This window comes from Escherichia sp. WS1451, from assembly GCF_046487365.1.
Classification (GTDB): domain Bacteria; phylum Pseudomonadota; class Gammaproteobacteria; order Enterobacterales; family Enterobacteriaceae; genus Escherichia; species Escherichia coli.
In genome coordinates this window covers 115344-173014 of sequence record NZ_JBJQJP010000010.1, presented here as the reverse complement: position 1 = coordinate 173014, position 57671 = coordinate 115344, and the positions used below count along the sequence as shown (strand labels likewise).

Annotated in this window: 51 protein-coding genes (2 of these 51 cut by a window edge); 22 read left to right on the top strand and 29 right to left on the bottom strand. The window is 51.2% G+C overall.

The window, feature by feature from the left end; translation table 11 throughout:
* From dnaE to rpsB, 16 genes are all read right to left on the bottom strand, one after another.
* Window positions 1-2902: the 5' portion of a DNA polymerase III subunit alpha gene (gene dnaE / locus ACJHX7_RS14695; RefSeq protein WP_032172724.1), read on the bottom strand. 581 nt of this gene lie to the left of the window's left edge; only the first 2902 of its 3483 coding nucleotides appear in the window; its start codon is at window positions 2900-2902; its stop codon lies beyond the left edge, outside the window.
* 36 nt (window positions 2903-2938) lie between these two features.
* On the bottom strand, window positions 2939-3535 hold the full coding sequence (gene rnhB, locus ACJHX7_RS14690) for a ribonuclease HII (protein ID WP_022645197.1): 597 nt from the start codon (window positions 3533-3535) through the stop codon (window positions 2939-2941).
* Complete coding sequence (gene lpxB, locus ACJHX7_RS14685; RefSeq protein WP_032172721.1) at window positions 3532-4680, bottom strand: lipid-A-disaccharide synthase; 1149 nt, start codon at window positions 4678-4680, stop codon at window positions 3532-3534. The genes rnhB and lpxB overlap by 4 nt, the downstream gene beginning before the upstream one ends.
* Entirely contained in the window at window positions 4680-5468 is a 789-nt protein-coding gene (lpxA, locus tag ACJHX7_RS14680; protein WP_000565966.1) for an acyl-ACP--UDP-N-acetylglucosamine O-acyltransferase, read from the bottom strand. Before lpxA ends, lpxB begins: the two co-directional genes overlap by 1 nt.
* 3 nt (window positions 5469-5471) lie before the next feature.
* A complete protein-coding gene (fabZ, locus tag ACJHX7_RS14675) occupies window positions 5472-5927 on the bottom strand; it encodes a 3-hydroxyacyl-ACP dehydratase FabZ (RefSeq protein WP_000210739.1) in 456 nt (151 codons plus the stop codon).
* Between the two features lie 104 nt (window positions 5928-6031).
* A complete protein-coding gene (gene lpxD, locus ACJHX7_RS14670) occupies window positions 6032-7057 on the bottom strand; it encodes a UDP-3-O-(3-hydroxymyristoyl)glucosamine N-acyltransferase (RefSeq protein WP_001139282.1) in 1026 nt (341 codons plus the stop codon).
* A 3-nt stretch (window positions 7058-7060) separates the two neighbouring features.
* Window positions 7061-7546 (bottom strand): molecular chaperone Skp, encoded by a 486-nt coding sequence (gene skp / locus ACJHX7_RS14665; RefSeq protein ID WP_000758956.1) that lies wholly within the window; start codon window positions 7544-7546, stop codon window positions 7061-7063.
* A 121-nt stretch (window positions 7547-7667) separates the two neighbouring features.
* On the bottom strand, window positions 7668-10100 hold the full coding sequence (gene bamA, locus ACJHX7_RS14660) for an outer membrane protein assembly factor BamA (RefSeq protein ID WP_001240896.1): 2433 nt from the start codon (window positions 10098-10100) through the stop codon (window positions 7668-7670).
* A gap of 29 nt (window positions 10101-10129) precedes the next feature.
* On the bottom strand, window positions 10130-11482 hold the full coding sequence (rseP, locus tag ACJHX7_RS14655; RefSeq protein ID WP_024223346.1) for a sigma E protease regulator RseP: 1353 nt from the start codon (window positions 11480-11482) through the stop codon (window positions 10130-10132).
* A gap of 11 nt (window positions 11483-11493) precedes the next feature.
* Window positions 11494-12351 carry a phosphatidate cytidylyltransferase gene (gene cdsA / locus ACJHX7_RS14650; protein ID WP_000922440.1) on the bottom strand — a complete coding sequence of 286 codons (858 nt, stop codon included), beginning with the start codon at window positions 12349-12351 and terminating at the stop codon, window positions 11494-11496.
* Window positions 12352-12363: 12 nt separating this feature from the next.
* A complete protein-coding gene (ispU, locus tag ACJHX7_RS14645; protein ID WP_001295562.1) occupies window positions 12364-13122 on the bottom strand; it encodes a (2E,6E)-farnesyl-diphosphate-specific ditrans,polycis-undecaprenyl-diphosphate synthase in 759 nt (252 codons plus the stop codon).
* Window positions 13123-13310: 188 nt separating this feature from the next.
* Window positions 13311-14507, bottom strand: a complete 1197-nt coding sequence (ispC, locus tag ACJHX7_RS14640) for a 1-deoxy-D-xylulose-5-phosphate reductoisomerase (protein ID WP_000811936.1) — start codon at window positions 14505-14507, stop codon at window positions 13311-13313.
* 91 nt (window positions 14508-14598) lie between these two features.
* On the bottom strand, window positions 14599-15156 hold the full coding sequence (frr, locus tag ACJHX7_RS14635) for a ribosome recycling factor (protein WP_000622418.1): 558 nt from the start codon (window positions 15154-15156) through the stop codon (window positions 14599-14601).
* A gap of 149 nt (window positions 15157-15305) precedes the next feature.
* Window positions 15306-16031 carry a UMP kinase gene (pyrH, locus tag ACJHX7_RS14630; protein WP_000224573.1) on the bottom strand — a complete coding sequence of 242 codons (726 nt, stop codon included), beginning with the start codon at window positions 16029-16031 and terminating at the stop codon, window positions 15306-15308.
* Window positions 16032-16177: 146 nt separating this feature from the next.
* Complete coding sequence (gene tsf, locus ACJHX7_RS14625; protein WP_000818114.1) at window positions 16178-17029, bottom strand: translation elongation factor Ts; 852 nt, start codon at window positions 17027-17029, stop codon at window positions 16178-16180.
* Window positions 17030-17163: 134 nt separating this feature from the next.
* The gene (gene rpsB / locus ACJHX7_RS14620; protein ID WP_000246882.1) at window positions 17164-17889 is read right to left on the bottom strand and encodes a 30S ribosomal protein S2; all 726 of its coding nucleotides are present in this window, start codon (window positions 17887-17889) and stop codon (window positions 17164-17166) included.
* A 367-nt stretch (window positions 17890-18256) separates the two neighbouring features.
* On the opposite strand from rpsB, the gene map reads away from it, so the two are divergent.
* The 5 genes from map (at window position 18257) to ACJHX7_RS14595 (ending at window position 24054) form a co-directional block, all read left to right on the top strand.
* A complete protein-coding gene (gene map, locus ACJHX7_RS14615) occupies window positions 18257-19051 on the top strand; it encodes a type I methionyl aminopeptidase (RefSeq protein ID WP_001018194.1) in 795 nt (264 codons plus the stop codon).
* 61 nt (window positions 19052-19112) lie between these two features.
* Window positions 19113-21785, top strand: a complete 2673-nt coding sequence (gene glnD / locus ACJHX7_RS14610) for a bifunctional uridylyltransferase/uridylyl-removing protein GlnD (protein ID WP_410231640.1) — start codon at window positions 19113-19115, stop codon at window positions 21783-21785.
* Window positions 21786-21815: 30 nt separating this feature from the next.
* On the top strand, window positions 21816-22640 hold the full coding sequence (gene dapD, locus ACJHX7_RS14605; RefSeq protein WP_094029998.1) for a 2,3,4,5-tetrahydropyridine-2,6-dicarboxylate N-succinyltransferase: 825 nt from the start codon (window positions 21816-21818) through the stop codon (window positions 22638-22640).
* A 53-nt stretch (window positions 22641-22693) separates the two neighbouring features.
* Window positions 22694-23506, top strand: a complete 813-nt coding sequence (gene yaeI / locus ACJHX7_RS14600) for a phosphodiesterase YaeI (RefSeq protein ID WP_094029999.1) — start codon at window positions 22694-22696, stop codon at window positions 23504-23506.
* A 161-nt stretch (window positions 23507-23667) separates the two neighbouring features.
* The gene (locus ACJHX7_RS14595; protein WP_000272188.1) at window positions 23668-24054 is read left to right on the top strand and encodes a DUF3461 family protein; all 387 of its coding nucleotides are present in this window, start codon (window positions 23668-23670) and stop codon (window positions 24052-24054) included.
* Between the two features lie 53 nt (window positions 24055-24107).
* On the opposite strand, the gene cdaR is transcribed toward ACJHX7_RS14595, so the two are convergent.
* The 3 genes from cdaR to dgt form a co-directional block, all read right to left on the bottom strand.
* The gene (gene cdaR / locus ACJHX7_RS14590) at window positions 24108-25265 is read right to left on the bottom strand and encodes a DNA-binding transcriptional regulator CdaR (protein WP_000929439.1); all 1158 of its coding nucleotides are present in this window, start codon (window positions 25263-25265) and stop codon (window positions 24108-24110) included.
* 154 nt (window positions 25266-25419) lie between these two features.
* Window positions 25420-26844: a serine endoprotease DegP gene (degP, locus tag ACJHX7_RS14585; RefSeq protein WP_000753942.1), complete on the bottom strand. Its 1425-nt coding sequence runs from the start codon at window positions 26842-26844 to the stop codon at window positions 25420-25422.
* 129 nt (window positions 26845-26973) lie between these two features.
* Window positions 26974-28491 carry a dGTPase gene (gene dgt, locus ACJHX7_RS14580; protein WP_094030000.1) on the bottom strand — a complete coding sequence of 506 codons (1518 nt, stop codon included), beginning with the start codon at window positions 28489-28491 and terminating at the stop codon, window positions 26974-26976.
* A gap of 83 nt (window positions 28492-28574) precedes the next feature.
* Between dgt and mtnN the strand changes: the two genes are divergently transcribed.
* Genes mtnN through ACJHX7_RS14565 form a run of 3 tightly spaced genes read left to right on the top strand, consistent with a single transcriptional unit; the run spans window position 28575 to window position 30727 of the window.
* Window positions 28575-29273, top strand: a complete 699-nt coding sequence (mtnN, locus tag ACJHX7_RS14575; RefSeq protein ID WP_000689844.1) for a 5'-methylthioadenosine/S-adenosylhomocysteine nucleosidase — start codon at window positions 28575-28577, stop codon at window positions 29271-29273.
* Complete coding sequence (gene btuF, locus ACJHX7_RS14570; RefSeq protein ID WP_001129927.1) at window positions 29266-30066, top strand: vitamin B12 ABC transporter substrate-binding protein BtuF; 801 nt, start codon at window positions 29266-29268, stop codon at window positions 30064-30066. The genes mtnN and btuF overlap by 8 nt, the downstream gene beginning before the upstream one ends.
* 37 nt (window positions 30067-30103) lie before the next feature.
* Window positions 30104-30727, top strand: coding sequence for a TRIC cation channel family protein (locus ACJHX7_RS14565; RefSeq protein ID WP_000964221.1), 624 nt, complete (start codon window positions 30104-30106; stop codon window positions 30725-30727).
* Window positions 30728-30773: 46 nt separating this feature from the next.
* Here the strand turns inward: ACJHX7_RS14565 and erpA are convergent, their stop codons facing one another.
* From erpA to yadX, 4 genes are read right to left on the bottom strand one after another with little or no spacing between them, the layout of a single operon-like run.
* Window positions 30774-31118, bottom strand: coding sequence for an iron-sulfur cluster insertion protein ErpA (gene erpA / locus ACJHX7_RS14560; protein WP_001295564.1), 345 nt, complete (start codon window positions 31116-31118; stop codon window positions 30774-30776).
* A complete protein-coding gene (yadW, locus tag ACJHX7_RS14555) occupies window positions 31111-31176 on the bottom strand; it encodes a small protein YadW (RefSeq protein ID WP_120795373.1) in 66 nt (21 codons plus the stop codon). Before yadW ends, erpA begins: the two co-directional genes overlap by 8 nt.
* A 23-nt stretch (window positions 31177-31199) precedes the next feature.
* Window positions 31200-32621 carry a H(+)/Cl(-) exchange transporter ClcA gene (gene clcA / locus ACJHX7_RS14550; RefSeq protein ID WP_000845394.1) on the bottom strand — a complete coding sequence of 474 codons (1422 nt, stop codon included), beginning with the start codon at window positions 32619-32621 and terminating at the stop codon, window positions 31200-31202.
* Between the two features lie 11 nt (window positions 32622-32632).
* Window positions 32633-32680, bottom strand: a complete 48-nt coding sequence (gene yadX / locus ACJHX7_RS14545) for a protein YadX (RefSeq protein WP_211180485.1) — start codon at window positions 32678-32680, stop codon at window positions 32633-32635.
* A 165-nt stretch (window positions 32681-32845) separates the two neighbouring features.
* Here yadX and hemL point away from each other — a divergent pair, with 165 nt between their 5' ends.
* Window positions 32846-34126, top strand: coding sequence for a glutamate-1-semialdehyde 2,1-aminomutase (gene hemL / locus ACJHX7_RS14540; protein WP_000045305.1), 1281 nt, complete (start codon window positions 32846-32848; stop codon window positions 34124-34126).
* Between the two features lie 34 nt (window positions 34127-34160).
* Here hemL and fhuB read toward each other — a convergent pair whose 3' ends face one another.
* The 6 genes from fhuB to hrpB all read right to left on the bottom strand — a co-directional run bounded on the left by fhuB (window position 34161) and on the right by hrpB (window position 45413).
* Window positions 34161-36143: a Fe(3+)-hydroxamate ABC transporter permease FhuB gene (gene fhuB, locus ACJHX7_RS14535; protein ID WP_410231639.1), complete on the bottom strand. Its 1983-nt coding sequence runs from the start codon at window positions 36141-36143 to the stop codon at window positions 34161-34163.
* The gene (fhuD, locus tag ACJHX7_RS14530; RefSeq protein WP_032172713.1) at window positions 36140-37030 is read right to left on the bottom strand and encodes a Fe(3+)-hydroxamate ABC transporter substrate-binding protein FhuD; all 891 of its coding nucleotides are present in this window, start codon (window positions 37028-37030) and stop codon (window positions 36140-36142) included. The genes fhuB and fhuD overlap by 4 nt, the downstream gene beginning before the upstream one ends.
* Window positions 37030-37827 (bottom strand): Fe3+-hydroxamate ABC transporter ATP-binding protein FhuC, encoded by a 798-nt coding sequence (gene fhuC, locus ACJHX7_RS14525; RefSeq protein ID WP_001158929.1) that lies wholly within the window; start codon window positions 37825-37827, stop codon window positions 37030-37032. The genes fhuD and fhuC overlap by 1 nt, the downstream gene beginning before the upstream one ends.
* A gap of 50 nt (window positions 37828-37877) precedes the next feature.
* Window positions 37878-40136, bottom strand: coding sequence for a ferrichrome porin FhuA (gene fhuA, locus ACJHX7_RS14520; RefSeq protein ID WP_000124395.1), 2259 nt, complete (start codon window positions 40134-40136; stop codon window positions 37878-37880).
* A 219-nt stretch (window positions 40137-40355) separates the two neighbouring features.
* The gene (gene mrcB / locus ACJHX7_RS14515; RefSeq protein ID WP_000918166.1) at window positions 40356-42890 is read right to left on the bottom strand and encodes a bifunctional glycosyl transferase/transpeptidase; all 2535 of its coding nucleotides are present in this window, start codon (window positions 42888-42890) and stop codon (window positions 40356-40358) included.
* A gap of 93 nt (window positions 42891-42983) precedes the next feature.
* Window positions 42984-45413, bottom strand: a complete 2430-nt coding sequence (hrpB, locus tag ACJHX7_RS14510; protein ID WP_410231638.1) for an ATP-dependent helicase HrpB — start codon at window positions 45411-45413, stop codon at window positions 42984-42986.
* 73 nt (window positions 45414-45486) lie between these two features.
* On the opposite strand from hrpB, the gene thpR reads away from it, so the two are divergent.
* From thpR to ACJHX7_RS14445, 13 genes are all read left to right on the top strand, one after another.
* Complete coding sequence (gene thpR, locus ACJHX7_RS14505; protein WP_089582840.1) at window positions 45487-46017, top strand: RNA 2',3'-cyclic phosphodiesterase; 531 nt, start codon at window positions 45487-45489, stop codon at window positions 46015-46017.
* A gap of 14 nt (window positions 46018-46031) precedes the next feature.
* Window positions 46032-46736, top strand: coding sequence for a DNA/RNA nuclease SfsA (sfsA, locus tag ACJHX7_RS14500; RefSeq protein WP_000396050.1), 705 nt, complete (start codon window positions 46032-46034; stop codon window positions 46734-46736).
* A gap of 177 nt (window positions 46737-46913) precedes the next feature.
* Window positions 46914-47369, top strand: a complete 456-nt coding sequence (dksA, locus tag ACJHX7_RS14495) for an RNA polymerase-binding protein DksA (protein ID WP_001155227.1) — start codon at window positions 46914-46916, stop codon at window positions 47367-47369.
* A 66-nt stretch (window positions 47370-47435) separates the two neighbouring features.
* Window positions 47436-48332 (top strand): tRNA glutamyl-Q(34) synthetase GluQRS, encoded by an 897-nt coding sequence (gene gluQRS / locus ACJHX7_RS14490; protein ID WP_240090943.1) that lies wholly within the window; start codon window positions 47436-47438, stop codon window positions 48330-48332.
* Window positions 48333-48390: 58 nt separating this feature from the next.
* A complete protein-coding gene (pcnB, locus tag ACJHX7_RS14485) occupies window positions 48391-49788 on the top strand; it encodes a polynucleotide adenylyltransferase PcnB (RefSeq protein ID WP_010723084.1) in 1398 nt (465 codons plus the stop codon).
* Complete coding sequence (gene folK, locus ACJHX7_RS14480) at window positions 49785-50264, top strand: 2-amino-4-hydroxy-6-hydroxymethyldihydropteridine diphosphokinase (RefSeq protein ID WP_000215148.1); 480 nt, start codon at window positions 49785-49787, stop codon at window positions 50262-50264. The genes pcnB and folK overlap by 4 nt, the downstream gene beginning before the upstream one ends.
* Before the next feature lie 370 nt (window positions 50265-50634).
* The gene (locus ACJHX7_RS14475; RefSeq protein ID WP_000038446.1) at window positions 50635-51219 is read left to right on the top strand and encodes a fimbrial protein; all 585 of its coding nucleotides are present in this window, start codon (window positions 50635-50637) and stop codon (window positions 51217-51219) included.
* Between the two features lie 97 nt (window positions 51220-51316).
* The gene (locus ACJHX7_RS14470) at window positions 51317-52057 is read left to right on the top strand and encodes a fimbrial chaperone (RefSeq protein WP_000479540.1); all 741 of its coding nucleotides are present in this window, start codon (window positions 51317-51319) and stop codon (window positions 52055-52057) included.
* Between the two features lie 46 nt (window positions 52058-52103).
* A complete protein-coding gene (locus ACJHX7_RS14465) occupies window positions 52104-54692 on the top strand; it encodes an outer membrane usher protein (protein WP_410231642.1) in 2589 nt (862 codons plus the stop codon).
* 16 nt (window positions 54693-54708) lie between these two features.
* Window positions 54709-55278: a fimbrial protein gene (locus ACJHX7_RS14460; protein WP_024175789.1), complete on the top strand. Its 570-nt coding sequence runs from the start codon at window positions 54709-54711 to the stop codon at window positions 55276-55278.
* A 14-nt stretch (window positions 55279-55292) separates the two neighbouring features.
* Window positions 55293-55898: a fimbrial-like protein YadL gene (gene yadL / locus ACJHX7_RS14455; RefSeq protein ID WP_000837847.1), complete on the top strand. Its 606-nt coding sequence runs from the start codon at window positions 55293-55295 to the stop codon at window positions 55896-55898.
* Window positions 55899-55924: 26 nt separating this feature from the next.
* Window positions 55925-56521 (top strand): fimbrial-like protein, encoded by a 597-nt coding sequence (locus ACJHX7_RS14450; RefSeq protein ID WP_000953151.1) that lies wholly within the window; start codon window positions 55925-55927, stop codon window positions 56519-56521.
* A 35-nt stretch (window positions 56522-56556) separates the two neighbouring features.
* Window positions 56557-57671 carry the 5' portion of a fimbrial-like adhesin gene (locus ACJHX7_RS14445; RefSeq protein ID WP_223718407.1) on the top strand. 175 nt of this gene lie beyond the right edge of the window, so the window shows 1115 of its 1290 coding nt (coding positions 1-1115); it begins with the start codon at window positions 56557-56559; its stop codon lies off the right edge, out of view.

The window sequence follows — 57671 nt, the reverse complement described above, 5'->3', positions numbered from 1 at the left end:
GGTTGATAGGGTGTCCCGTCAGGTACAGACCTAACGTTTCACGTTCCCCATCTAATACCACCTGCTCCGGCCACGGTTGGCAACTGGCGTAGGATTGTTCAATTTGTTCCGGCTCTTCTGCCAGCACGCCGAACATATCGGCCTGACCGATGGCTTCTGCTTTCGCGTGTTGATCAGCCGCCTTTAACGCATCGCCCAGCGAGTTCATCAGCGCCGCGCGGTGTGGCCCAAGACGGTCAAACGCCCCGGACATGATCAGTTTTTCCAGCACTCGCCGGTTTAACTTTTTGGTGTCTGTACGGGCGCAGAGATCAAACAGTTCGCGGAAATAGCCGCCTTTATTACGGGCTTCAATGATCGCCTCAATCGGACCTTCACCTACCCCTTTGATCGCGCCAATACCATACACGATTTCGCCGTCGTCGTTGACGTGGAAATGGTAAAGACCGGAGTTTATATCTGGTGGCAGGATTTTCAGCCCCATCCGCCAGCACTCATCCACCAGGCCCACCACCTTCTCGGTGTTGTCCATATCGGCGGTCATTACCGCCGCCATAAACTCCGCCGGATAGTGCGCTTTCAGCCATAACGTTTGATATGACACCAAAGCATAGGCCGCAGAGTGCGATTTGTTAAATCCGTAACCCGCGAATTTCTCCACCAGGTCGAAGATTTTCATCGCCAGTTCGGCGTTGATTCCGTTCTTTTCTGCACCTTCAGCAAATACAGAACGCTGCTTAGCCATCTCTTCCGGCTTTTTCTTACCCATCGCACGACGCAGCATATCCGCGCCACCGAGGGTATAACCAGAAAGCACCTGGGCAATCTGCATGACCTGTTCCTGATACAGGATGATGCCGTAGGTTGGCTCCAGTACCGGTTTCAGGCTTTCATGCTGCCACTGCACGTCCGGATAGGAGATCTCTTCGCGACCATGTTTACGGTCGATAAAGTTATCCACCATCCCTGATTGCAACGGACCGGGGCGGAACAGTGCCACCAGTGCGATCATATCTTCGAAGCAGTCAGGTTGCAGACGCTTGATCAGGTCCTTCATGCCGCGCGATTCAAGCTGGAATACCGCCGTGGTTTCCGAGCGTTGCAGCATGTCGAAGCTTTTCTTGTCATCCAGCGGGATCGCGGCGATATCCAGAGGCGGCTCGCCATTCTTCGCCCGCCGCTTGTTGATCATCTCCAGCGCCCAGTTGATGATGGTGAGCGTACGCAAACCAAGGAAGTCGAACTTCACCAGCCCGGCGTATTCAACGTCGCTTTTATCAAACTGGGTGACCGGATGTTTGCCCTCTTCATCGCAGTAAAGCGGCGCAAAATCGGTAATTTTGGTCGGTGCGATAACCACCCCACCGGCGTGCTTACCGGCGTTACGGGTGACCCCTTCCAGTTTGCGCGCCATGTCGATCAGCGCCTTAACTTCTTCATCCGCTTCGTAGATTTCCGGCAGCTGCGGCTCGGCTTCAAACGCTTTCGCCAGCGTCATCCCCGGATCGGGCGGGATCAGTTTCGAGATACGGTCGACAAAGCCGTACGGATGCCCCAGTACGCGGCCTACGTCGCGGATCACCGCTTTCGCCGCCATCGTACCGAAGGTGATAATCTGCGATACCGCATCACGACCGTACATGTCCGCGACGTGTTCGATAACCTGGTCGCGTTTCTCCATACAGAAGTCAACGTCGAAGTCAGGCATGGAGACACGTTCCGGGTTAAGGAAACGTTCGAACAGCAGGTCAAATTCCAGCGGATCGAGGTCGGTGATTTTCAGCGCGTAGGCCACCAGTGAACCCGCACCGGAGCCACGGCCTGGCCCTACCGGTACGCCGTTATCTTTCGACCACTGGATAAATTCCATAACGATGAGGAAGTAACCCGGGAAGCCCATCTGGTTGATAACCTGAAGTTCAGTCTCCAGACGCTCGTCATATTCCGGGCGGCGCTTCAGACGTTCTTCCTCGTCAGGGAATAAAAAGGCCAGACGCTCTTCCAGGCCTTCTTTTGCACGCTTGACCAGATAATCTTCGGTGCTCATGTCCCCGGTCGGGAACTGCGGCAGGAAGTATTCACCAAGGCGCACGGTCACGTTACAGCGTTTGGCGATCTCAACGGTGTTGGCAAGGGCTTCGGGGATGTCGGCAAACAGCTCACACATCTCCTCTTCGCTACGCATATATTGCTGCGGCGAATAGTTACGCGGGCGTTTAAGATCGTCGAGGGTAAAGCCGTCGTGGATCGCGACGCGGATTTCGTGTGCGTCAAAGTCGCTGCTGTCGATAAAGCGCACGTCGTTGGTCGCCACGACGGGTAAACCGCGCGCTTCCGCCAGTTCCACCGCCGCGTGCAGATAGCTTTCTTCGTCCGGCCTGCCGGTGCGGATCAGCTCGAGAAAATAGCGATCCGGGAAGTGTTCTTCATAAAACGCGACACACTCATCTACCAGCGCGCTGTTACCACGCAAAAGACTGCGTCCAACGTCGCCCATGCGCCCGCCGGAAAGAAGGATCAACCCTTCGTTTAATTCGATAAGCCAGTCGCGATCGATGATCGGCCCGGCGGCACCGTACCCGCGCTGATACGCTTTTGAGATCAGCAACGTCAGATTCTGATAGCCGGTATTGTTCGCCGCCAGCACCGTCAGGTGGGTTAACTCATCACCCAGCAGGTCACACTGGACATTAAAATCTGCCCCGACGATAGGCTTAATCCCTGCGCCATGTCCCGCTCCGTAGAACTTCACCAGACCACAAAGGTTGGTGAAATCGGTGATCGCCAGTGCTGGCATACCCAACGCCGCCGCCTTTTTTACCAGCGGTGCGGTTTTGGCCAGGCCATCGATCATCGAGTAGTCGCTGTGCACCCGCAGGTGTACGAAACGTGGTTCAGACATCTTCAGATTCCGGTTTACTTAATCTCGACACAAGAATCAGGACGCAAGTCCCAGTGCGCGTTTGACAGGCCCAAAGCTGCGACGATGATGTTCAGTCGCGCCATATTCAGCCAGTTTTTCCAGATGAAAAGCGGTTGGATACCCTTTGTGTTGGGCAAAACCATATTGCGGGAAAACAATATCCAGCGCCGCCATTTCGGCGTCACGCGTCACTTTCGCCAGGATAGACGCGGCACTGATTTCCGGTACGCGGCTATCGCCTTTCACCACAGCCATCGCAGGCATCGGTAATTTCGGGCAGCGGTTACCATCAATCAACACATATTCCGGCGCAATATGCAGCCCAGCGACGGCACGCTGCATCGCCAGCATGGTCGCGTGTAAAATATTCAGTTCGTCGATTTCGTGGGGTTCCGCGCGGCCCAGACTCCAGCTCAACGCTTTCTCTTTGATCTCTTCGCAGAGCGCCAGACGGCGTTTTTCGCTCAGCTTTTTGGAATCATTCAGCCCGGCAATCGGGCGCGACGGGTCAAGGATCACTGCAGCGGTGACGACCGCGCCAACTAACGGCCCGCGTCCGACTTCATCCACACCCGCAACCAGCTGCGTGTGCGGATAAACAAATTCGATCATTGTGCTAACTCCAGAACGGCTTGTGCCGCCTGCTCATCGGCATTGCAGCGGATCTGCTGATGCAGTTCACGGAAGGTATCGTGCATCGCGTGGCTGGTTTTCCCGTTCGCCAACAGCGGTAACAGCGCCGCAGCCAGTTTTTGCGGCTCACACTCTTCCTGCAATAACTCTTTGACTAACTCTCTGCCCGCCAGCAAATTGGGTAGAGAGACATAATCAGTTTTCACCAGTCGCTTCGCCAGCCAGAAGGTAAAAGGCTTCATGCGATATCCCACGACCATCGGGCATTTAGCCAGCATACACTCCAGTGCTGCCGTACCCGACGCCAGTAGCGCCGCATCACTGGCGACCATCGCCTCACGGCCCATTCCATCCAGCATATGAACCGACAGGTCTGGCGCAACTTCAGCTTTGATGCGTTCAAACTGCTCGCGGCGTTTGGCATTCACCAGCGGCACCACGATTTCGAGATCCGGATATGTCTGGCGCAAAAGCTGGGCCGTTTTCAGAAAATCGGCGCTAAGCATTTCGACTTCCGCACCACGGCTGCCCGGCAACAATGCCAGACAGTGGGCATCGTGAGAGATCCCCAGCACATCACGGGCACCATTTTTATCTGGATCTAATGGCATGGCATCAGCCATGGTATGACCGATAAAGCGGCACGGTACGTTGTATTTGTCATAAAACGCTTTTTCGAAAGGCAGAAATGCGAGCACCAGATCGGTGGCTCTGCCTATTTTGAAAACGCGTTTCTGTCGCCACGCCCAGACGGACGGGCTGACATAATGAATGGTTTTGATCCCCTGCTTTTTAAGGTTACCTTCAAGGGTAATATTGAAGTCAGGCGCATCAATACCGACAAAAACATCTGGCTTCAGTTCGCCAAAACGCTTTGTCAGATCGGCACGAATATGCAGTAAGCGGCGCAGACGCCCGAGCACTTCAACAATGCCCATCACCGCCAGCTCTTCCATTTCGTACCAGGCTTCGCAGCCTTCGGCTTGCATTCGTGGCCCGGCAACACCAACAAAGCGGGCATTGGGCACACGTTCTTTCAGAGCACGGATTAAACCGGCCCCCAGGATATCGCCGGAGGTTTCTCCGGCGACCAGGGCAATCGTTAATGGACGCTGTTCAGTCATTAACGAATCAGACCGCGCGTTGAGCGTGCAAAGAAATCGGTAAAGGCTTTCACTTCCGGATATGTTTCCGCCAGTTCAGCAATTTCCGGTTTCACTTCATCGAGCGTTTTACCGCTACGATAAATCAGCTTATACGCATTGCGGATAGCGGTAATCGCCTCACGGCTGAATCCGCGGCGCTTCAGCCCTTCGATATTGACACCGAACGGCGTTGCGTGGTTACCCTGCGCAATGACATAAGGAGGGACGTCCTGCGCCACACCGGAGCAGCCGCCAACCATCACATGCGCACCAATGATGCAGAACTGATGGACTGCGGTCATGCCGCCGATGATCGCGAAGTCGTCAACCGATACGTGACCCGCCAGCGTTGCGTTGTTGGCGAGGATGCAGCGGTTACCTACCGTACAATCGTGCGCAATGTGCGCATTGATCATCAGTAAGTTGTCGCTGCCCACCTTCGTCAATCCACCGCCCTGGACTGTGCCACGATGAATGGTGACGCTTTCGCGAATGCGGTTACGATCGCCGATTTCCACGCGGGTCGGTTCGCCAGCATATTTCAGATCCTGGTTAACTTCGCCGATGGAGGCGAACTGATAAATCTCATTATCGCGGCCAATTTTAGTATGACCATTCACGACAACGTGAGATTTCAGTACGGTACCCTCACCAATTTCGACATGGGGTCCAACGATACAAAAAGGACCAATGTGAGCGTTCGCGCCAATCGACGCGCCCTCTTCCACAATGGCGGTTGGATGCACAAAGGCGGATTTATCAATCACGTATCAGGCCTCCCGGCTACGAGCACACATCATCGTTGCTTCGCAAACTACTTTACCGTCGACCAGAGCAACCCCTTTAAAACGGGTCAGGCCGCGGCGCGTTTTTTCGAAAGTGACTTCCATGATCATTTGATCGCCAGGCACGACCGGGCGCTTAAAGCGCGCTTCGTCAATACCGGCGAAGTAGTACAGCTCACCCGGTTCCAGTTTTCCTACGCTTTTAAACGCCAGAATACCTGTTGCCTGTGCCATTGCTTCCAGAATCAGCACACCCGGGAAAATCGGTTTTCCAGGGAAATGGCCCTGGAAGAATGGCTCATTGACAGAGACATTTTTTACTGCGCGCAGAAAACGACCTTCTTCAAAATCCAGCACGCGATCCACCAGTAAGAACGGGAAACGGTGCGGCAGAAGTTCTAAAATCTCTTCAATCTGCAGAGTATGAGTGTTAGTAGTCAAGATACTCTTCCTGTCAAAATATAAGAAACGACAATAATAACACGGCCTGCCGCAATCGTAAGAATGAGACAGGCCGTAAAGTTTGGCGAACAAAAGATGGAACGTTAGTCTTGTTGATTAACCTTGCGCTCAAGCGATTTCAGACGCTTGCTCATGTCATCAATGTTCATCACCAGTGCAGCGGTTTTGCGCCAGACTTTGTTGGGTTGCAGCGGAATGCCTGAGGAATAGACGCCTGGTTCAGTGATGGGACGCATCACCATACCCATGCCCGTAACCGTCACTTTGTCGCATATTTCCATATGCCCGTTGATTACGCTGGCTCCGCCGATCATGCAGTAACGACCAATTTTCAGGCTGCCCGCCATAATGACGCCACCGGCAACTGCCGTATTGTCGCCAATCACGACGTTATGTGCAATCTGGCACTGGTTATCAATGATCACACCATTGCCAATAACAGTGTCATCCAGCGCACCGCGATCGATGGTAGTACATGCGCCGATCTCCACGCGATCGCCAATAATTACGCGACCTATCTGCGGGATCTTCACCCAGTTACCACGATCGTTGGCATAACCAAAGCCGTCTGCGCCTACCACTGTTCCGGACTGGATCAGGCAATTCTGACCGATCTGGATCTCATGGTAAATGGTTACGTTCGCCCAGAGACGCGAACCTGCACCGATTTTGCTGTTTTTACCTACGAAGCAACCGGCACCGATAATCACGTTATCGCCCAGTTCAACGCCGGACTCAATCACCGCGTTAGCGCCAATTGAGACGTTGTTACCCAGCTTCGCCGTCGCGTCAATCACTGCACTGGGTGCAATGTTCTGCGCGGGCTGCGGCGTGGTATCTAAAATTTGCGCCATGCGCGCGTAAGTCAGGTAGGGATTCTTCACTACCAGCGCGGCACTTTTCGCGAAAGGAAGATCGTCCTGGGTCATGACAACCGCGGACGCCTGGCACAAGCCTAAATGCTCACGGTATTTTGGGTTAACCATGAACGTAATGTGACCTGTTTGTGCAGATTGCATGGACGCAACGCCGGTGATGACGATATCGCCATCACCGTGTAGTTCTGCATCCAACTGCTGCGCTAAATCAGCCAGTCGAATTGAAGGCATTACTTATTTAACCTGTTTCAGTACGTCAGCAGTGATGTCTTTTACATCGCTGCTGTTGTAAGCAACGGCGTTTGCATCAACAACCAGATCGATATCCTGGCTGTTGGCAACGGATTTCACAGCAGTCTGGATACGAGTAACCAGTTTGCCACGTTCTTCGTTGGAACGACGAGCGCGATCCTGCTCAAAAGCCTGCGCTTTCTGAGCAAAAGTCTGGCGCTGAGCCATCACGTCTTTTTCCAGCTTAGTGCGATCGCTGCCCGCTTTCATGGACTGCAGCTTTTTCATTTTAGCCTGCAGATCGGTTTCCATACGCTGCAGTTCGCTGGCACGGCCTTTGAACTCATTTTCCAGCGTGTTAGAAACACCGGTTTTCTGCGCTACCTGCTGGAACAGGCTGCCCATATTGACGATTGCAATTTTGTCAGCCGCCTGAGCAGAAGTTGCCAGTGCTAAACCGAGACCTGCCGCTAATAACCACTTTTTCACAATAAACTCCTTACCATCCCATTTGCACCGGAAGGTGCAGTTCTTTGCGTGGCCCGGCGATCTTATATTGATCGCCTAAAGTCATCGCTACACTACCACTACATTCCTTTGTGGAGAACACTTACCAGGTTTTACCGATGTTAAACTGGAACTGTTCTGCCTTGTCTCCATCGTACTTTTTGAACGGCTGGGCGTAGGAGAACACCAACGGCCCCAATGGGGACATCCATTGTAATGCGATACCCGCAGACATACGGATATTGCTTGGATCACTATAGTCCGGATATCCAGAATATTGGCTGGAATCCCAGTTTGTATCCCAAACGGTACCCATATCCCAGAAGAAGGAAGTACGAACCGAGTTAGCATACTTGTCGCTAATGAACGGCGTCGGGGTGATGAACTCGAGGCTGGCAACCGCCATAGCGTTACCGCCTACAGCATCATCCGATTTACACAGGTCTTTCGCGCCGTCCTGAGTCGCACATTCGTAATCATAGTCCGGATCATAATTACTGGCCTGATGCGGGAAGTAAACTGCTTTCGGACCAATGGTATTGGACTGGAAGCCACGCACGGTGCTGGAACCACCGGCATAGAAGTTCTCATAGAACGGCATCTCTTTGCCGCCTAAACCATCACCATAACCCCAGCGGGTACGACCCAGAACAACCCATTTGTGATCGTCATCAATCGGCACATAAGTCGCCGTGTCTAACGTCACTTTGTAGTATTCGTTATCCGATCCCGGAATGGTCACTTTACCGGTCAGGTTGACACGTGAACCATCTGTCGGGAAGTAACCACGGTCAAGCTTGTTATAGGTCCAACCATAGTTGAACGTGAAGTCGTCCGTTTTGAAGCTGTTATCCTGATCAGAGGTGCTCGGATGTTCACCCATAGAGTACAGATAACGCCACATCGCAACCTGCGGCTGCATGTTGGACAGGGAGTTATGAACATAACCCAGACCTGCACGCAGCGAGTTATATTCGTTGATCGGGAAGCCCAACGTCACGTCTGTACCATAACTCTTGTTGGTATAGTCGGACAGGTCGGCGTCATCTGCCTGGAAGTCATTATAGAAGAGACGACCACCGAGGCTTACGCCATCTACGGTGAAGTACGGGTTGGTTACCGACAGTTCAGCATAGGTCTGGTAATCGTTTTTGGTCCCGTTGATACCAACAGCATAACCTGTACCTAACCAGTTATCCTGTTGCACGCCAGCCTGGAAGCTCACGCCACTTTCAGTACCGTAACCAATCCCGAAGTTGAAGCTACCAGTGTTACGTTCTTTCACCTTGTAGACTACATCAACCTGGTCCGGGCTACCCGGAACACGTTGGGTATCGGTATCGACAGTTTCAAAGAAGCCCAGACGATTCAGACGCTCCTTACCCTGATCGACCAGATCGCTCCCCAGCCATGCACCTTCCATCTGACGCATTTCGCGACGCAGGACGGCATCTTTCGAGGTATCGTTACCTTCAAAACGGATCTTACGCACATAGAAACGGTTACCAGCATCAACGTTCACGCGTAATTTAACGGTTTTGTCGGCATCGTTAATTTCAGGCATCGACTGTACGCGCGGATAGGCATAACCATAGCGACCGAGAAGCTTTTTAATGTCATCTTCCATCTTGGTCACTTTGGTGCCGTTATACAGCTCGCCCGGCTCGATCTTAGTCAGCTGCTCAATTTCAGCGGAGTGCCCGGCAAGATTGCCGCTCACTTCAACGCCAGAAAGCTTGTACTGATCGCCTTCGGTGATGTTCACCGTGACGTAAATACCTTTTTTATCTGGCGTCAGACTGACCTGGGTAGAGTCGATGTTGAAACGGGCATAACCGCGATCCAGATAGTAACTGCGCAGGGTTTCAAGGTCGCCCGCCAGTTTCTGTTTCTGGTATTTACGATCGCCGACCACGTTCCACCACGGCACTTCGTCACGCAGTTGGAAATGAGAGATCAGTTCGTCGGTGGTGAAAGCATGGTTACCAACAATGTTAATTTGCTGGATTTCAGCTGACACACCTTCCTGGAACACCAGTTTTAGGTCAACACGGTTGCGCGGCAGCGGGGTCACGACAGCTTTAACGCTGGCGCTATATTTACCGACGCTGTAGTAGAAGTCTTCCAGACCTTTCTCGATATCGGCAATGGTGGTGCGATCGAGGGATTCGCCCACACGCACACCAGAAGCCTCGAGGTTTTGCTTCAGCATGTCATCTTTCACCGATTTGTTACCGGAGAAAGTAATGCTGGCAATGGTCGGACGTTCTTTTACCTGAACCAGAAGGGTATCACCATCACGAAGGACGCGAACATCCTCAAAGTTGCCGGTAGCAAACAGAGCGCGAATGGTATTACTGATATCTTCATCATTAACCGTGTCGCCTGTGCGCACCGGCATACTGAGGAGGGCCGCACCAACGGCGACACGCTGAAGGCCTTCGAAATGAATATCTTTCACTACGAACCCTTCAGCACCGTATACGGTGGCGCTGCTAAACAGCAGCGACGCTATGAGCAACTTTTTCATCGCCATCGTTATTATGCGTTCTTCCTAACTAACTCTCATAACCGAGAGAAATCATTGAAAAGTGCAAGCCCCATTAACAGCACCAGCAGAATCGAGCCAATGCGATAACAAAAGTCTTGAACCCGCTCGGATACCGGTCCGCCCTTGATCTTTTCGATCGCAAGGAACAGCAGATGCCCCCCGTCAAGTACGGGCAACGGAAACAGGTTAATTATCCCTAAGTTCACGCTAATAAGCGCAAGAAACGGCAGGTAATAAACTACCCCGAGTTCCGCTGTCATCCCAGCCCCCTTGGCGATAGAGATCGGCCCACTGAGGTTGTTCAGTTTCACATCACCGGTGATCAATTTTCCCAGCATACTGACCGTCAGCTTCATCAACTGCCACGTTTTGTCCGTGGCTTCGACGATAGCGTTGAACGGCCCATACTGGCGTACAACTTTATACTCATCAGGCAAAGGAATGACTTTCGGCTCAATACCGACAAAACCAATCGCTTTACCATTACCCGGTTTACTCTCCGGGATTAATGTCAAAGACAAGGGACTCCCCTGTCTTTCGATTTCTAACGCTAAGGATTTACCCGGGTTATCCCGGACAAGCATCACAAAGGTCACCCACTGCGTTAAGGGCTGACCATCGACTTTAACGATCCTGTCGCCTGCTTGCAAACCTGCCTTGCTTGCCGCCGAGTTTGGCTGCACATTTTCCAGTACAGGTTCAATTTGCGGCCCACGAGGACGAATCCCCAACGAAGATACCGGATCTTCTTTATCAGGCTCAAACGCCCAGTGACGTAAATCGAGCTTTACATCCCGCCGTTGGTCGCTGCCAAATGGCGCTATCGTAATGGTGGTGCTTTCATCGCCAATTTTATCGACCAACTGCAAACGCACGGCATCCCAATCAGGCGTTTCGATACCATCTACGGCTTTTAGTTCCGTACCTGGTGCAATTTGTGCTTCCGCAGCTATCGAATTGGCTGCTATTTCACCAACCACCGGACGTACGCCAGGCACACCAATAATAAAAACCAGCCAGTAGGCAAAGATAGCAAAAATGAAGTTTGCAACCGGACCTGCGGCAATAATCGCCGCTCGTTGGCCGACAGATTTATTATTGAAGGCATGGTGGCGGAGTTCCGGAACGACCGGTTCTGCGCGCTCATCCAGCATTTTGACATAACCGCCCAACGGGATCAGGGCGATAACATATTCGGTGCCGAGCTTATCAGTTCGCCGCCAGAGCGCCTTACCAAACCCTATTGAGAAACGCTCAACGCGAACACCACAACGCCGGGCAACCCAGAAATGACCAAATTCATGCACGGTGATAAGTACACCCAGTGCAACGATGAACGAAGCCAAATCCCAGAGAAAACTCAGCATATTACCTTCCGTTAAAGCGTCCTGAATACCAGTAACAACAAGCAAGCAAAGACCGGTACCGCAGCCGTCAGGCTATCAATACGATCTAAAATACCACCGTGTCCTGGAATTAAATGACCGCTGTCCTTAATTCCTGCTTCACGCTTAAACATACTCTCGGTCAGATCGCCGAGCACTGAGGCTAACGCTGCGACAATAGAGCAAATGAGTAAGGTGACGGGAGCGACGTCGAGATTCACCCACATGCCATAACCCCATGAGATTACCGCTGCGGTCGCGAGTCCACCGATAAAGCCTTGCCAGGTTTTACCCGGAGAAACCTTCGGTGCCAGTTTATGTTTACCAAACAATTTGCCAAACATATATGCGCCAGAGTCAGCGCCCCATACCAGGATCATGACATAGAGCAGCCATATTGCGCCACTGTAATGATTCTCGTCGTAGTGCCAGGCCCGTAACGCCAGCATGCCCCAGAAGAAGGGAACAATGGTTAGCACGCCAAAAATAATGCGCAATGTTTTAGAGTTACGCCAGATTGCTGCAGAACCTGGGTAAAACAGCACCAGCAATAGCGCGACAATCCACCAACCCAGCGAAGCCCAAAGTGAGATTTCAACCAGCGGTTGATGAATATTTCGGTGATATTCCGGCAACAGAAAAAGCATCAGCGCCAACAATAACCCGCATAACACCGCCAACCATACTCGCTGCGAACGAGTGGTAAAACCGCTAAGCTGTCCCCATTCCCACGCTGCCAGCATACAGACCACCAGCGTTACAATGGCGAACCCCACCGGCGGCAACAGAAACAACGCCGCGATGACGACGGGTATTAACACAAAAGCAGATATCAGGCGATACTTCAGCAAAAGCGACCCCCATCAGGCTGTTTCATCACCGGGCTCGGTGCCGCCGAAACGACGCTCTCGATTAGCAAAGGCATTTAACGCCCCTTCAAAGTCTTGTTCATCGAAATCGGGCCAGAGAACATCTGTAAAGTAAAGTTCGGCATAGGCAATTTGCCAAAGCAAAAAGTTACTAATGCGATGCTCCCCCCCAGTCCTAATTACTAAATCTACAGGGGCCAGTTCATGCATACAGACATGCTGGTTTAGCATCTCTTCATCTATCTGATCTGGTTGCAGGTTTCCTTGCTGCACCTTTTCAGCCAGTTGCCTGACTCCCTGGACTATATCCCAACGTCCACCGTAGTTCGCCGCAATATTCAGCGTCAGACCGGTATTCCCGGCTGTTAGCGCTTCAGATTTACGAATACGTTCTTGCAAACGCGAGTTAAAGCGACTGGTATCGCCAATAATACGCAGACGCACGTTATGTCGGTGCAGACTCTTTACTTCGCTATCAAGCGCCCACACAAACAGTTCCATTAACGCACTGACTTCCTGCGCTGGTCGGTTCCAGTTTTCACTACTAAAGGCATACAGAGTTAACGCCTCAATACCGTTGTTGGCCGCAAAAGAGACAGCCCGGCGGACGGATTTTGCCCCGGCTTTATGCCCAAAGGCACGAATCTTCCCTTGCTTTTTTGCCCAGCGACCATTGCCGTCCATAATGATCGCAACATGACGACAGCCATGCGCTGGCAATTTTTCGCTAAGTGGTTGAGTAGCAGACAACATCACGCGTTTCTTATTCCCTGACAGGGTTTACGGTACTCAGGAATACTGAAGCCTATACAAAAAAAAGCCGTGTAAAACCACGGCATACCTGACCTTATAAAGCCAACTACTTACGATCAGATGGCGCAGACTATATCACTGAAGCCCTACGCTAACAAATAGCGCGACTCTCTGTAGCCGGATTATCCTCAGCTTGCGAGACGCATCACCTCTTTTCTGGCGACTTCACGCGCGTTCGCATCAACAGATAACACATCGTCCACACATTGTGGTTCGCGCATATCCATTTTTTCCAGTACGGATAAATTCAACGCGGCGATATCCGTAAAGCGGATTTGTTGCGCAAGAAAAGCAGCAACGGTGATTTCGTTTGCGGCATTCAATGCTGTCGTCGCTGCCTGGCCTTGTTCGAACGCCTCCATCGCCAGTTTCAGGCATGGATAACGATCATAATCCGGTGCGGCAAATGTCAACGCACTTAGTTTGCAAAAATCGAGCGGCTTCACGCCAGAGTTCACGCGATTCGGCCATGCCATGGTGTGGGCAATTGGCGTACGCATATCCGGTTCCCCCAGCTGCGCCAGAACACTGCCGTCCTGATAGCGCACCATTGAGTGAATCACTGACTGCGGGTGAATCAGCACTTCCATCTGGCTGGCGCTGGCGTTAAACAGCCAACGCGCTTCAATGTATTCCAGACCTTTATTCATCATGGTAGCCGAATCGACAGAAATTTTACGCCCCATCGACCAGTTCGGATGACGGCAGGCTTGATCCGGCGTCATTGTTGCCAAATCGCGCAATGGCGTCTCACGGAAAGGGCCACCAGACCCGGTAAGTAAAATGGACACCACGCCATTTTGCTCAAGGTCAGCGTATCCCAGATTATGCTGGATAGGTTGCGGTAAACTCTGAAAAATAGCGTTATGTTCGCTATCGACCGGTAACAATTGCGCTTTGCTCTGCTTTACGGCGTCCATAAACAGACGTCCGCAGGTAACCAGTGATTCTTTATTGGCCAGCAAAATGGTTTTACCCGCGCGGATCGCAGCAAGCGTAGGTAACAGCCCAGCAGCGCCAACAATGGCTGCCATCACCTGATCAACCTCCTCAAGCGCTGCCATATCGCAAGCGGCTTGTTGCCCACTTAAGACTTCGGTGCGGCTACCCTGTTGCTGTAGCATCGTTTTAAGAAGTTTCGCACTCGCTTCATCGTCCATTACGGCATAGCGGGGAGAGAATTCCAGGCACTGTTCTACCATGCGAGTGACATTTTTGCCTGCCACCAGCGCAACTACGCGGAAGTGTTCGGGATTATGGCGCACCACGTCCAGCGTGCTGCAACCAATCGAGCCGGTCGAGCCCAGAATGGTGAGTTGCTTCATGAAACATCCAGAGTTGAGACAGAATAAAAAGCAAAACGCCGCCAGCCGATCCGCAAGGATCTACTGAGCGGCGTTTTTGTCGTTCAAGAAATCAGAACTGCATCAGTTCTGCTTCTTTGTCTGCCAGCGCCGCTTCAATTTTCTTGATTGCAGCATCAGTCAGTTTCTGTACATCGTCCTGAGAACGGCGATCGTCGTCTTCGCTGATCTCTTTATCTTTCAACAGTGCTTTCACTTTGTCGTTCGCGTCACGACGCACGTTACGTACTGCAACACGCGCTTGTTCTGCTTCACCACGAACGATTTTGGTCAGATCTTTACGACGTTCTTCCGTCAGCGGCGGCAGCGGAACACGGATGTCGCTACCCGCAGAGTTCGGGTTCAGGCCAAGATCGGACGCCATAATCGCTTTTTCAACGGCCGGAGACATTGAACGATCAAACACGTTGATTTTCAGAGTACGGGAATCTTCTACCGTTACGCTTGCCAGCTGACGCAGCGGCGTCGGCGTGCCGTAATATTCCACGACAATGCCATCCAGCAGGCTGGGAGAAGCACGACCCGTGCGTATTTTGCTGATTTGGGTTTTGAACGCTTCTACGCATTTGTCCATGCGTACTTCAGCATCTTTTCTGATATCGCTAATCACGTTACGAATCCTTGAAAACTTGTCTCAGTCAGACCAGACAGTCACACACAGTGGAAGTGTGCTAAGTATAGCCCTGATTAAACATATTACGGGTAAGATCCCCCGCGATACTTACGCGGAATCTTACCCTTATTTATCCATCACGGGAATTATTCCGTGATTAAAGTCCCTTCTTTTTCACCCATTACCACACGGCGCAGCGCACCCGGTTTGTTCATGTTGAAAACACGAATCGGTAATTTATGGTCACGAGCCAGCGTGAAGGCCGCCAGGTCCATGACTTTCAGCTCTTTTTCCAGCACTTCGCTGTAAGTCAGTTGCTCGTACATGGTTGCGGTTGGATCTTTCGCCGGATCAGCGGTAAACACGCCGTCAACTTTGGTTGCTTTCAGCACCACATCGGCTTCAATTTCGATACCACGCAGGCAAGCTGCTGAGTCGGTGGTAAAGAACGGGTTACCTGTACCGGCGGAGAGGATCACCACACGATTGTTGCGCAACAGGCTGATAGCTTCTGCCCAGCTGTAGCTGTCGCACACGCCATTCAAGGGAATAGCGGACATCAGACGAGCGTTCACATAGGCGCGGTGCAGTGCATCACGCATTGCCAGGCCGTTCATTACGGTCGCCAGCATCCCCATGTGGTCGCCCACAACGCGGTTCATACCCGCTTTCGCCAGACCAGCGCCACGGAACAGGTTACCCCCACCAATCACCACACCAACCTGAATACCCAGTTCAACCAGTTCTTTGATTTCCTGAGCCATGCGATCCAGTATGCTTGCATCAATACCGAAGCCTTCAGTGCCCTGCAGAGCTTCGCCACTCAACTTAAGCAGAATGCGTTTATAGACGGGTTTTGCATTGGTAGCCATGTTTCTTTCCTGAGACTGTCAACGATTGAAATGAATTAATACTAGCGACATTGTACGTCGCTTTTCAGCGCAGCCCCACAAGGGTTAGCTGAATTTACAAGATGGGCACAAAAAGAAGCCGCCCTCAGGCGGCTCCTTTTCGATAATTAAGACTGCTTGGACATCGCAGCAACTTCTGCTGCAAAGTCAGTCTCAACTTTCTCGATGCCTTCACCCACTTCGAAGCGGATGAAGCCAGTCACTTCAGCGTTATGCTCTTTCAGCAGCTGACCAACAGTTTTGCTTGGTTCCATAACGAACGGCTGACCGGTCAGAGAAACTTCGCCGGTGAATTTCTTCATGCGGCCTTCAACCATTTTCTCTGCGATTTCTTTCGGCTTACCAGACTGCATCGCGATATCCAGCTGTACCTGGTATTCTTTTTCTACCACTTCAGCGGATACGTCTTCTGGTTTGATGAATTCTGGCTTGCTTGCAGCAACGTGCATAGCGATGTGTTTAACCAGCTCTTCGTCAGCGCCTTTAGCAGCAACCAGAACGCCGATACGCGCACCGTGCTGATAAGAACCCAGAACGTCGCCTTCCAGCGCAGCAACGCGGCGAATGTTGATGTTTTCACCAATTTTCGCTACCAGCGCAACACGTTCTTCTTCGAACTGTGCTTTCAGAACTTCAACGTCAGTGATTTTGCCAGCAACAGCTGCGTCCAGAACTTTGTCTGCGAACGCCTGGAAACCAGCGTCTTTTGCAACGAAGTCAGTCTGGCAGTTAACTTCCAGAATGATGCCGTAGTTGCCGTCGATTTTGGTTTTGATCACGCCGTCAGCAGCAACGTTGCCTGCTTTTTTCGCTGCTTTAATAGCACCGGACTTACGCATGTTTTCGATTGCCAGCTCGATGTCGCCGTTAGCTTCAGTCAGTGCTTTTTTGCAATCCATCATGCCTGCGCCAGTACGCTCACGCAGCTCTTTTACCAGGGATGCGGTAATTTCAGCCATTCTAAAATCCTCGGAGATGTGATCTGCCCGGCATTAAACCGCACAGATATAAAAGTGAAAAAGGGGGCCATATGCAGGCCCCCTAACCAAACGTGTACTACCTGGTCTATAAGGGCTCGTACGAGCGTGCCTTATTACTCAGCTTCTACGAAGCTTTCTTCCGCCTGGGAAGCCAGATCCTGAGAACGGCCTTCACGTACGGTTGCAGCAACAGCGCCCAGGTACAGGGTCACAGCACGGATTGCGTCGTCGTTACCCGGGATAACGAAGTCAACACCGTCCGGATCAGAGTTGGTATCAACGATAGCAAATACTGGAATACCCAGGTTGTTTGCTTCTTTGATAGCAATGTGTTCGTGGTCAGCATCGATTACAAACAGAGCGTCCGGCAGACCGCCCATGTCTTTAATACCGCCCAGGCTGTTTTCCAGTTTCTCCAGCTCACGAGTGCGCATCAGCGCTTCTTTCTTGGTCAGCTTGTCGAAAGTACCGTCCTGAGACTGAGTTTCCAGGTCTTTCAGACGTTTGATGGACTGACGAACGGTTTTCCAGTTAGTCAGCATACCGCCCAGCCAGCGATGGTTCACGAAGAACTGGTCGCAGCTCAGAGCAGCGTCTTTCACCGCTTCGCTTGCAGCGCGTTTAGTACCAACGAAAAGGATTTTACCTTTGCGAGAAGCAATCTTGTTCAGTTCAGCCAGAGCTTCGTTGAACATCGGTACAGTTTTCTCAAGGTTGATGATGTGAACTTTGTTACGCGCACCGAAGATGAACGGCTTCATTTTCGGGTTCCAGTAACGGGTCTGGTGACCGAAGTGAACACCAGCCTTGAGCATGTCGCGCATGGAAACAGTTGCCATGATTAAAACCTCTATATAAAAGTTGGGGTTATGCCTCCACGTATCCCATATTACCGACCCCAAAGGGCACCCCGGAATATGTGCCGATACGTGTGTGTTGTTACACAAAGTGAGATTGTCGCTTCCGTCCAGTCTGTGTATACGAAATGGATCGGAAGTCCGGCGCGCTTTATACCACAAATACGTCGTGGACACCAATAATTGTTGGCGCTGTGTACAGCATCAGACGTTGAATTTTCTATTATAGAAAACCTTCAGTGGCACGTTTGGCGAAATTCAGAATGATTCTCAATTTGCCCGGGTGTGATACCATTGACGGCACTTACATATATATTGTCGGTATCACCGACGCTGATGGACAGAATTAATGGCTATCTCAATCAAGACCCCAGAAGATATCGAAAAAATGCGCGTCGCTGGCCGACTGGCTGCCGAAGTGCTGGAGATGATCGAACCGTATGTTAAACCGGGCGTCAGCACCGGCGAGCTGGATCGCATCTGTAATGATTACATTGTTAATGAACAACACGCGGTTTCTGCCTGCCTCGGCTATCACGGCTATCCGAAATCCGTTTGCATTTCTATTAATGAAGTGGTGTGCCACGGTATTCCGGACGATGCTAAGCTGCTGAAAGATGGCGATATCGTTAACATTGATGTCACCGTAATCAAAGATGGTTTCCACGGCGATACATCGAAAATGTTTATCGTCGGTAAGCCGACCATCATGGGCGAACGTCTGTGCCGCATCACGCAAGAAAGCCTGTACCTGGCGCTACGCATGGTAAAACCAGGCATTAATCTGCGCGAAATCGGTGCGGCAATTCAGAAATTTGTTGAAGCAGAAGGTTTCTCCGTCGTTCGTGAATATTGCGGACACGGTATTGGTCGCGGCTTCCATGAAGAACCGCAGGTGCTGCATTATGACTCCCGTGAAACCAACGTCGTGCTGAAACCGGGAATGACCTTCACCATTGAGCCAATGGTCAACGCGGGTAAAAAAGAGATCCGCACCATGAAAGATGGCTGGACGGTAAAAACCAAAGATCGCAGCTTGTCTGCACAATACGAGCATACTATTGTGGTGACTGATAACGGCTGCGAAATTCTGACGCTACGCAAGGATGACACCATCCCGGCGATAATCTCGCACGACGAATAAGATGAAGCCGGCGAATGCCGGCTTTTTTAATGCGATAATTTAATCTTATGGGTGGCGCACAATGAATACCCTTCCAGAACAGTACGCAAACACCGCTCTCCCCACCCTGCCCGGTCAACCGCAAAATCCATGCGCCTGGCCCCGTGATGAATTAACCGTCTGTGGGATAAAAGCCCATATCGATACTTTCCAGCGTTGGCTGGGTGATGCCTTTGACAATGGGATCTCCGCAGAACAGTTGATTGAGGCACGTACCGAGTTCATAGACCAGCTCCTGCAACGATTATGGATTGACGCGGGATTCAGCCAGATTGCCGACCTGGCATTGGTTGCCGTCGGTGGTTATGGTCGTAGCGAGCTGCATCCACTTTCCGACATCGATTTACTGATTTTAAGCCGTAAAAAGCTCCCGGATGATCAGGCGCAAAAAGTGGGCGAGCTGTTAACGCTGCTCTGGGATGTGAAGCTGGAAGTCGGTCATAGCGTGCGCACGCTTGAAGAGTGCATGCTGGAAGGGTTATCGGATTTAACCGTCGCCACCAATTTAATCGAATCCCGCTTATTAATTGGCGATGTTGCGCTGTTCCTCGAACTGCAAAAACATATTTTCAGCGAAGGATTCTGGCCTTCCGACAAGTTCTACGCGGCGAAAGTTGAAGAACAGAACCAGCGCCATCAGCGTTACCACGGCACCAGCTACAACCTTGAACCAGACATCAAAAGTAGCCCTGGCGGCTTGCGCGATATCCACACTCTGCAATGGGTGGCCCGCCGTCATTTTGGCGCAACATCGCTGGATGAAATGGTCGGGTTTGGCTTCTTAACCTCAGCGGAGCGGGCAGAATTAAACGAATGTCTGCATATATTGTGGCGCATTCGCTTTGCCCTGCATCTGGTCGTCAGCCGTTACGATAATCGCCTGCTGTTTGATCGCCAGCTTAGCGTCGCCCAGCGTCTGAATTACAGTGGCGAAGGTAACGAACCGGTCGAGCGGATGATGAAGGATTACTTCCGCGTTACACGCCGCGTCAGTGAACTCAATCAGATGCTGCTGCAACTGTTCGATGAAGCCATCCTCGCCCTTCCCGCCGACGAAAAACCCCGTCCAATCGACGATGAGTTTCAGCTACGCGGTACGCTAATCGACCTGCGTGATGAAACACTATTTATGCGCCAGCCGGAAGCCATCTTGCGTATGTTCTACACTATGGTGCGCAACAGTGCGATCACCGGCATTTACTCCACCACGCTGCGCCAGTTACGCCATGCCCGTCGCCACCTGCAACAACCTCTGTGTAATATTCCGGAAGCGCGAAAACTGTTTTTGAGCATTCTGCGTCACCCCGGAGCGGTGCGGCGCGGGCTATTGCCAATGCATCGCCATAGCGTGCTCGGCGCGTATATGCCGCAATGGTCGCATATCGTCGGGCAGATGCAGTTTGACCTGTTCCATGCCTACACGGTGGATGAACATACTATCCGCGTGATGCTGAAACTGGAGAGTTTTGCCAGTGAAGAAACGCGCCAGCGCCATCCATTGTGTGTGGACGTCTGGCCGCGCCTGCCGTCAACTGAGCTGATTTTCATCGCCGCGCTGTTTCACGATATCGCCAAAGGACGCGGCGGCGACCACTCCATTCTCGGTGCTCAGGATGTAGTGCATTTTGCCGAACTCCACGGGCTGAACTCCCGCGAAACACAGTTGGTCGCCTGGCTGGTTCGCCAGCACTTGCTGATGTCGGTGACAGCTCAGCGCCGCGATATTCAGGACCCGGAAGTCATCAAGCAGTTTGCCGAAGAAGTTCAAACGGAAAATCGTCTGCGCTATCTGGTATGCCTGACAGTGGCTGACATTTGCGCCACCAACGAAACACTGTGGAATAGCTGGAAGCAAAGTCTGTTGCGCGAACTCTATTTCGCCACCGAAAAGCAGCTACGACGCGGAATGCAAAACACGCCGGATATGCGCGAACGGGTTCGCCATCACCAACTCCAGGCGCTGGCACTACTGCGCATGGATAACATCGACGAAGAGGCGCTGCACCAAATTTGGTCACGCTGTCGCGCTAACTATTTTGTCCGCCATAGCCCAAATCAACTGGCCTGGCATGCGCGCCATTTATTACAGCATGATTTAAGCAAACCGCTGGTATTGCTTAGCCCGCAGGCTACGCGTGGAGGCACCGAGATTTTTATCTGGAGCCCGGACCGCCCCTATCTGTTTGCCGCCGTCTGTGCCGAATTAGACCGCCGCAATTTAAGTGTTCACGACGCACAAATTTTCACCACTCGCGACGGTATGGCGATGGATACCTTTATAGTGCTGGAACCCGATGGTAGCCCGCTATCCGCAGATCGTCATGAGGTTATTCGGTTTGGTCTGGAGCAAGTACTGACACAAAGTAGCTGGCAGCCACCGCAGCCCCGTCGCCAACCTGCCAAATTGCGCCATTTTACTGTTGAAACCGAAGTAACGTTTTTGCCGACCCATACCGACCGCAAATCGTTCCTTGAGCTTATCGCTCTCGACCAACCAGGACTGCTGGCAAGAGTCGGGAAAATTTTTGCCGATCTGGGAATTTCGCTTCATGGTGCCCGAATTACAACCATTGGCGAACGAGTAGAAGATTTATTCATAATTGCCACCGCTGACCGGCGTGCACTTAATAACGAGTTGCAGCAGGAAGTGCATCAGCGGTTGACAGAGGCCCTCAATCCAAACGATAAAGGGTGATGTGTTTACTGATATGAAAAGAGTTTAACAATGCAGCAGTTACAGAACATTATTGAAACCGCTTTTGAACGCCGTGCCGAGATCACGCCAGCCAATGCAGACACCGTTACCCGCGAAGCGGTAAATCAGGTGATCGCCCTGCTGGATTCCGGCGCACTGCGTGTGGCGGAAAAAATTAACGGTCAGTGGGTGACGCATCAGTGGTTGAAAAAAGCGGTGCTGCTCTCTTTCCGTATTAATGATAATCAGGTGATCGAAGGGGCAGAAAGCCGCTACTTCGACAAAGTGCCGATGAAATTCGCTAACTACGATGCAGCACGTTTCCAGAAAGAAGGCTTCCGCGTCGTGCCACCAGCGGCAGTGCGTCAGGGCGCGTTCATTGCCCGTAACACCGTGCTGATGCCGTCTTACGTCAATATCGGCGCATATGTTGATGAAGGCACCATGGTTGATACCTGGGCGACCGTCGGTTCCTGTGCGCAGATTGGTAAAAACGTCCACCTTTCCGGTGGCGTGGGTATCGGCGGCGTGCTGGAGCCGCTGCAGGCTAACCCGACCATTATTGAAGATAACTGCTTCATCGGCGCGCGCTCTGAAGTGGTTGAAGGGGTGATTGTCGAAGAAGGTTCCGTCATTTCCATGGGCGTATACATTGGTCAGAGCACCCGTATTTACGACCGTGAAACCGGCGAAATCCACTACGGTCGCGTTCCGGCAGGGTCTGTGGTTGTTTCAGGTAATCTGCCGTCGAAAGATGGCAAATACAGTCTCTACTGTGCAGTTATCGTTAAGAAAGTTGACGCGAAAACTCGCGGTAAAGTTGGTATTAACGAACTGCTGCGTACCATCGACTAAAAGTATGTACACGGGCAGCACGACGCTGCCCGATTTTTTTGCAGGGATGAGCGATGATTTCACGCCGCCGATTTTTGCAGGCTACTGCCGCGACGATAGCCACGGGCTCAGGTTTCGGTTATATGCATTACAGGGAGCCAGGCTGGTTTGAATTAATCCGTCACCGCCTCGCCTTTTTTAAAGACAACGCAGCACCATTCAAAATTCTTTTTCTGGCCGATCTCCATTACTCTCGTTTTGTTCCTTTAAGCCTGATTTCTGACGCGATTGCTCTTGGCATAGAACAAAAGCCCGATTTGATATTACTGGGCGGCGATTACGTATTATTTGATATGCCGCTGAATTTTTCGGCGTTTAGTGACGTACTCTCCCCCCTTGCCGAATGTGCGCCGACGTTTGCCTGCTTCGGCAACCACGATCGCCCTGTTGGTACAGAAAAAAATCACTTAATTGGCGAGACGTTGAAATCAGTGGGCATCACGGTGTTGTTTAACCAGGCTACGGTGATCGCCACGCCGAACAGGCAATTCGAACTGGTAGGCACCGGTGACTTATGGGCCGGACAATGCAAACCGCCTCCCGCCAGCGAAGCCAATCTGCCAAGACTGGTGCTGGCGCATAATCCTGACAGCAAAGAAGTCATGCGTGATGATCCCTGGGATCTGATGCTGTGCGGCCATACTCACGGCGGGCAACTGCGCGTACCGTTGGTTGGTGAACCTTTTGCCCCTGTCGAAGATAAACGTTACGTCGCCGGATTAAATGCCTTTGGCGAACGACACATCTACACAACCCGTGGCGTGGGCAGTTTGTATGGTTTGCGTCTGAACTGCCGCCCGGAAGTAACGATGCTGGAACTGGTGTAGAACGTGAATTTTATCGCCACAATAAAGCAGGTAATTTTTTGATTTTTACGCCATGATAGAAGTCTGGAAGAAAAAGGCTTTCTGCGATCACAGTCGAGCCGGGCGGGCCAGGCCAAATGCTAAAATAAGCACAATTTACTGACTCATTTTGAGGTAACGCTATGTACGACAATCTGAAAAGTCTGGGTATTACCAATCCTGAAGAAATTGATCGTTACAGCCTCCGGCAGGAAGCCAACAACGATATTCTGAAAATCTATTTCCAGAAAGACAAAGGCGAGTTTTTCGCCAAGAGCGTGAAGTTTAAATATCCGCGTCAGCGTAAAACGGTCGTCGCTGATGGTGTGGGTCAGGGTTATAAAGAAGTCCAGGAAATCAGCCCGAATCTACGGTATATCATTGATGAGCTTGATCAAATCTGCCAGCGTGACCGCAGCGAAGTTGATCTTAAGCGTAAGATCCTCGACGACTTACGTCACCTGGAGTCAGTAGTAACCAATAAGATCAGCGAGATTGAAGCCGATCTGGAAAAACTGACGCGTAAATAATGCCATTCTGTGGGCCGGGTAAAGTCTCACCCGGCTGTAATTTTGTCATCGACCTACCGCTCTTCATCCAGTTGCAACGCGACATACAGCAGCAACCTGTCATCAAAATTGCCCAAATCAAGCCCGGTCAGTTCCGATATACGATTAAGCCGATACTCCAGGGTATTACGATGAATAAACAACGCCTTTGACGTTGCCAGCGGTTGCACATTGTGACGAAACCACGCCGCCAGCGTTCGTCGCAGCAAGCCGTTATTGTCCATCGCTTTCAGCCGCGCCAGCGGTCGCGCCAGTTCGTTGGCCTGCCAGTCGCCACGCAAACTGTCGAGTAACACAGGCAACATCAGATCCTGATAAAAATAGCAGCGACTTTCTGGCATTCGCTGTTTACCCACCACCATCGTCGTTTTCGCCGTACGATAAGAGCGGGCAATACTGCCCGGTCCGGTAAAATAGTTGCCCAGCGAAACGCGAAAACGCAGCTGGCCGTACTCTTTCATGCGGGTAATCAGTTGTTCAACTCGCTTACGATGATCTTCTGCATCCCAGCGCCCAAAAGAGTTCAACGCCGGTTTCAACACCACCATTTCGGTTAGCGAGACAATCGCCACCAGATTATTACGCTCGGGCGTAGTCAGCGCGTTTTGCAGTTGCTGTAACTCCGCCATTGCGCTGTCCACGCCAAGCTGACCGCTGTCGACCTCAACAATAGCCACCACTCGCGGTTGATTGAGATCGATCCCCAGCCGTTGCGCCCATTCCGTAAGTGCGGGAGTATTCTCCTCAGCCTGAATCAGGTTCATCACCAGTTCTTCCCGCAAACGGCTATCCTGCGCCAACAGGTGCATCAACCGCGACTGTTCCAGCATCATTTCAGCCGTCATGCAGACCAGTTCGCCATATTTACGCAGGTTCTCTGGTTCACCTGTCAGGCCAATTACGCCGACAATTTCACCTTCCAGCCGTAACGGCAGATTAATCCCCTGCCGCACACCGTGCAGATGACGTGCCACCGCATCATCGATATCGACGACTCGTCCCTGTGAAAGTACCAGCAATGCTCCTTCGTGCAATTCACCAATACGCTCACGATCGCCGCTGCCGATAATTCGCCCGCGGGCATCCATTACGTTGATATTGGTATCGATGATGCGCATGGTACGTGCCACGATATCCTGCGCCATTTTGGTATCAAGATGCCAGCCAGCCATAAGTCCTCCGTTATGCACGGCTTAGCATAAGGAAGTACGTAACGTACGGCATTGTGCAAATGCCCAAAGGATGATGAAGATGTATGGAGTTGTGGCGAAGTTCACAGATTATAAGGAGAACCCCTTCCCGTATTCAGGAAGGGGTTGAGGGAGATTACTGCATTAACAGGTAGATGGTGCTGTCGCCGCGCTGAATGTTCAGTGCCAGCACAGACGGTTTGCTGTCGAGAACTTTACGCAGTTCAGCGATGTTTTTCACTGCCTGCTGGTTCGCGCCAATAATCACATCACCTTTCTTCAGGCCGATCTGCGCAGCCGGAGTGCCCGTTTTCACGTTGTTCACCACCACGCCCTGATCTTTGCCTTTGTTACTCATCTCAGCGCCTTCAATGCCGTTGAAGATGGTGCTGGAATCAACCTGATTCTGGCTGCTCTGCTGAAGTTCCAGGTTCACGTTAACCTGCTTCCCGTCGCGCAGTAAGCCCAGGGTCAGTTTGCTACCTACCGGCATAGTGCCCACCTGAGCACGCAGTGCGGCAAAGCTGCTGATTGGCTTACCGTTCAGTGAGGTGATCACATCACCCGCTTTAATGCCCGCTTTCGCGGCGGAAGAATTCGGCAGAACCTGGCTTACGAAAGCACCGCGCTGGGCGTCAACTTTCATCGCTTTCGCCAGATCGGAGTTCAGCTCAGTGCCCATAATACCCAACTCACCGCGTTTCACCTGGCCGTATTCCACCATCTGCGAGGTCAGGTTTTTCACCATGTTGCTCGGGATAGCAAAACCGATACCGATGTTGCCGCCGTCCGGTGCGAGGATCGCGGTGTTGATACCGATCAGTTCACCGTTCAGGTTAACCAGCGCACCACCGGAGTTACCACGGTTAATCGCTGCATCGGTCTGGATGAAGTTTTCGTAGTTTTCGGCATTCAGGCCGCTACGCCCCAGCGCAGAGACAATCCCGGAAGTTACCGTCTCGCCCAGACCAAACGGGTTACCAATCGCTACGGTGTAATCACCCACGCGCAGTGCATCAGAATCCGCCATCTTAATTGCGGTCAGGTTTTTCGGGTTCTGGATCTGGATCAGCGCGATATCAGAGCGCGGATCTTTGCCAACCATCTTCGCGTCGAACTTACGGCCATCGCTCAGTTGGACTTTAATCACCGTCGCGTTATCAACAACGTGGTTGTTGGTGACGACATAGCCTTTATCGGCATCAATGATGACGCCGGAACCCAGCGCCATGAATTTCTGTTGCTGGCCGCCACCATTACCGCCCTGGCCACCCTGGCAGAACGGAGAACTCTGGAACGGAGAACCTTCCTGGCAGAACGGAGAATCATCACCGAAGAACTGCTGGAAATTACGCGGCATACGCGGCGTATTAACGGTTGTGCTACCTTCTACGTTAATGCTGACCACTGAAGGCATCACCTTTTCGAGCATCGGTGCAAGGCTTGGCATCTGCTGGGCTGTCGTTGCTGAAGAAGTCTCAGCCGCCGTTGCAGAGAGCGGAGATAACGCCAAACCTAAACTCAGAGCCAGTGCACTCAGTGCTAATGTGGTTTTTTTCATGTATTTCAGTCTCGATTAACAGATAACGCAAAATTGCTGTGTTCTTCAGATTCGTTTTATAGCGCGAAGTTCCGAACTAAAGTTTCTGCAAAAGGTAAAAATTTATTGTTCGTCTTTACAAAAGCCTGGTTATTGTTCTACGGCCATCAGACGTCGGTATTCATCCCACGCATAGAGGTCGGTCATACCGCTGATATAATCCTGCAGCAGGCGGCAACGGTAATAATATTCCCATAGCGGAAACTCAGGAGAATCTGACGGTAATTTACTGACAGCCTCGACATAGGCCAGCCGATGGCGCGTCGAGAGTTTGTGGAATAAGCGCGATTCAATAGGGAAACGTTTCACCCGTTCTTTTTCTACCAGTTCAGTAAAGTCTGATAACGGCAGGTTTAATAAAGGACGATAAATCTCTAATAATCCGCTAATGACCCGATAGCCCTGCAATTCAAGCTGCTCGACATCTGGATGGCTAAACACATGTTTTACAGCGACATTTTTATATAGCTTAAGAAGATCGCTGCATTCGCTGGCATCTTCCAATAATGCATGATTAAACGTTCCGGCGAAAATCGCAGGCAGATTATCAATAAATCGTTGTGCCGCGTAGGGTACCAGTTTATTTAGGGTGTTTACCCGTAAATACATAAAAAACTGGTCTTCCGTACTGCGGCTTAAACTATTTGAGCGTGATTTTTCCCAGGCATTTTCAACCACCAGCGAAAAGAGCGAACCTTTCTCATGCTGGCCCCACGCCTCGTGCAAATGATGATAAAGCTGCTCAACGGTAAATATCCTTTTCTCTACCGCATCTTCAAGGTCTGCCACACAATAGGAGATGTCGTCGGCAGCTTCCATAATCCACGTTAATGGAAAACGACTGTAAAGCGCCAAATTAAGTTCTTTACGCAACCGGGCAATATAGGCTTCCTCAGAAAGATAATAACCCGGCTTTTTCATTAAATAGTGATGTGTCTCAGGCGTTTCACCACGCCACCACGCCGGACGAGTATATTTTAAAATACCGCCAACCTGTGCCCAGGTGAGATTCATCCGCATCAATGTATGCACCAGACGAATGCCTTGTGCATTCCCCTCAAAATGACATAAGTCCTGACGTATTTTGCGCCGCAGCTTGTTAAGCGGTTCTTCCCCGTCCCGTAAACGTAGTGCTGCCACGCTGCAGCGATCGTCAGTCAGAGGCTGGCTTTCGGCATCTTCCGGGTGCAAACGCTGGCGAAACCAGTCATTTATCGCCGCTTCGCCAAAATGACCAAACGGCGGATTGCCGATATCGTGCATAAGGCATGACATCTCAACAATGCTTTCAAAGGGGCCGGTCAGTTCATCCAGGCCGTATGCTTCCAGCAATTTAAGCTCTTTCAGACGGCTTAAAATTTCTTTGGCGATGTAGCGCCCCACCTGCTGGACTTCCATCGAGTGGGTAAGACGCGTGCGCACGGCGGCATTGCGCTCCAGTGGAAAAACCTGGGTCTTTTGTTGCAGACGACGAATTGCCGGAGAGTTGATGATACGCCCGCGATCGCTCTCGAAGATCCGTAGGATCTCATGTTCGGTTTTAACGCCCTGTGGTGAACGGTAACGACGATGCCAGTTTATTTTTTTTCGGAAATCAATCTGTGCCATGTCCTCTCCCGCGTGAGAAATACGCTTCCCCGTAAGCGCATGGTAAACTATGCCTTCAAATCGGGCTTATCGCGAGTAAATCTATGAAAATCGGCATCATTGGTGCAATGGAAGAAGAAGTTACGCTGCTGCGTGACAAAATCGAAAACCGTCAAACTATCAGTCTGGGCGGTTGCGAAATCTATACCGGCCAACTGAATGGAACCGAGGTTGCGCTTCTGAAATCGGGCATCGGTAAAGTCGCTGCGGCGCTGGGTGCCACTCTGCTGTTGGAACACTGCAAGCCAGATGTGATTATTAACACCGGTTCTGCCGGTGGCCTGGCACCAACGCTGAAAGTGGGCGATATCGTTGTCTCGGACGAAGCGCGTTATCACGACGCGGATGTCACGGCATTTGGTTATGAATACGGCCAGTTACCAGGCTGCCCGGCAGGCTTTAAAGCTGACGATAAACTGATCGCTGCCGCTGAGGCCTGCATTGCCGAACTGAATCTTAACGCTGTACGTGGCCTGATTGTTAGCGGCGACGCATTCATCAACGGTTCTGTTGGTCTGGCGAAAATCCGCCACAACTTCCCACAGGCCATTGCTGTAGAGATGGAAGCGACGGCAATCGCCCATGTCTGCCACAATTTCAACGTCCCGTTTGTCGTAGTACGCGCCATCTCCGACGTGGCCGATCAACAGTCTCATCTTAGCTTCGATGAGTTCCTGGCTGTTGCCGCTAAACAGTCCAGCCTGATGGTTGAGTCACTGGTGCAGAAACTGGCACATGGCTAAGTCACTGTTCAGGGCGCTGGTCGCCCTGTCTTTTCTTGCGCCACTGTGGCTCAACGCCGCGCCGCGCGTCATCACGCTTTCTCCCGCCAACACTGAACTTGCCTTTGCCGCCGGGATCACGCCGGTTGGGGTCAGCAGCTATTCCGACTATCCTCCACAAGCGCAAAAGATTGAGCAGGTTTCCACCTGGCAGGGGATGAATCTGGAACGCATTGTGGCGCTGAAACCCGATCTGGTGATTGCCTGGCGTGGAGGTAATGCCGAGCGGCAGGTTGACCAGCTGGCTTCTCTGGGAATAAAAGTGATGTGGGTCGATGCGACAAGCATTGAACAAATTGCCAATGCGTTACGTCAACTGGCCCCCTGGAGTCCGCAACCAGACAAGGCCGAACAAGCCGCGCAATCCCTGCTGGACCAGTACGCGCAATTGAAAGCGCAATATGCTGATAAACCTAAAAAACGTGTTTTTCTGCAATTCGGCATTAATCCGCCATTTACCAGTGGAAAAGAGTCGATTCAAAACCAGGTACTCGAAGTTTGTGGCGGAGAAAACATCTTTAAAGATAGCCGGGTTCCCTGGCCGCAAGTTAGCCGCGAACAGGTGTTAGCACGCTCGCCACAGGCGATTGTCATTACAGGCGGACCGGACCAAATTCCTAAAATCAAACAATACTGGGGTGAACAGCTCAAAATTCCCGTTATTCCTCTCACGAGTGACTGGTTTGAACGTGCAAGCCCACGTATTATCCTCGCTGCACAACAGCTCTGTAATGCGCTTTCACAGGTAGATTAGCGCCTAACCTTTTCAGGTGCTCAGTGGGGATTGAACAATGCTCGTCTATTGGCTGGATATAGTCGGCACAGCGGTATTTGCCATCTCCGGCGTTTTGTTAGCCGGAAAATTGCGTATGGACCCTTTTGGTGTTCTGGTACTGGGCGTGGTAACCGCAGTAGGCGGCGGAACAATTCGCGACATGGCGCTGGATCACGGCCCGGTATTTTGGGTGAAAGATCCCACCGATCTGGTCGTTGCAATGGTCACCAGCATGCTGACCATCGTGCTGGTGCGCCAGCCAAGACGCTTACCAAAATGGATGTTGCCGGTGCTGGACGCCGTTGGTCTGGCGGTGTTTGTCGGCATTGGCGTGAATAAAGCCTTTAATGCGGAAGCCGGTCCGTTAATCGCGGTTTGTATGGGCGTCATTACTGGCGTTGGCGGCGGGATCATTCGTGATGTACTGGCCCGCGAAATCCCCATGATTTTACGTACAGAAATCTACGCAACTGCCTGTATTATCGGCGGTATTGTCCACGCTACGGCTTATTACACATTTTCCGTACCACTGGAAACAGCCAGTATGATGGGCATGGTCGTGACGCTATTGATTCGGCTGGCGGCTATTCGTTGGCATCTTAAGCTACCGACGTTTGCGCTGGATGAGAATGGTCGTTGAAGAGAGAAGATGTGCCGGATAGTTTATCCGGCACATGAACAGCAGATTAGATACTAAAGGAAGAACCGCAACCGCAGGTACTTTTCGCGTTCGGGTTGGTCACGATGAAACGAGAACCTTCCAAACCTTCGGTATAGTCAACGGAACCGCCGACCAGATATTGCAGGCTCATCGGATCAACCACCAGGCCAACGCCCTGTTTTTCGATGGTCATATCGCCTTCGTTCACCTGATCATCAAAGGTGAAACCATACTGGAAGCCGCTGCAACCGCCACCGGTGATATACACGCGTAATTTCAGATTCGGGTTATCTTCGTCAGCGATCAGGCTTTTAACTTTGTTGGCTGCTGCGTCGGTAAACTCCAGCGGCAGTGCTACGTCATCACTCATATTTTGCTCCAAACGACATCGGCAATTGGGCAAATTCTAACCCAATAATAATCGCCATTATCTAATACCCTGGTATTTCGTTCAAGTATTCTCGCTGGCTGATGCGGCCTTGCTTCGCGCCAGTTGCTCAGCTTCCTGTTTCGCCAGCGTGCGCGCAAGAATCGCCGAGTATAGCGGTTTCCCGCCGGTAAATTGCGCTAATAGTGTTGCGCCAAGACCGGTAATAATCATTGGCAAAATGAGCTGGTAGTTATCGGTCATTTCCAGAACCAGAATAATCCCCGTTAACGGCGCACGAATAGATGCCGCCAGTAACGCCCCCATTCCGGCAATAGCAAAAGTGCCTGCTTCAAGGTGATATTGCGGAAACAGCTCAACGGCAACCATTCCGAAAGCGGTTCCCAGCACAGTACCCAGCGCCAGCATAGGGGCAAAAATACCGCCCGGCGCGCCGGAAGAGAAACAGAGTAAGGTGGTAATGACCCGCGCGACGAAGATAAACACCAGCATTCCCATGCTGAAATTCCCTGCGGTAGCGATAGGAATCAGGTTAAAGCCGCCGCCCGACGTTGCTGGTGCCACAAACCCCAGCAATCCACACAGACCGCCAATTGCACCGCCCATCAGTACCCATTTGGTAATATTGCCGCCGTGCACACGGTGCAGCAAATCCTGCATCCCCAGCACCCATTTATTAAAAATAGGGCCGAAAATGCCAAAAATAATACCGAGGATCAGATAAAGCCACAGCGTATTAAGCGGCGCGTCAGAAAGTTTACCGACGTCAATCAATGCAACTTCATGATTAAAAATCCGGTACATAATGGTCGACATAATGACGCCAATAAATACCGCTTTAATCGAAATTAACGTATAGCGAAACTGCGGACGCATCTCTTCGATAATAAACAAAATACCCGCTAGCGGGGCGTTAAAGGCCGCCGCCAGACCCGCCGCCGCACCGGTTGCCAACAGCGTATGGCGAGCTTCATCACCTTTCAGGCGGAAAATATCAAGCACCATGCGACCGATATTGCCGCCGATCTGTACGGTTGGCCCTTCGCGCCCCAACACCATGCCTCCGCCGAGTGTCCCCAGCCCGCCAAAGAATTTCACCGGCAACACACGCCACCAGCGAACGGGACGTTGATCTTCCAGCGCCCCTTCAATTTCCGGGATCCCCGAACCACCTGCTTCCGGCGCGTATTTGCGCACCAAAAAGTAGCCGAACATCGCCAGCACCGCCGAACAGAGAAAAGCGACGGTTAACAGAAGCGGATAATTATCAGCAGTATGTACCAGCGCCCCCATACGCTGGTTCTGCAACCAGGCGACACCTTTGTCAAAAGCAACCGCAGCCAGCCCGACAAGCGTGCCGACGACTGCCGCCATAAACAAAATGGCTAACGGGGTTTTATCGCGCTCAAGAAGTTGGCGAATCAGTTGTCTGCGTCGCAGGCGCGCGGCCTGCGGTGTTTCTAAAGAGGGAGTATCAGTTTTCATCCAATGATCACTTATTGGTCATACAAATAAGATGACGGCATTTTACTCGCACGTTCCATGAAAATCCTTTGCAAAGCGTAATGTTTCAAATGCACAAAACTTTTATACTCTAAGAAATCAGGATTGCACCAGTACAAGCAGTCTGATGTTTGACGAGTATTTAACTTGTTATGAATAACATAGAATAGCAGCCATTCACTTTTTCTACGAATCAGGAACCCTCCATGAGTAAGTCTGAAAATCTTTACAGCGCAGCGCGCGAGCTGATCCCTGGCGGTGTGAACTCCCCTGTTCGCGCCTTTACTGGCGTGGGCGGCACTCCACTGTTTATCGAAAAAGCGGACGGCGCTTATCTGTACGATGTTGATGGCAAAGCCTATATCGATTATGTCGGTTCCTGGGGGCCGATGGTGCTGGGCCATAACCATCCGGCGATCCGCAATGCCGTGATTGAAGCCGCCGAGCGTGGTTTAAGCTTTGGTGCACCAACCGAAATGGAAGTGAAAATGGCGCAACTGGTGACCGAACTGGTCCCGACCATGGATATGGTGCGCATGGTGAACTCCGGCACTGAAGCGACGATGAGCGCCATCCGCCTGGCCCGTGGTTTTACCGGTCGCGACAAAATTATTAAATTTGAAGGTTGTTACCACGGTCACGCTGACTGCCTGCTGGTGAAAGCCGGTTCTGGCGCACTCACGTTAGGCCAGCCAAATTCGCCGGGCGTTCCGGCAGATTTCGCCAAACATACCTTAACCTGTACTTATAACGATCTGGCCTCTGTACGCGCCGCGTTTGAGCAATACCCGCAAGAGATTGCCTGTATTATCGTCGAGCCGGTGGCAGGCAATATGAACTGCGTTCCACCGCTGCCAGAGTTCCTGCCAGGTCTGCGCGCGCTGTGCGACGAATTTGGCGCGTTGCTGATCATCGATGAAGTGATGACCGGTTTCCGCGTAGCGCTAGCTGGCGCACAGGATTATTACGGCGTAGTGCCAGATTTAACCTGCCTCGGCAAAATCATCGGCGGTGGAATGCCGGTAGGCGCATTCGGTGGTCGTCGTGATGTAATGGATGCGCTGGCCCCGACTGGTCCGGTCTATCAGGCGGGTACGCTTTCCGGTAACCCGATTGCGATGGCGGCCGGTTTCGCCTGTCTGAATGAAGTCGCACAGCCGGGCGTTCACGAAACGCTGGATGAGCTGACAACACGTCTGGCAGAAGGTCTGCTGGAAGCGGCAGAAGAAGCCGGAATTCCGCTGGTCGTTAACCACGTTGGCGGCATGTTCGGTATTTTCTTTACCGACGCCGAGTCCGTGACGTGCTATCAGGATGTAATGGCCTGTGACGTGGAACGCTTTAAGCGTTTCTTCCATATGATGCTGGATGAAGGTGTTTATCTGGCACCGTCAGCGTTTGAAGCGGGCTTTATGTCCGTGGCGCACAGCATGGAAGATATCAATAACACCATCGATGCTGCACGTCGGGTGTTTGCGAAGTTGTGATGATTTTGCCTCGCCCACCGGGCGAGGCATTCTATTAACGGCTCTGCTTTCTCAACAAATAGATAAAATATGGCGCGCCGATAAAGGTCGACAGCAGCCCCGCCGGGATCTGGAATGGAAACAATACCATCCGCCCACACCAGTCAGCGAACACCAGCAGTAAACCACCCACCAGCGCCGAAATTACGATGTGTGGCATCGTCCGTCGAAAGCCCATCATCCGCGCAATATGCGGTGCCATTAAACCAACAAAACTCAACGGTCCAATGGTCATTGTCGCAGTCGCTGTCAGGCAAGCCGCTAACAGCAGCAGCGCAATTCGCGTCGGCGTCAGCGCCATCCCCACGGCTCGTGCGGTATCACCTCCCAGCGGTAAAATGGTCAGCCAGCGGCGGCACAGCGGGGTAATCGCCAGCAAAATCACCATCACAATTCCAGTACGCCAGACCTGCGCCTCGGTCGCGTTGTAGGTCGAACCGGAAATCCAGGTCAGAACTTGCGCCATTCGCGGGTCACCACTTGCCTGCAACATCATCAAAAGCATGGTGAACGCGGTACTTAACGCCATCCCCGCCAGTAACATGCGGTGTGGGGAAAATCCACCGCGTCCGGCGGCGATCATAATGATCAACAGCGTCACCGCCGCCCCGAGACTGCCTGCGGGTAACAGCCAGCCAAAGGCATTACCCGGCACCAGAAACAGCATTAACACCACGCCAAACGCCGCGCCGGAGCTAATCCCCAGCACTTCCGGGCTTGCCATCGGGTTTCCGGTCAGCCGCTGAATAATACAGCCCGCCACCGCCAGCATGACGCCCGCAAACAGCGCCGCCATAATTCGCGGCCAGCGCCAGGGCATCAAATCCTCGAGCAACGCCCCGCTCGCCCACGTCCAGCCGTGCGCATCACGACCAAACGACAGCGCCACCACCACAGCCATCAACAGCAGCGCGCCGCCCGCGAGAGCAAACGCCAGCACGTGTTGGCGTTCAGTCGCGACACGATCGTTGACCTTCATATCCGGCGCGCTAATGCTGCGTAAACGCGGCAGCAGCCACAGTAGCAGCGGCGCACCGATCAACGCAGTGACCGAACCGGTAGACACTTCCATCCACACGCGAGTCAGCCAGAGGATGATTTGATCAGAAAGCCACAGAATTAACGCACCAATCAGCGATGCCAGCATCAACCGTGGCAACAAACGCCGCGCCCCCAGCATTTTCGCCAGCAGTGGCGCGAACAACCCGATAAAGCCGATAATCCCCACCGCGTTCACCAGCAGCGCACTGATGACAATCGCCAGCGACAACACCGCCAGACGAGCGAGCGACAAGGCCAGCCCGAGATTGCGCGCCACGCCATCATCAAGCCCCATCAGAGTTAACGGGCGAAGTAGCAATAACGTCAGCATCACGCCGCCCAGCAGCTGCGGCCATAAACGCTCAACGCCGCCCCAGTCGGTTTGCGTCAGCGTTCCGGTGCTCCACAGGAACATGCTTTGCAGTTGGTCATGATGGAAGATAACCAGTAACTGATTGATTGCGCCGCAATAAAGGCTCACTACCAGCCCCGCGAGGATCAGCGTTACCGGCGAAAGCCGTTTCCCCCACGCGACGCCAAAGACGATTAAGCCAACAACACAAGCCCCTGCCAGCGCAGCAAACTGGCTCGCCATAGCACCTGGGATCGCCCAGAGCGTGGTGACGGTAATCCCCAGTTGCGCGCCTGTTGCAACACCCAACGTCGTCGGTTCCGCCAGCGGGTTACGCAGCACTTGCTGAAACAGCACGCCCACCATCCCCAGGCCCGCGCCCACCAGCAGCGAAATCGCCAGACGCGGCAACAAGCTGTAGTGAAAAATCATCTGCTCGATGACGTCAATATCCGGCGACCAGGCGGCCTGCGCCCACTGGCTGCGCGGCAGCGCCTGCGAGAAGTTCATCCAGGTGAGCGCCGCTGCGGCAACCACCAGCAGCACCAGCAATAACACCGGAAAAAGCGCAATTCGTTTACTCACGCTTTACCTCCGATGGCGTTATCCAGAATACGCACAAAGTGCATTGCAGAAAGCGTCGCACCATAGAACCAGACCGCCGGAACGCGCTGAAAGCGTCCGGCGCGGACAAACGGCATGGCCTGCCACAGCGGGGTTGCCATTAGCGCATCCATGTCTTTGCTGTTGTCGTGATCAAAACAGAGCACATCAACGTCTTTATACGCTGCCAGACGATCGATACTGACGGCGGTACTGCCCCAAAAGTTGGTTTCCCCTTGCCAGGCATTTGGGATGCCGTACTCATCGAGAATTTCCTGGAACAAGCTGTTTGGACCGAAGACCAACATATGGCGCGGATCGATAAGCGTCGTCAGCAATAACGGGCGTGCACCACGCTTCACAAAGCGGGGTTTCATACTGCGGATAAAGTCTTCATAGTGCGCTAAATGCGTTTCTGCTGCGCTTTGCAGGTTAAGTAAATCTGCCATTTCCGTCAGCGATTTACGCGCCATCGCCAGCGGCTGTTTGCCGTCACTGAAGTTAAATCCGCGCCCCGGCGCAATGCGTGCCAGCATTTCTGGTGAAGGGCCATATCCTGCCGACCAGACCATAAACGACGGTTTCATTTCGGTCAGCAGTTCAAGGTTAGGTTCTGTACGCAAACCAACGTCAATCACTGAGTCCGGCAATGGCGGTTCGCTGACCCACAGGCGATAGTTGATGGTATCCGCCACGCCGTAAGGCACGATGCCGAGCGCCAGCAGTAATTCCACCGGCAACCACTCCAGCGCCACAATACGATTGGGATCAATAGCCGCCGCGTGGGCGGTATTCATCTGCCATAACAACGGAGAAAGCGCCATCACCGTTAACAGTCGACGGCGCGAAATAAGAGGTAAGCCGCTCATCAATAAACAAAACTCACAGGTGCAGCACCCGCCGGATGCGGCAAAATACCCATCGGGATGCCATAAATCATTTCAAGGGTTTCGCCGCGCATAATTTCCGCAGGCGTTCCCTGAGCAATCATTTCACCGCCGCGCAGGGCGACCAGATAATCACAGTAACGCGCAGCCATATTGATATCGTGCAGCACGGCAATGACCGTCAGGCCACGCTCCTGACTTAAACGATGCACCAGCGCCAGCACATCAACCTGGTGGGCGATATCCAGCGCCGAGGTCGGTTCGTCGAGCAACAGACAACGGCTATCCTGCGCCACCAGCATGGCGATCCACGCCCGCTGACGTTCGCCGCCAGAGAGACTATCGACCAGCCGATGCGCCAGCGGTTTTAAGCCAACCAGCGAGATAGCTTCCTCGACCTTTTCGCGATCTGCCGCACCAAAGCGCCCTAGTGCGCCATGCCACGGGTAACGACCAATCGCCACCAGTTCACGCACCGTCATCCCTTCTGCCGGAGGAAGCTGCTGCGGCAAATAAGCCACTTTGCGGGCAAACGCTTTGCTGCTCCAGCTTTCCAGCGGCTGGGCATCAAGAAGAATCTCCCCTTCCGACGGCGGCTGATGACGGCCAAGCATTTTGAGCAGAGTGGATTTACCAGAACCGTTGTGACCAATCAGACCGGTCACTTTCCCGGCAGGAAAGGTTAACGACAGCGGATGCAAAAGCGTGCGCCCGGGCACACGAAAGGAGATATTACGCAGTGCAAAAGTGGTATCGGAATGATTCGTGTATTCCTGCATAACAGCCAACTTGTGAAACGGGCACGGATATCCGTGCCCCAAAAGAGAAATTAGAAACGGAAGGTTGCGGTTGCAACGACCTGACGTTCTGCGCCCCAGAAGCAGCCATAGGTGTTAAAGCAGCTGGCGACGTATTCACGATCGAACAGGTTGTTGACATGCAGCGCCACGTTGGAGCCAGCCATGCCGACTCGCGCCAGATCATAACGCACTAACGCATCCACGACCGTATAACTTCCCACTTTAAAGGAGTTAGCCGGATCACCATAACTGGAGCCAGTATAACGACCACCGGTGCCCAGCGTCAGACCTGAAAGCGGACCGTCAAAGAAGGTATAGTCAGCCCACAGCGAAGCCATGTGTTTTGGCACCTGTGCAGGCGTATTGCCTTTATAGGTAGTGTCGGTGGTGTATTCCGCATCGGTGTAAGTATAAGAACCTACTACGTTAACACTCGCCGACAGCGCCGCTTTTGCTTCCAGTTCTACACCACGAGCGCGAATCTCACCGCCTTCAATCGAGAAATTGGGATTATTCGGATCCGCCATCAGGTTGTTGGTTTTGGTAAGCTGATACAGTGCGCCCGTCAGCACAATTGGGCGATCTTCCGGCACATATTTCACACCAACTTCATACTGTTTGCCTTTCGAAGGTGCAAACAGATCACCGTTTGCATCTGTCAAAGATGCTGGCTCAAACGACTCACTGTAGCTGAAGTAAGGCGTTACCCCGTTGTCGAACAGGTAGTTTACGCCACCACGCCAGGTGAACTGTTTGTCATCACGATCGGATTTATTACCGTAATCACGGTTGAAAGATGACTGTTCCGCCCAGTCATAGCGACCACCCAGAGTCACCAGCACCTTATCCCACTGCGCCTGATCCTGAACATACAGACCGGTTTGTTTCTGTTTAAGCAAAACGCGGTATGGGCCAGACGGATCCGGGTGAGCACCAAAATCAAAGTCACTACGGTCTAAATTATAGATATCAGACGGTGCAACGGAACCGGCGTAACCGAACCAGGAGTCAATATCATTACGCATACGCATAAAGTCAACGCCGGTCAGCAGAGTGTGTTCAACCGAGCCGGTTGCGAATTTACTTTGCAACTGAGTATCAACAGAGAAGTTTTCTAATTTCTCATTATCGATAACGTACTGACGAGTCAGTGTATGATTCCATTCTGACTGCGGGATACTTAAACATGGACTCGCCTTGAGTGCATCGTCGTCTTTGGTATACAGCGGATCCGAGCACATGCCGTAGCCATATACGCTCTTTTGCGAGACTTTATTTTGCGCAAAGCGCAGGTTCTGACGCACAGTAAAGGTGTCGTTAAATTCGTGATCGAAGCTGTAGCCCACCATCTTCTCATTACGAGAATAGGTGTTGTTCTTCGCCCCTTCATTAAAGTCTGTCGGCAGACGCTTACCGTTCGGCAGCGGCTCAACGGTTCCCTCTTTCGGCAACCAGCCGTAATAACCGGTTTCCGGTTCGTTCTGGAAGTAAGAAAGGAAAGTGAAATTGGTTTTATCATCCGGGCGCCAGGTGAACGCTGGAGCAATAGCATAACGCTGCTCTTCTGCCCCCTTCTGCTGAGCATTGGCTGAACGCGCAATACCAGTCAGACGATAAGAGTAAACGCCGTCATCATCCAGCGCATCACTGAAGTCAAAACCAGTCTGGAACAGGCTGTCAGTACCGGCTTTAAACTGAATTTCTTTCAGCGGTTCTGTAGTCGGGCGCTTGCTGACCATGTTCAACAGGCCGCCAGGGCTGCTTTTCCCGTACAGCACGGATACCGGACCACGCATGATTTCAGCGCGCTCCAGCATATACGGATCGATAACTGCATCGTTATAGAAGTTGCCCTGCATCTTCAGGCCATTCAGATAGTTGTTCTGGCTTTGGCCGTCAGCGGCGAATCCGCGGATGATCAGGTAATCGTAAGTGTTGGATGCGCCACGAGTTCCCACGGCAACGCCAGGAGTGTAGCTAAGAGCTTCTTTTACCGACTTCGGCTGATGCAGCGCCATCTCTTCGGCGGTCACAACAGAAATAGACTGTGGCACTTTTTGAATCGGCGTATCGGTTTTAGTGCCGGTAGCGGACTGTCGCGCCGCAATAGTTGCAGCCGGCCCCCATGCGCTTTCTTGCGGCGCAGGTGCAGCGGTAACGGTGATAGTGTCTTCTTTCGGTTCAACCGCTGCCTGTGCATAAACAGACATGCCGCTAACCGCTGTGGCTACTACAACTGCGATTTTACGCAGTGAGTGTTTTGGCTGAGCAGTTTTGGAACGCGCCATTGGTATATCTCTGATGTAAAGTGAATGATAACGTAAACGAGAATGATTATTATAAAGATAAGATAATATTCGAAACGCTGGCGGGTTCGCAAGCGGTACGCAATCTGAGCGTTCCTGAAGGGTTAATAAATAACCAGATGAAAAGAAAGGGTTAATACTTTGGAGGGGATGTTATTTTACCGGATGGCAGCTCGCCATCCGGTATATCACGCTTAGACGTTAATTACTCCCAAACATATCTTTAATCCAACCGGCTACACCATCGCTGTCTTTCTGCTCTTGCTGAGCAGGTTGCTGTTGCGGCTGTTGCTGCGGCTGAGAAGACTGATCAAACGGATTGCCTGACGGTTGCTGCTGCATCTCACTCTGCTGGCACAGTGATTGCGGATCGCTGGTCCAGACCGGCAAGACACGCATGCCACCGCTGCAAACAAAGTTGCCGTCGTAGTCCACGCCCATATCTGCAATATCTTCTGGCGGAACAAGATTCAGCGGTGTTGGCGTCTGGTTAGCCAGATAACGCTGATAAATCGACATTGCCCCGCTGGCTCCATACAGTTTGGTCGGTTGGTTGTTATCACGGCCTACCCAGGTGATGGTCACCGTGCTGCCGTCAATGCCCGCAAACCAGGTATCTACGTTATTGTTGGTAGTCCCTGTTTTCCCTGCCAGATGCAGGTTCGGGTATTTCGCCCCAAGCTGACGCCCCGTACCACGTTGTACCACCTGCTGCATGGTCCATAGTGTCAGATACGCCGCCTGCGCCGGAACCGCGCGTTCCGCCTGCGGGAAGCTCTGATACAGCACTTTGCCATCTTCCGCAATTACCGAACGCAGCGCAGAAAGCGGTGCACGGTTACCGCCGCTGGCGATAGTCTGGAATGCCTGCGCCACTTCGATTGGCGTTAAGTTCAACGCCCCCAGCAGCATCGCCGGAACCGGATGCAGCTGATCTTTCGGTACGCCCAGTTTAATCCAGGTCTCCGTAACCGCAGGCAGCCCCAGCGCCATCCCCAGATTCACCGTCGGCACGTTCATCGAACGGGTCAACGCATCCACCAGCATCACTCTGCCACTTTCGCTATAACGACGGTCATCGTTCTGCGGTGACCAGACCTGGCCATTCGGCTGACGCAGCGCGATTGGCGCATCGGCAATCCACGTATTCAAACGATAGATTTTCGGCTGGCTTAAGGCAGTCAGATAAGTCGCTGGTTTTGCAAGGGAACCAATCGAACGACGCGCCTGCATCGCACGGTTGTAGCCCGCAAACTGCGGCTCAGAACCACCGACCATCGCACGAACTTCACCGCTAAAGCGGTCAACAACCACAATCGCGGTTTCAAGATCGCTCAACTTACGCTGTTTTTTCAGTGCCGGAATGCCTTCCACGGCGGCTTTTTCTGCCGCGTCCTGGGCCACCGAGTCAAAGGTAGTGAAGATCTTCACGCCGGAGAGATCTTTTACCTTATCGCCTAATTTAGCCTGAAGCTCCTGGCGCACCAGTTGCATAAAGGCTGGCTGAGGAGAGATCACCCCACCGCGCGGCTGAACACCCAGCGGACGTGCACTCAACATGTCATAGAGTTCTTGATCAATAATCTGTTGCTGTTGCAGCAGACGCAGTACCAGGTTACGTCGCTCCAGCGCCAGTTTCGGGTTACGCCACGGGTTGTAGATGGACGCCCCTTTCACCATACCCACCAACAGCGCCTGCTGATCGAGGCTCAATTCTTCTACCGGGCGACCAAAGTAATACAAGCTCGCCAGCGGGAAGCCGCGGATTTCGTTGTCGCCGCTCTGACCGAGATACACCTCGTTCATATACAGCTCAAGAATACGGTCTTTGCTGTAACGCGCGTCCATGATCAGCGCCATGTAGGCTTCGTTCGCTTTACGCCAGTAAGAACGCTCGCTGGAGAGGAACAGGTTTTTCACCAGCTGTTGCGTCAGCGTACTCGCGCCCTGCACCGTGCGTCCGGCGGTCAGGTTTGCCAGCACCGCACGTCCGATGGAGTAGAGACTGATCCCATCATGCTCGTAAAAATGACGGTCTTCTGTTGCCAGCAAAGTATCCACCAGCAGATCCGGGAAACCACTGCGCGGCACAAACAGACGTTGCTCACCGTTTGGTGAAGAGATCATAGTGATCAGGCGCGGATCAAGACGGAAGAAACCGAACTGACGGTTGTTCTCCATATTGACGATCGTCGCCAGATGATCGCCATCAAAGGTCAGACGTGCACGCACCTGCCCTTCTTTACTGTCCGGGAAATCAAACGGACGGCGGATCATCTCAATGCTGTTGGCCTGCACGGTAAATTCGCCAGGACGGGTCATTTTCGACACCTGACGATACTGGGTCGCCTCCAGCAGCTTCACCATCTCGTTCTTGCTGATGGTCATGTCTGGCTCAAGGTTGACCATCCGGCCATAAACTGCCGCGGGCAGTTGCCAGACCTTGCCATCAATACGGCTGCGAATTTTTTGATCGAGATAAACGCCGTAAATGGCGATCAGCACGGCAAAAACGATAGCCAGTTTTAGCAGCAGCCATAGCCAGCCGCGTTTGCCACGAGGCTTACGCCCTTTGCCTTTGCCCTTACCTTTGCGCGGCATCGGTTCTTCATCCTCATAGTCATCATAATCGTCGTAATCATCGTCATCTTCGTAACGACGACGGCTTACCTTTTGTTTGACCGGACGCGTCGGTTTCCCTTTGCGTCCAATTGGCTCGCGGTCATTCCCGGCCATGCTTTTTCTCCGCAATATTCAGGCGCAAAAGCCCGATTTTCTGTTCTTCTGTTGCAAGACAGAAGAAGATATCTCTCAAATTTACTTTGATCTTCACGAATACTTTTTCGTTCGTCGCGTTGGTGCGGTGTTTGCCGGGTCGTCCGGCCAGACATGTTTGGGATAACGCCCTTTCATCTCTTTTTGCACCTCACGGTACGCTCCTTTCCAGAAGGCGCTCAAATCACGCGTGATTTGCAGCGGCCTTTGGGCAGGGGAAAGTAACTCCAGCACCAGCGGCACGCGCCCCTGGGCGATCGTCGGATTGGTGGCCTCGCCAAACATCTCCTGCATTCTCACCGCCAGCGCGGGCGGGTTATCTTCATGATAACGAATGGCGATCCGGCTTCCCGTCGGCACAGTGTAATGCGCAGGCAATTCACTATCCAGACGTTGCTGCATTACCCAATCAAGTAATCCACGCAGTGCCTGATAAATATCGAGTGATTTCAAGCCGCGTAGCGAATGTACGCCTGTCATATGCGGCAGTAGCCACGTTTCCAGCGTCGCCAACAAACTTTCATCATCAACCGCTGGCCAGTCATATTCCGGCAACCACTTTGCGGCGCATAACAAACGCAAGCGTAGCTGTTCCGCTTCCGCCGTCCAGTTGAGCACGCTTAAACCTTTATCACGAATGCCGTTAAGCATCGCCTGATGCAACTCATCTTCCGAGGGTTTCGCCAGCGGTTGCACTTTTACCGTCAACTGACCGATTTGCAGTCGACGCCAGGCTTTCAGCGTACCTTGCGCGTCATCCCACTCCACGGTGTCCGATTGCTGTACCAGCTGCGGGCAGCGTTGTACTAACTCATCAATATCGACCGGTAGCGCCAGTAAAATCCGCGCATCCGGCGAGGCGCTGCCCTGCAATAATAACGGTGCGATCAACCATTCGTGGCGGCTTAGCGCATCGTCGGCATCGAGCATCGCCCCCATGCCGTTCGCCAGTTGATAGCGTCCATCTTGCCCACGGCGACGAGCAATGCGATCGGCATACGCTCTGGCAAGTAGCGGCGCGATAAGCGAACTGTCTGCCTCACCGCCGCGTACGTTTAAGCGTTTTAACAGTTGCTGACTACGTTGCTGCCAGGCGGGTTGATTGCGCGAAAACGCCACGCCCAGGTCACTATTGCCCATCCGTGGCGGCTCTTCGAGAATGGCGGCAATTTTTGCCGCGGTAGCAGCTTCGTCGTCGTTCTTCGCGCTAACCAGCATTGCCGCTAAACGCGGATCGTTACCCAGCGCTGCCATTTTTTGCCCTTGCGCACTAAGCCGTTCACCGTCCAGCGCCCCCAGCATCCGTAACAGGCGTTTCGCGGCCAGTAGATTCACCGTTGGCGGTTGATCCAGCCAGCTCATCTGCGCAGGATCGCTGCATCCCCATTGCAGTAATTCCATCAGCAAACCGGAGAGATCGCTTTGTAATATTTCCGGTTCACTTTGCGCCGCGGCGCGTTCGGCTTGTTCTTTGGCGATTAAATGCAGGCAGATACCCGGCTCCAGACGCCCGGCACGCCCGGCACGTTGCGTCATCGACGCCTGACTAACGCGTTGAGTAATCAACCGCGTAAGCCCTGTACGCGGATCAAAACGCGCCACCCTCTCCTGGGCACAATCCACCACCAGACGAATACCTTCAATGGTTAAACTGGTTTCAGCAATATTGGTCGCCAGCACCACTTTGCGCATCCCTTGCGGTGCCGGGAGGATCGCTTTTCGCTGATCGTTCAGCGACAACGCGCCATACAGCGGGCAGAGCAACACATCACTGCCGATGCGCGAAGCCAGTTGTTCCTGCACACGCTGAATTTCTCCGACGCCAGGTAAAAATAACAGTAATGATCCGCTTTCCTGACGCAGCATTTCGGCGGTGGATACCGCAACGGCTTCGTCAAAACGCTGATGCGCGGGCAGCGGTAAATAACGGCGTTCAACCGGAAACGAGCGCCCTTCTGAGATGATGACGGGCGCTTCTGGCAGCATTTGCTGCAAGCGGTCGTTGTCCAGCGTAGCCGACATAATCAGCAGTTTAAGGTCATCACGCAGACCTTGTTGCACATCGAGTAACAGCGCCAACGCCAAATCCGCCTGCAAGCTGCGCTCATGAAATTCATCAAGGATCACCAATCCAACACCGCTCAGTTCCGGGTCACGCTGGATCATCCGCGTCAGCACGCCTTCGGTAACCACTTCCAGGCGGGTATTCGGCCCGACGCAGTTTTGCGCACGCATCCGGTAGCCAACGGTATCGCCTGGCTTTTCGTTAAGCAGCTCCGCCAGTCGTTGCGCAACGTTACGCGCCGCCAGACGACGCGGCTCCAGCAGAATGATTTTCCCGTGAATAGCTGAATGCGCCAGCAGTTGCAGCGGCAGCCAGGTTGATTTCCCGGCCCCGGTCGGCGCACTTAATAACACCTGCGGTGCACCATCGAGGGCAGCAAGTAACTCAGGTAAGACGGCAGCAACGGGCAACGACGACACAAAACGCTCCAGAGGGTTAACATTCTTCGCGCCACATTGTAGCATCGCGGTAATTCATAACCGAGTGCCTCACATGTCTGAACCGCAACGGCTGTTCTTTGCTATCGACTTACCTGCAGAAATCCGCGAACAGATTATCCACTGGCGCGCCACACAGTTCCCACCTGAGGCGGGACGTCCGGTTGCCGCCGATAATTTGCATCTGACTCTGGCATTTTTAGGCGAAGTGAGCGCAGAGAAAGAGAAGGCGCTTTCTCTTTTAGCCGGACGGATTCGTCAACCTGGTTTCACACTCACGCTTGATGACGCCGGTCAATGGCTGCGTTCGCGTGTGGTGTGGTTAGGGATGCGACAGCCGCCACGCGGCTTAATCCAGCTGGCGAATATGCTCCGCTCACAGGCTGCCCGCAGCGGTTGTTTTCAAAGCAATCGTCCGTTTCATCCACATATTACCTTATTGCGCGACGCCAGCGAGGCGGTGACAATCCCGCCGCCAGGTTTTAACTGGTCGTATATGGTGACGGAGTTCACCCTTTACGCCTCCTCGTTTGCCCGTGGACGCACACGCTACACGCCGCTAAAACGCTGGGCGCTAACGCAATAACAAGGATTGTCGCAATGGAATTTTCTCCCCCTCTACAGCGCGCGACGCTAATTCAGCGTTACAAACGTTTTTTAGCCGATGTGATCACACCCGATGGTCGCGAATTAACGCTACACTGCCCAAATACGGGTGCGATGACCGGTTGTGCAACGCCTGGCGATACCGTCTGGTATTCGACTTCAGACAACACCAAACGGAAATACCCACACACCTGGGAATTAACTCAAAGCCAGAGCGGCGCAATTATTTGCGTCAATACGCTTTGGGCTAACAGGCTGACGAAAGAGGCTATCCTTAATGAATCAATTTCAGAACTGTCAGGCTATAGCTCGCTGAAAAGCGAAGTAAAATATGGCGCCGAACGCAGCCGTATTGACTTTATGTTGCAGGCGGATTCGCGTCCAGACTGCTATATTGAAGTGAAATCGGTTACGTTAGCGGAGAACGAACAGGGATATTTTCCCGATGCGGTCACTGAACGAGGTCAGAAACACCTTCGGGAGTTAATGAGCGTAGCGGCTGAAGGCCAGCGTGCGGTTATCTTTTTCGCCGTGCTGCATTCAGCCATTACACGGTTTTCACCCGCGCGCCACATCGATGAGAAATACGCGCAACTATTGTCAGAAGCTCAACAGAGGGGGGTAGAAATTCTGGCTTACAAAGCGGAACTTTCTGCCGAAGGCATGGCTCTTAAAAAATCACTACCGGTTACATTGTAGTAGAGTAAGTAACTGGTTAATTTACATTCTGGTCGCGTGCGCAAATACGCTTTTCCTCACACAGTTGTCAAGTGTTACGTTTAGATAATTGCTATCCGGAAAAGCATCTGCTATTTATAGCGGCCTCATTTTTCCCCCGAACATGGGGATCGATAGTGCGTGTTAAGGAGAAGCAACATGCAAGAAGGGCAAAACCGTAAAACATCGTCCCTGAGTATTCTCGCCATCGCTGGGGTGGAGCCATATCAGGAGAAGCCGGGCGAAGAGTATATGAATGAAGCCCAGCTGGCGCACTTCCGTCGTATTCTGGAAGCATGGCGTAATCAACTCAGGGATGAAGTCGATCGCACCGTTACACATATGCAGGATGAAGCAGCCAACTTCCCGGACCCGGTAGACCGTGCAGCCCAGGAAGAAGAGTTCAGCCTCGAACTGCGTAACCGCGATCGCGAGCGTAAGCTGATCAAAAAGATCGAGAAGACGCTGAAAAAAGTGGAAGACGAAGATTTCGGCTACTGCGAATCCTGCGGTGTTGAAATTGGTATTCGCCGTCTGGAAGCGCGCCCGACAGCCGATCTGTGCATCGACTGCAAAACGCTGGCTGAAATTCGCGAAAAACAAATGGCTGGCTAATTACAGCCGTTCCATCACGTTTACCACAGGCGGGAAATGCTCCCGCCTTATTTTTTGTTCAAAGAGATGACAGACACACACTATATTGGCCGCTTCGCCCCCTCTCCTTCCGGCGAGCTTCATTTTGGTTCTCTGATTGCCGCGCTTGGCAGCTATTTGCAGGCTCGCGCCCGGCAAGGTCGCTGGCTGGTACGCATAGAAGATATCGACCCGCCTCGTGAAGTTCCCGGTGCCGCAGAGACTATCCTGCGCCAGCTGGAACATTACGGCCTGCACTGGGACGGCGACGTTCTCTGGCAATCGCAACGTCACCACGCCTATCGCGAAGCACTCGCCTGGTTATATGAGCAAGGACTAAGTTATTACTGCACCTGCACGCGTGCGCGTATTCAAAGCATTGGCGGTATTTACGACGGTCATTGCCGGGATTTGCATCATGGACCAGACAACGCCGCAGTACGTATCCGCCAGCAGCATCCGGTCACCCAGTTTACTGACCTGCTGCGAGGCATTATTCACGCCGACGAAAAACTGGCACGGGAAGATTTTATTATTCATCGCCGTGATGGTTTGTTTGCCTATAACCTGGCGGTGGTGGTGGATGATCACTTCCAGGGCGTGAGCGAAATTGTCCGCGGGGCAGATTTGATCGAACCGACGGTGCGGCAAATCTCGCTGTACCAGCTTTTTGGCTGGAAAGTGCCAGATTACATTCATTTACCGCTGGCGCTTAACACACAAGGCGCTAAACTTTCCAAGCAGAATCATGCGCCTGCGTTGCCGAAAGGCGATCCGCGCCCGGTGTTAATCGCGGCACTTCATTTTCTGGGTCAGCAGGTAGAAACACACTGGCAGGATTTCAGCGTCGAGCAAATCCTTCAGTCAGCCGTCAAAAACTGGACGCTGACTGCCGTGCCTGAGTCGGCAATTGTAAATTCAACATTCTCAAATGCGTCATGCTGAGCTATGATTAGCCGCTATTTTTTGTCCTGAATGATGTTTGACACTACCGAGGTGTACTATTTTTACCCGAGTCGCTAATTTTTGCCGCAAGGTGCTAAGCCGCGAGGAAAGCGAGGCTGAACAGGCAGTCGCCCGTCCACAGGTGACGGTGATCCCGCGTGAGCAGCATGCTATTTCCCGCAAAGATATCAGTGAAAATGCCCTGAAGGTAATGTACAGGCTCAATAAAGCGGGATACGAAGCCTGGCTGGTTGGCGGCGGCGTGCGCGACCTGTTACTTGGCAAAAAGCCGAAAGATTTTGACGTGACCACCAACGCCACGCCAGAGCAGGTGCGCAAACTGTTCCGTAACTGCCGCCTGGTGGGTCGCCGTTTCCGTCTGGCTCATGTGATGTTTGGCCCGGAGATTATCGAAGTTGCGACCTTCCGTGGACATCACGAAGGTAACGTCAGCGACCGCACGACCTCCCAACGCGGGCAAAACGGTATGTTGCTGCGCGACAACATTTTCGGCTCCATCGAAGAAGACGCCCAGCGCCGCGATTTCACTATCAACAGCCTGTATTACAGCGTGGCAGATTTTACCGTCCGTGATTACGTTGGCGGCATGAAGGATCTGAAAGACGGCGTTATCCGTCTGATTGGTAACCCGGAAACGCGCTACCGTGAAGATCCGGTACGGATGCTTCGCGCGGTTCGTTTTGCCGCCAAATTGGGTATGCGCATCAGCCCGGAAACCGCAGAACCGATCCCTCGCCTCGCTACCCTGCTGAACGATATCCCACCGGCACGCCTGTTTGAAGAATCGCTTAAACTGCTACAAGCGGGCTACGGTTACGAAACCTATAAGCTGCTGTGTGAATATCATCTGTTCCAGCCGCTGTTCCCGACCATTACCCGCTACTTCACGGAAAATGGCGACAGCCCGATGGAGCGGATCATTGAACAGGTGCTGAAGAATACCGATACGCGTATCCATAACGATATGCGCGTGAACCCAGCGTTCCTGTTTGCCGCCATGTTCTGGTATCCACTGCTGGAGACGGCACAGAAGATCGCCCAGGAAAGCGGCCTGACCTATCACGACGCTTTCGCACTGGCGATGAACGACGTGCTGGACGAAGCCTGTCGTTCACTGGCGATCCCGAAACGTCTGACTACGCTAACTCGCGATATCTGGCAGTTGCAGTTGCGTATGTCCCGTCGTCAGGGTAAACGCGCATGGAAACTGCTGGAGCATCCTAAGTTCCGTGCGGCATACGACCTGTTGGCCTTACGAGCCGAAGTTGAGCGTAACGCTGAACTGCAACGTCTGGTGAAATGGTGGGGTGAGTTCCAGGTTTCCGCGCCGCCAGACCAAAAAGGGATGCTTAACGAACTGGATGAAGAACCGTCACCGCGTCGTCGTACTCGTCGTCCACGCAAACGCGCACCGCGTCGTGAGGGTACCGCATGACAGTGGCGTATATTGCCATAGGCAGCAATCTGGCCTCTCCGCTGGAGCAGGTCAATGCTGCCCTGAAAGCATTAGGCGATATTCCAGAAAGCCGCATTCTTGCTGTTTCTTCGTTTTACCGCACCCCACCGCTGGGGCCGCAAGATCAACCCGATTACTTAAATGCCGCCGTCGCGCTGGAAACCACTCTTGCCCCTGAAGAGCTACTCAATCACACACAACGTATCGAATTGCAGCAAGGTCGCGTCCGTAAAGCTGAACGCTGGGGACCGCGCACGCTGGATCTCGACATCATGCTGTTTGGTAATGAAGTAATAAATACCGAACGTCTGACCGTTCCGCACTACGATATGAAAAATCGTGGCTTTATGCTGTGGCCACTGTTTGAAATTGCGCCGGAGTTAGTGTTTCCTGATGGGGAGACGTTGCGTCAAATCTTACATACAAGAGCATTTGAAAAATTAAGCAAATGGTAATTTATTTATATTACGAATATAAATATTTTCTGAAAATCACACCGACTCTCTTTCCTTAATAACGATTTTAGTTTAAAAATTTTTTATAGAAACATAATATAAATTCCCGCTGAGAAATATCAATCCCATCGCCATACCCTAACTAATTGCACTTGTGAACTTAAATTTACTTAATCTTGAATTAAGTAAATTTAATTTGTTCAAAAGCTTCTAAAGTGCACAATAGGCAACCTAATGAACAATGGTTGTAAATTTTGGTAACAAACATCATTGCTCATTAATATCTAACATTTGTTTCTCTTATTTGTGTCATGAATAGTTACTCTTCAAACATGTAGTCTGACTAATGGAATTTTATTCAAGGATTTTTATGTCTAAAAAATTAGGTTTTGCCCTGTCTGGTCTTATGCTGGCAATGGTTGCAGGTACTGCTTCTGCTGGTCTGGACGGTGGTCAGTTAAATATCAGTGGTCTGGTAGTTGATAACACCTGTGAAACCCGTGTTGATGGTGGCAACAAAGATGGCCTGGTGCTTCTGCAAACTGCAACTGTTGCTGAAATCAGTGCTGGCGTACTGAATGACACCGTAGGTGCTAAAGCTAAACCTTTCAGCATCACCGTTGACTGCAGCAATGCAAACCCGAATCCTGGTAGCACCGCAAAAATGACCTTCGGTTCCGTGTTCTTTGGCAACAGCAAAGGGACTCTGAACAACGATATGTCTATTAACACGCCTTCTGACGGCGTAAATATTGCCCTGCACAATATTGATGGTTCCACTATCAAACAGGTTCAAATTAACAACCCAGGCGATATTTACACAAAAACGCTGGACGCTACGACTAAATCTGCAACCTATGATTTTAAAGCATCCTATGTCCGTGCTGAAGCAAGCCAGGCACCAACTGCTGGTTATGTTAAAACCAACACTGCATATACCATTACTTACCAGTAATCCTTCGTTAGATTCATAAACTGAATATCTATGGGAGTAACTTTCTTAATAGTGGAATGTTACTCCCTATTTTAATTAACTCTGTCGGGAATGGTTTATGTTTTTAAACGCTAAACATACTGCAGCTGTATGCTTCGCCACTTGTATGAGCTTAAGCGCATCGGCAATAGCAGATATCGTAATTTCAGGAACTCGCGTAATTTATAAAAGTAATGAAAAAAGCGTTAATGTTCGGCTGGAAAATAAGGGGAATAATCCGTTACTCGTTCAGAGCTGGCTGGATACTGGCGACGATAGTGCTGAACCAGGGAGTATTACTGTCCCATTTACCGCCACCCCTCCTGTTTCGCGAATTGATGCCAAACGTGGTCAAACTATTAAATTGATGTACACGGCTTCCTCACCGCTGCCAAAAGACCGAGAAAGTGTTTTCTGGTTTAACGTACTCGAGGTTCCACCCAAACCTGACGCAGATAAAGTCGCCAACCAGAGTCTTCTGCAATTGGCATTCCGTACGCGTATCAAATTATTTTATCGCCCGGAAGGTTTAAACGGACTGCCATCAGATGCACCCGCAGCACTGAAATGGTCATGGGCAACCTCTGCTGGAAAAACTGCATTGCGCGTCGCAAATCCGACACCGTATCACGTCTCATTCAGTAGTGGTGATTTAGTCGCCAATGGCAAAACCTACCCCCTGGATGTAAAAATGGTAGCCCCGCTGAGTGAAGAAACCTTCTACATAAAAGGCATGAGTGGTAAAGCAAGTTCTGCCAAAGTGCATTTCTTCGCCATAAATGACTTTGGTGGTGCAATTGAAGGCAATGCCAGCCTGTAACTAAATCAGGAATAAACGCAGCAGGAAGCACAACGTGTCCCGAAAAATCATAAAAACGCATAATAACAAACTTACATATATAGCCTCGTTTTGCGCATTGCTATTAAGCCCCTGTGCCATAAGCGCTGAACACGTTGAATATGATAATACCTTTTTGATGGGGCAAGATGCTTCTAACATCGACCTTAGTCGGTATACCGAAGGTAACCCTACCTTGCCCGGCGTGTATGACGTCAGTGTTTATATCAATGATCAACCGGTTATCAACCAAAGCATTTCCTTTATTACCCTCGAAGGTAAGAAGAATGCGCAGGCTTGTATCACCCTGAAGAATTTATTGCAGTTTCACATTAATAAACCAGATATAAATGCCGAGAATTCCATCCTTCTACAGCGCGAAGGCGAACTCGGAGATTGTCTTGATTTAGCAAATATCATTCCTCAGGCCTCGGTTCATTATGACGTCAACGATCAACGACTGGACATCAATGTTCCTCAAGTCTGGGTAATGAAGAATTACCAAAACTATGTTGACTCTTCACTGTGGGAAAACGGTATTAACGCCGCAATGCTAGCCTACAACGTCAACGCATATCACAGCGAAATTCCGGACAGAAAAAACGACAGTGTTTACGCCGCATTTAACGGCGGTATAAATCTGGGGGCATGGCGACTTCGCGCAACCGGCAACTACAACTGGATGACCAATGTAGGCAGTGATTACGATTTTCAGAATCGCTATTTGCAGCGCGACCTGGCCTCTTTGCGTTCACAGTTAATAGTGGGTGAGTCATACACAACTGGGGAAACCTTTGATGCTGTCAGTATTCGCGGTATTCGTTTATACAGCGACAGCCGAATGCTACCGCCTGCGTTAGCTAGTTTTGCGCCTATTATTCATGGTGTCGCTAACACCAACGCAAAAGTCACCATTACCCAGGGCGGGTATAAAATATATGAAACTACTGTACCGCCGGGAGCATTTGTTATTGATGATTTAAGCCCATCAGGCTACGGCAGCGATCTCATTATCACAATCGAAGAATCTGATGGCATAAAACGAACTTTTTCCCAGCCATTTTCTTCGGTAATTCAGATGCAACGCCCTGGTGTTGGAAGATGGGACATCAGTGCTGGTCAGGTATTAAAAGACGATATTCAAAATGAGCCAAATTTGTTCCAGGCCAGCTACTACTATGGTCTGAACAACTATCTTACAGGTTATACCGGTATTCAAATTACCGATAATAACTATACTGCCGGGCTGTTGGGCCTTGGCCTGAATACCGCGTACGGTGCGTTTTCAGTCGATGTAACCCACTCGGATGTGCAAATTCCGGACGATAAAACCTACCGCGGGCAAAGCTATCGCATCTCCTGGAATAAGTTATTTGAAGATACCAGAACCTCGCTCAATATCGCCGCTTACCGTTATTCAACCCAGAATTATCTGGGGCTTAACGATGCACTGACATTGATCGATGAAGTAAAACATCCGGAACAGGACCTGGAACCTAAAAATATGCGTAACTATTCACGCATGAAAAATCAGGTTACGGTTAGTATTAACCAACCCCTCAAGTTTGAAAAGAAAGACTATGGCTCATTCTATCTTGCCGGAAGTTGGTCTGACTATTGGGCGGACGGACAAAATAATACTAACTACTCCATTGGTTATAGTAACAGCGCATCGTGGGGAAGCTACAGCATTAGTGCCCAACGGTCCTGGAGCCAGGACGGCGGTAATGAAGACAGCATCTATCTAAGCTTTAGCATTCCTATCGAAAAGTTACTGGGTTCAGAACATCGCGACTCTGGTTTTCAGAGCATTGATACTCAGTTAAATAGTGATTTCAACGGCAGCAATCAACTCAGTATCAGCAGTAGTGGTTATAGCACCGAAAACCATATCAGTTATAGCGTCAATACAGGCTATTCGATGATGAAATCCAGTGATGATTTGGGCTATATCGGCGGATATGCAAGCTATGAATCTCCCTGGGGAACTCTTTCCAGTTCAGTTTCCGCAAGCAGTGATAATAGCCGTCAAATCTCATTTAATACCGACGGCGGATTTGTTTTACATAGCGGCGGCCTGACCTTCAGTAATGACAGCTTTAGCGACTCAGACACTCTGGCCGTTGTACAAGCGCCAGGAGCTAAAGGGGCGCGTATTAACTATGGTAATAGTACGATAGATCGTTGGGGATATGGTGTTACTAACGCGCTCTCCCCTTATCATGAAAACCGAATTGCACTCGATATTAACGGTCTGGAAAATGACGTTGAATTGAAAAGTACCAGTGCTATTACTGTCCCCCGCCAAGGGTCTGTTGTCTTTGCTGGTTTTGAAACAGTTCAGGGACAATCAGCGATTATGAACATCAAGCGAACTGACGGTAAAAACATTCCGTTTGCCGCAGATATTTATGACGAGAACGGAAATATTATTGGCAATGTAGGGCAAGGTGGTCAGGCCTTTGTTCGAGGTATAGAACAACAAGGTAACATACGTATCAACTGGCTTGACGACGGTAAACCTGTCACTTGCCTTGCTCATTACCAGCAGAGCGCAGCACCAGAAAAAATAGCGCAAACTATTATTCTGAATGGAATTAGTTGTCAGATTCAGTAACAACAGGGAATTTCACATAATGAGAATAACACTGCATAAATTGGCAATACTGACTGGATTATTTTTATCATCCTCTGTACTTGCAACAGACATTAATGTTGATTTTACAGCAACCGTAAAAGCATCAACTTGTAACATTACGTTATCAGGCGACAATGTCACCCCTGATGGGAGTGACACCTACACATTAACTTTCCCAGGAACTATTGGTCTGGACAAAATTGCAAATAAAACGACTCAAGCACAGGCGAATTTTAATCTGGTTGCCAGCGGTTGTACCACAGGCGTCAGCAAAATCAATACCAGGCTCAGTGGGAATGCTTCCGGAACTACTCCCGCATTAATTGTTCCACTCTCTTCTGACACTACATCAACAACTAATTATATTGGTATGGGTATAAAAGCACTTGGTGAAGATGATTCGACATTCTTAATCCCAAACAGTGCGCCGAGTTTTATTCCATGGGAAATTAGTGATACAGACAAAACTCTTGAACTGACCGTTGCACTGCGCGAAACCACGGCTGGCAGTGGTGTTCCTGGCGATTTCCGCGCCCAGGCAACTTTCAATTTCATTTATGAATAACAGGGATGATAATAATGAAATCTAAAACATTATGTTATGGACTACCCGCTGGTGTTTTTTTTGCGGCATCCCTATTCACCAGCCAATTGTTTGCAGCTACCGATAGCGTTAAGCTGAATGTTAAAGCAACCGTAGAGACGGGAACCTGTACCGCCAGCCTGGTGGATGACAATGATCAGCCTATTTCTGTTATTGCATTTGGGGATGCTTACATTCCTGAAATTGATGCCAAAACAAAAATTAAAATATTTAAGTTACAGTTTAAGGATTGTGCTGGTATTCCTAATAAAAAAGCACTCGTAAAATTAACTAAACGCGCAACTTGTGAAGGAGCAGCCAACGATGGGCCTGGTTTTGCAAACGGCTCCGCCGCTGCTGATAAAGCAAATGCTGTTGCGGTTGAAGTATGGAATACCACGACACCTGGTACAGACGGCAAGACTCAATTTAGCTGCGTAACACCAGTCGCTCAGGAAGTGAATATCTCCACTGCAACAGGAACTACGTCAGTATATCATCCTATGAGTGCACGCCTGGTGGTAGAGAAAAATAAAAGCAAAACCGACATCACTGCCGGTCCGTTTTCCGCACCTGCAACATTTTCTATCACCTATAACTAACAGGCCATTAAAGTCAGGGACCGATTATGCTTTCCTCTCAACTAAAAATTAAGATAAAAACAAGTCTGTTCCTGGCATTATTGTTTGCCACATCCAGTCCTGTATATGCAGGGCTGGATGTGGATATGGTTGCCAATATCAAGAACAGTACATGTAAAAGTGGCCTCAGTAACCTTGGTAATATCGACCTTGGTGTGGTTGGTGTGGATTATTTTTCTGGTAACGTCGCACCTGAAGATGATTATCCGGGTGGGAGAGAGTTCACTATCACTGTGACTGACTGCGCCATCCAGGGTTCTGGAAATGTGTTAAATCAGTTACATATTAACTTTAAACCGCTTAATGGCGTGATGGCGACAGGCTCTCAGCAAATTTTTGCAAATGAAAATGTCGCCGGCGCTCAAAACGTAGGTGTAGTAATATTTTCCACTCAGGACCCGGCTAATATATTTAATGTTCTTACCCCAGCGGGCAGTTCTCGTTCAATTTATCCGGTGATGACTGCTGATTTAAACAATTCATCCTGGAAATTCTATACACGGATGCAAAAAATCAACCCTGTATTAAATGTCATGCCCGGCCAAATCATAAGCCATGTATTAATTGATATTTACTACGAGTAACATACCAAAAACAAATTACTGCGACTATTACAGCAGTGGATGGTGGAGTGAAAATGAAGACATTCTTCAGATATTTTCTTTTTTTAATTCTGTGCTTGAGTTGTTATACCGCGAGTGCTGGCACTGATGATTTCGTAGGATATGTTGTTGGGAATAACTACGGCGTTGGTCCGTCAGATCAAAAATGGAGAGAAACCGGGCCAAATGGAGATGTGACAGTCGTGTTCAGGTATGGTACCAGTACAAATAATTTAGTATTTTATAAACCAACACAACTGGGTCCAACAGGGGTGAAATTACATTGGAGTCAGTTAGATACTGCTTCTGGCGGAGGCTTTCTTTATTGTAACAGAAGCAATAACACCAGTGGCGGGGCAATGCGTATCGAAAATGCAATGGTTGACTCTGGAAAAAGATATGGTAACCATAAACTATTCAATACATCTGTTCCCGGTTTGTATTATACAATATTAATTTCAAATATGTGGTCAGCTTACGGTACTGTAACTAACGTTAGTTCACCAGGAATATATATTGGTGATTCTGCAGAACAATATTTTTCATGGTACAACCCAAGCGAAAGCATATTATACCAAAGTTGTAACAATGCCAACACATCCAGCAAATATTGGGCTGTAGGCGGTATTTATCAAAATCTTACCATCGAATTTTATACAGATACCAACTTTGATCCAACAGTAACTCAACAAGTTTCATTATCGCGCTCATCAAACTATTTATATTCATTTAAAGCTTATGGTGCTGGTATCGGCATTAACGAACACAGCTATTTTCTTCGAGTTGATTTTGACCTACTAAATATTAAATTAAGTAATCCCACTTGTTTTACAGCTATGTTAAGTGGAACATCTGTTACTGGTTCTACGGTAAAAATGGGCGAGTATAGTGAAGCACAAATAAGAAACGGTGCCACACCGGTTCCTTTTGATATTTCACTTCAAAACTGCGTTCGTGTGACTAATATCGAGACAAAATTAGTTTCAACAAAGGTTGGTACTGAAAACAGGCAACTCCTTGGTAACACTCTCACAGGAAATGGCGCAGCAAAAGGCGTTGGGGTATTGATTGAAGGATTAGCAAACAGTAAAAGTGCCCTCATGATACTGAAACCTAATGATTCAACTTCTGT

Excerpts from the sequence above, each read along its gene's own strand:
- mtnN (WP_000689844.1), top strand. The coding sequence starts at position 28,575 with ATGAAAATCGGCATCATTGGTGCAATGGAAGAAGAAGTTACGCTGCTG.
- degP (WP_000753942.1), bottom strand. The coding sequence starts at position 26,844 with ATGAAAAAAACCACATTAGCACTGAGTGCACTGGCTCTGAGTTTAGGT.
- rnhB (WP_022645197.1), bottom strand. The coding sequence starts at position 3,535 with ATGATCGAATTTGTTTATCCGCACACGCAGCTGGTTGCGGGTGTGGAT.
- dksA (WP_001155227.1), top strand. The coding sequence starts at position 46,914 with ATGCAAGAAGGGCAAAACCGTAAAACATCGTCCCTGAGTATTCTCGCC.
- fhuA (WP_000124395.1), bottom strand. The coding sequence starts at position 40,136 with ATGGCGCGTTCCAAAACTGCTCAGCCAAAACACTCACTGCGTAAAATC.
- fhuC (WP_001158929.1), bottom strand. The coding sequence starts at position 37,827 with ATGCAGGAATACACGAATCATTCCGATACCACTTTTGCACTGCGTAAT.
- ACJHX7_RS14565 (WP_000964221.1), top strand. The coding sequence starts at position 30,104 with ATGCTCGTCTATTGGCTGGATATAGTCGGCACAGCGGTATTTGCCATC.
- mrcB (WP_000918166.1), bottom strand. The coding sequence starts at position 42,890 with ATGGCCGGGAATGACCGCGAGCCAATTGGACGCAAAGGGAAACCGACG.
- lpxB (WP_032172721.1), bottom strand. The coding sequence starts at position 4,680 with ATGACTGAACAGCGTCCATTAACGATTGCCCTGGTCGCCGGAGAAACC.
- ispU (WP_001295562.1), bottom strand. The coding sequence starts at position 13,122 with ATGTTGTCTGCTACTCAACCACTTAGCGAAAAATTGCCAGCGCATGGC.
- yaeI (WP_094029999.1), top strand. The coding sequence starts at position 22,694 with ATGATTTCACGCCGCCGATTTTTGCAGGCTACTGCCGCGACGATAGCC.
- dapD (WP_094029998.1), top strand. The coding sequence starts at position 21,816 with ATGCAGCAGTTACAGAACATTATTGAAACCGCTTTTGAACGCCGTGCC.
- cdaR (WP_000929439.1), bottom strand. The coding sequence starts at position 25,265 with ATGGCTGGCTGGCATCTTGATACCAAAATGGCGCAGGATATCGTGGCA.
- ACJHX7_RS14470 (WP_000479540.1), top strand. The coding sequence starts at position 51,317 with ATGTTTTTAAACGCTAAACATACTGCAGCTGTATGCTTCGCCACTTGT.
- yadL (WP_000837847.1), top strand. The coding sequence starts at position 55,293 with ATGAAATCTAAAACATTATGTTATGGACTACCCGCTGGTGTTTTTTTT.
- rpsB (WP_000246882.1), bottom strand. The coding sequence starts at position 17,889 with ATGGCAACTGTTTCCATGCGCGACATGCTCAAGGCTGGTGTTCACTTC.
- ACJHX7_RS14450 (WP_000953151.1), top strand. The coding sequence starts at position 55,925 with ATGCTTTCCTCTCAACTAAAAATTAAGATAAAAACAAGTCTGTTCCTG.
- thpR (WP_089582840.1), top strand. The coding sequence starts at position 45,487 with ATGTCTGAACCGCAACGGCTGTTCTTTGCTATCGACTTACCTGCAGAA.
- clcA (WP_000845394.1), bottom strand. The coding sequence starts at position 32,621 with ATGAAAACTGATACTCCCTCTTTAGAAACACCGCAGGCCGCGCGCCTG.
- map (WP_001018194.1), top strand. The coding sequence starts at position 18,257 with ATGGCTATCTCAATCAAGACCCCAGAAGATATCGAAAAAATGCGCGTC.
- lpxD (WP_001139282.1), bottom strand. The coding sequence starts at position 7,057 with ATGCCTTCAATTCGACTGGCTGATTTAGCGCAGCAGTTGGATGCAGAA.
- sfsA (WP_000396050.1), top strand. The coding sequence starts at position 46,032 with ATGGAATTTTCTCCCCCTCTACAGCGCGCGACGCTAATTCAGCGTTAC.
- tsf (WP_000818114.1), bottom strand. The coding sequence starts at position 17,029 with ATGGCTGAAATTACCGCATCCCTGGTAAAAGAGCTGCGTGAGCGTACT.
- dgt (WP_094030000.1), bottom strand. The coding sequence starts at position 28,491 with ATGGCACAGATTGATTTCCGAAAAAAAATAAACTGGCATCGTCGTTAC.
- gluQRS (WP_240090943.1), top strand. The coding sequence starts at position 47,436 with ATGACAGACACACACTATATTGGCCGCTTCGCCCCCTCTCCTTCCGGC.
- bamA (WP_001240896.1), bottom strand. The coding sequence starts at position 10,100 with ATGGCGATGAAAAAGTTGCTCATAGCGTCGCTGCTGTTTAGCAGCGCC.
- erpA (WP_001295564.1), bottom strand. The coding sequence starts at position 31,118 with ATGAGTGATGACGTAGCACTGCCGCTGGAGTTTACCGACGCAGCAGCC.
- hemL (WP_000045305.1), top strand. The coding sequence starts at position 32,846 with ATGAGTAAGTCTGAAAATCTTTACAGCGCAGCGCGCGAGCTGATCCCT.
- btuF (WP_001129927.1), top strand. The coding sequence starts at position 29,266 with ATGGCTAAGTCACTGTTCAGGGCGCTGGTCGCCCTGTCTTTTCTTGCG.
- glnD (WP_410231640.1), top strand. The coding sequence starts at position 19,113 with ATGAATACCCTTCCAGAACAGTACGCAAACACCGCTCTCCCCACCCTG.
- folK (WP_000215148.1), top strand. The coding sequence starts at position 49,785 with ATGACAGTGGCGTATATTGCCATAGGCAGCAATCTGGCCTCTCCGCTG.
- fhuD (WP_032172713.1), bottom strand. The coding sequence starts at position 37,030 with ATGAGCGGCTTACCTCTTATTTCGCGCCGTCGACTGTTAACGGTGATG.
- ACJHX7_RS14475 (WP_000038446.1), top strand. The coding sequence starts at position 50,635 with ATGTCTAAAAAATTAGGTTTTGCCCTGTCTGGTCTTATGCTGGCAATG.
- pyrH (WP_000224573.1), bottom strand. The coding sequence starts at position 16,031 with ATGGCTACCAATGCAAAACCCGTCTATAAACGCATTCTGCTTAAGTTG.
- ACJHX7_RS14595 (WP_000272188.1), top strand. The coding sequence starts at position 23,668 with ATGTACGACAATCTGAAAAGTCTGGGTATTACCAATCCTGAAGAAATT.
- ispC (WP_000811936.1), bottom strand. The coding sequence starts at position 14,507 with ATGAAGCAACTCACCATTCTGGGCTCGACCGGCTCGATTGGTTGCAGC.
- rseP (WP_024223346.1), bottom strand. The coding sequence starts at position 11,482 with ATGCTGAGTTTTCTCTGGGATTTGGCTTCGTTCATCGTTGCACTGGGT.